The organism is Yersinia similis (assembly GCF_001053095.1).
Classification (GTDB): Bacteria; Pseudomonadota; Gammaproteobacteria; order Enterobacterales; family Enterobacteriaceae; genus Yersinia; species Yersinia similis.
Genome location: NZ_CGBP01000031.1, coordinates 1 through 55897 on the forward strand (window position 1 = coordinate 1; position 55897 = coordinate 55897).

A 55897-nucleotide genomic window follows, 5' to 3' on the forward strand; every position below is an offset into this window, starting at 1 on the left:
TAAGTGACTGGGGTGAGCAAAGGCAGCCAACGCACTGGTAGCTTGAAATATGACGGGTAAATTCCTCATCAAGATATGGCTTGTAAGATGAAGAAAATTTTAGCTTTACTGGTAATCGCCCCCTTGTTAGTGTCTTGTTCGGGCAACAAAAATCAGGTAGAAAACGAAGTTTTTGTCAAAGACACCAATGGCTTTGAGATTTTAATGGGCCAATTTGCCCATAACATTGAAAATATTTGGGGATTAAAAGAAGTCTTAATCGCTGGTCCGAAAGATTACGTTAAGTACACGGACCAGTATCAAACCCGCAGTCATATCAATTTTGATGCTGGTACTATTACGATAGAGACGATCGCCACGACCAATCCGGCGGCACATTTACGTCAAGCGATCATCACAACGCTATTGATGGGTGACGATCCAGGCTCGATCGACCTCTATTCTGATGTAAATGATATTCAGATCAGTAAAGAGCCGTTCCTTTATGGTCAGGTGCTGGATAACAATGGCGAACCGATCCGTTGGGAATGGCGGGCAGCCCATTTTGCTGATTATTTGCTACAAAACAAAATGCAAACACGGACTTCCGGTTTGCATGTAATCTCGTTGGTTACCATACAGTTAGTGCCTAACCATCTGGACAAACGGGCGCATAAATACCTGCCATTGGTGCGGAAATCAGCGGCACGTTACGGCGTGGAGGAATCTTTGATTCTGGCGATTATGCAAACTGAATCGAGCTTCAACCCCTATGCCGTCAGCCGTTCTGATGCACTGGGGCTGATGCAAGTGGTTCAGCATACCGCTGGGAAAGATGTATTCAAACTGAAAGGCAAAAGTGGCCAACCAAGCCGCAGCTATCTGTTTGATCCTGAAAATAATATCGACGCAGGCACCGCATATTTATCTATTCTGCAAAATACCTATTTAGGTGGAATTCAAAATGCCACCTCACGGCGTTATGCCGTGATCACCTCCTACAACGGCGGCGCAGGTAGCGTATTGCGCGTGTTCCACAGCGATAAAAATAAGGCGGTGGGTATCATTAACACAATGTCACCAGGGGATGTGTTCCAAACGCTCACGACCAAGCATCCATCAGGTGAGTCCCGCCGTTATCTGGTGAAAGTGAACAGCGCACAGAAGAACTATCGCCGCTATTAGTGATTAGTAGGCAGAAAAAATAAGCAATCAAGCGGCTGACACCCCTTCCGATAGCTCGCCCTTAAACGGCGAGGATCGGCTGGGCGTGTCAGGCATCTGTACCTACAGCGGCCATCTTACCTTTCAATACATTTTTTTGAATATCTCAAATTGATGTTACAAACGATTTTGATTATCATTCGCCCTCTTTTTTTAGCCAGTGATAATTATGCGTCTGTTGTTACTTATTTTCCTGCTCTGCACTTGGGCAGTTAGCGCCAAAACGATTACCGATATTACCGGCCAACGCATCGAGATTCCGGATAACCCACAGCGTATCGTGTTAGGTGAAAGCCGCATGCTATATACCCTCGCGTTGCTGGAACCGGGCTACCCCGCCGCTCGCGTGGTGGGCTGGCCGTTGGACCTGAAGAAATACGATCCGCAAAGCTGGGCGCTATATACTGATAAGTTTCCGCAGATGACCCACATTCCGGCTCTGGGCAGCACGGGCCTGCGCGATATCAACCCGGAGAAGGTGCTGGAGTTGGCACCAGATCTGGTTATCCTGCCAGTACTCGCTAAAACTACTCATGAAGAAATCGCGCTAATTTCCCTGCTCAAGCAAGCGCATATCCCGGTGATCCGCGTCGACTTACGCGTCGATCTACTCAATAACACCATTCCCAGCCTACGCCTACTCGGCGAAGTGCTGAACCGCCAAGATCGCGCCGAAGCCTTTATTTCTCTGTATCACTCCCATATGGAGCGTATCCACCAGCGCATCGCTGCTTATCAGGGGCCGCGCCCTAGCGTGTTGCTACAGCTGCATCTGGGACGGGGTGACGAATGCTGCACCACCACGCTAAAGGGCAATCTCGGCCAACTGCTGGAGTTTGCTGGTGGTGACAACATCGCTGCCGCGCAAGTGAAAGGGGTATTCGGCCAGCTTAGCGAAGAGTATGTGCTGGCCCGTTCACCAGAGATTTATATTGCTACCGGCATGGCAACGGCTGGCAGCCAAGCCCAAACGCTGGCGCTCGGCCCACAGGTCAGCACCTCGCAAGCGCAGGAGAGTTTCCGTCGCGTTATCGCCACGCAAAGCAAATTGCAGCACCTTCCTGCGATTCAAAATGGTCACGCCTGGGGGTTGTGGCACAACTTCTATTTAAGCCCGCTGCATGTGGTGGCTGCGGAGTTTTTCGCTAAAACGCTTTATCCACACCTGTTTGCCGACGTTTCACCACAGGATACGCTGCAAACTATTTACCAGCAGTTTTTGCCGCTGGATTTCACAGGAACTTTCTGGAGTCATTTGGATAATGAATAAAATAAACACGTTCATGCTATCCATGTTCATGCTGTCTACGTTTATACCCTCTACGTTCATACTGTCCACACTACTGCTGCCAACTGCCGTGTTGGCAGAAGATACGATAATCGTTGAGAGAAATAGATCGCAAACTGATAGCTATCAAGCGACCACCAGCGTGACAGCTAATCGATCGCCAACCAACATTATCGACACCCCGCAAAACGTAACTGTAGTGACGCATCCGGTGCTGGAAGATTATGATGTGACCAATCTTGGCGAAGCACTTTATTTTGTCAGCGGGATTACCCAATCCAACACGCTGGGTGGCACGCAAGATGCGCTGATTAAACGCGGTTTCGGCGATAACCGTGACGGCTCAATTCTGCACGATGGCATACGCTCAATTCAGGCACGTAATTTCACGCCCACTAGCGAACGCGTCGAGGTGCTGAAAGGCCCCTCCTCCATGCTATACGGTATGAATGAACCGGGTGGGCTGATCAATGTGATCAGCAAAAAACCACAACTCGATCCCCATGTGCATTTGGAAGCCAGCGCTAGTAGTTTCAATGGCGGCGGTGGCCAACTTGACGTAACAGGCCCCTTGGGTGAATCCGGTTTTGCCGGGAGGTTGATTATCGATCACCAGGAGACCGATTACTGGCGTAACTTTGGCCGTAACCGCCAAACTGTGGTCGCGCCATCGCTTGACTGGTACGGTGAAGACACCACCGTACACCTCGCCTGGGAACGAATGGAGTATCTGGTACCGTTCGACCGTGGCACGGTGATTGACCCACGCACTGGCAAACCCATCGACACTCCGCGTGATCGCCGTTTCGACGAGAGCTATAACGCCACCCGCGGCGATCAAGACACAGTCACGTTTAACATCAACCACGAACTGAACGAGTACTGGTCCACACAGCTAAATTATACTTTTAGCCGCAATAGTTATAGTGATAATCAGGCGCGCGCCACTGCATTTAACGCTGAAACCGGCGTATTGACCCGCCAGGCAGACGCCACCGCTAACGCCAAGAGCCATTCGCAGGCGGTGCAGTGGATAGTCAATGGTGATCTCGATTGGGGGTTCACCAATCACCAACTGATGTTTGGTATCGATTATGAAGCCAGCCGTATTTTCCGTGGCGACATGATACGCGGCAGCAAAAACAACGGGTTTAATGTCTATGACCCAATTTATGGCACTCTGCCCCCATCCACGGCCATCAGTGCTGCTGATAGCGATCAGCGGGAAAATATCGATAGCCGTGCGCTGTTCATTCAAGACTCGATGCGCCTAAACGAGCACTGGCTATTGCTCGGTGGCCTGCGCTACGACAACTTCGATGTAATAGCCGGTAAAGGCCGCCCATTCAAAAAGAATACCGACAGTTCCGATAGCCGCTTGGTGCCGCGCGCCGGTGTGGTTTACAACCTGAACGACTGGTCAAGCCTGTACGTCAGCTACACCGAGTCATTTAAACCAAACGTCTCTATCGCCACCGCCATTGATGCGTTACCCCCCGAATACGGCAAATCGTGGGAGGCGGGCTACAAAATTGATATCAATAACCGTGTAACCGGTACGCTCGCGGTCTACGATATCCATAAACGCAACATTATGGTCAGCGAGTTGGTGGACGGAGAAACTGTCACACGTACCGCCGGTAAGGCGCGTTCACGCGGCCTGGAACTGGATATGGCTGGCGAAGTGACCGACTCACTGAGCCTCATTGGCAGCTATGCCTATACCAATGCACGCCTGACTGAAGACCCGGATAACAATGGTAACTCCCTACCCAACGTGGCACGCCACACTGCGGCACTGTTTCTGAGTCAGGACTTCGGCACCACTTCATTGATTTCCGGCGATGAAGTGAAAGCAGGTATTGGCGCACGCTATGTCGGAAAACGTGCTGGCGACGCCGCCAACAGTTTCTGGCTGGATAACTACACGGTGGCAGACGCATTTGTTGCCTGGAAGATGCCGCTATCCGGCTATCAACTCAAATGGCAGCTTAATGTGAAAAACTTGTTCGATAAGACATACTATCCGTCGAGCGCTAACAACCTGCGTATCGCTATCGGCGAACCACGTCAGGTTGTATTGCAAGGCAGTATCGATTTCTAACAAACAGAGGGCATTATTACCCTCTATATTATTATCCTCTATTTAGTTACTGCTACGCTCAATTTAGATCAACGTCCCGGCCAGGAAGCCGGGACGTTGTCGGCGGTTTATCGTGGCACATCGTCCTGAATCCCAAAAAATCAGACTTTACTCCGTGATTTCAGGCTTTGGACCATCACCGCGATGATGATAATAACCCCTTTGACCACCTGTTGGTTATAGCCGGAAATATTCATTAAATTCATTAGATTGGAGATTATACTCAGGATAAATACGCCAATAATAGTATTGACCACATTGCCATGCCCCCCCGCCAGACTGGCCCCGCCAACAACTACCGCAGCAATGACATCCAGTTCAAACCCAATAGACAGCACCGGTGATCCCACCCCCGTTCGGGTGGCAGAAATGATACCCGCCGCACCACAGGCAAATGCGCTGATAGCATAAACGGCCAACTTATAGTTATTGACCCGAATACCCGCGAAGCGAGTCGCGGTTTCGTTAGAGCCTATCGACACCACCAACCGGCCAAAGACTGAATTTTTGTATACCAATTGGCAAATAATGGCAAAACCGAGGAAAATATAAACAGGCAAAGGGATCCCGAGGAAATAGCCCGTACCAAAGTTTACGAAAGCATCGTTATCAATAAATACCGGTTGGCCCTTAGAAATAATCAGTGCCACGCCTCGCGCAATGGTCATCATCGCCAACGTGGCAATAAAAGGCGCGATATTAAACCAAGTGACCAGAAAACCGGAGAATGCCCCCATCAGAGTGGCAATACCGACACCGGCAATCAACGCAGGCCATAACCCAAACTCTGGGATCAACAGCCCTACCAAGACCGAAACAAATGCCATAATGGAGCCAATAGACAGATCAATGCCGCCAGTCAGAATGACGAACAACATCCCCAATGCCGCCAGACCAAGCGGAACACTTTGGCGCAGCACATTGGTAATATTATCCCCGCTGTAAAATCGATCAGAGAAGAAACCTGCCGCAACCAACATAACAATAAAAACGACGGTCGTTGAGTTGTCTAGCAGGAACAGCGCCGTTCTCTTCATCAATGACACCTGCCTGACGTCATCAACCTCTTTGACTATGGATCCCATTACCTTATCCTTTATGTAATATTGTCTCGATGTAATATTATCTCGCGCTTGGGAATGGCATAGCGCATGATATTTTCTTCTGAAATATCATCATGTTGTAGCTCTTTAGTAATGCGCCCTTCACTCATCACATAAATGCGATGACAAAGATTAATCACTTCAACCATCTCCGATGAGATCACTAAAATGGAATAACCGCGTTCGGCCAATTGGTGAATGATGTTATAAATTTCAGCCTTGGCTCCCACATCAACACCGCGGGTGGGTTCATCCAAGATCAAAATATGGCAATCCGTGTTCAACCATTTGGCGATGACCACTTTTTGCTGATTACCCCCACTTAAGCTGGCAATGGGATCCTCGACCGACCCCAGTTTGATGGCCAGTTTTTGTTGTAGCTTCTGGCTGGTCTCTCGCTCCTGACGGCGACGAATAAAACCCATCCATCCGCTAACCGCCTTCAGATTCGATAACGTCATATTTTCGCGGATTGGGCGTACCAAAATCGCCCCCTGCTCCTTACGGCTTTCAGGCACCAGACCAATCCCATGGGACATCGCCTGTGATGGGTGATTAATCTGAATAGGCGTACCGGCCTTGAACACCGTTCCCCCCGCTATCTTGTCAATGCCAAAGAGACAACGTGCTATTTCGCTACGCCCTGCCCCGACCAAGCCCGCCAAACCGACGATCTCACCTTTATGCAATGTCAGATTAATATCATGCAGCAGCGCACGGGTTGAGAGGGCTTTGACCTCCAAGACCACCTCATTGCCTGGCTCATTTTTCTCGGGATAGAGGCTTTCCAGTTTGCGCCCTACCATGCTGGTGATAATTTCGTCTTCGTTACAAGACTGAGGATCTAAGGTAGTGACGGTCTCGCCATCTTTAATGACGGTGATCACATCAGCTATAACCATCAATTCTTCCAACCGATGTGAAATATAAATGATGGTCACCCCGCGCTCCTTTAACTTGCGTAGCTGGGTAAATAATATCGCGACCTCTTTACCTGACAGTACCGCTGAAGGCTCATCAAGGATCAGAATGTTGACATCTTTGGCCAGCGACTTAGCAATTTCGACCATCTGTTGATAGGCAACGCTCAGATCCCCCACTCTGGCGCGGGGATCGATTTGAAATCCCAGTTCATTCAGGATGGCGCTGGCTTTTTCATTCAAACGCTTCCAGTTGATCATGCCGGTGCCAAAACCAAGATCGTCGAGAAAAATATTCTCTGCTACTGTCAGGTCCGGCGATAACGCCAGCTCCTGATAAATAATGCCAATACGGTTTTCTTTACTGTGGATCGGTGAAGTAAAATTTTTCTCCTCTCCGTGGATCATAATGCGCCCGCTGTCTTTGGTGTAAATCCCCGACAGGATCTTCATTAGTGTCGATTTCCCGGCACCATTCTCGCCGATGATGGCATGAATGCTACCGGTGCGAATTTGCAGATTAATTGACTTCAGCGCGTGAATCCCCCCGAAGCTTTTCGTCACCTGTATGACTTCAATAGCGTACTGATCCACCTGGTCGGTCTCCCATATCCCCCTGTAAACAGGGGGATACGACGGTTAGAAAATCGAATCTTCTTTATAATATTTGTCGACGTTATCTTTAGTGATCAGAATGGAGGGGATATAGACATAATCAGGAAAACTCGTCTGACCGGCCTGATATTGACCAATAACCTCTAGCACCGTGCGAGTCAGCAAGTCTGGGTTATTCGAGGCCGTCGCTTGCAGTTCGCCTTTTTTCACGGCTTCCAGCCCCTTTTTATACCCGTCGTGAGCATACACTTTGATATTATCCAGCTTGTTAGCCGCTTTCAGCGCACGGATGGCACCTAACGCCATATCGTCCATTTCACTGTAAACACAGTTAATTTTGTCACCCTGCGCCACGATAATGTCTTCCATAGCTTTCAAACCGCCCTGCTGATCCCAATTCCCCCACCCTTGGCTAAGAAAATTCACATTAGTGCGGTTGTATTTACGTAACTGAGCTTCAGCAACCCCCAGCAGGAAGTTGTCACGACGCGCCTGGCCGACCAAATTACCTTGGTTACCACTGAGGAAAATGCAGTTCATCGGTTTATCACCAAACTGGCCCACCGCATATTCGCCGATCAGGTTGTTATTTTTGGCATTATTGGCCTGAACTCGCGTGATAACCGGAGCTTCAAGCGCGATATCACTATCAAGGATCACAGTAGGTACACCAGCACGCTTGGCGATTTCAGTAATACGCAAGCCAGCTTGGGGATCTTGGGGATTGAGTATCAGATAATTAATACCCTGTGACAGCATGTCTTCCACATCAGCAATTTGCTTATTCAAATCGCCTCGGGCATCGGTGGTAATTAATGTATAGCCTTTCTCCTTGGCATGAATCTTCATGTATTCGGTCAGTCCATTAAAAAAAGCGCCATTCAAGGTACGGTTAGCGAAGCCGATCTTGAGTGTCTCTGCGGCAGAGGCACTCATTGAGATGGTGACACCGGCCAACAGCAGGCCAATTAGTCTTTTTTTCATTATATTTCCTCTCGTTATACAGGGCGGATAAGTGTTGTTATCAGACTAAATTCGGCAGATTGACTGACTACGGCCGTTATTTCAAAGAACAGATGCTACTACCCGAACTGGCACTCTCAATTTCTCATCATCATCAAATGGTCATTTGCCCACGCAAAAGGCTTTTGACTTATTTTTAGGTTACATGAATAATTACTCTCAGTTATTGCTTTAATTCACAAAAATAAAACAATCTTCACCCATTAATTAACACATTGATTTTATTTATTAATTATATTTGTTTATTGCTATTAGCCGTTTAATAAACAAAATGCAGCCAATTAGCATGATCTACATAACAGAAATAGGAGATATGTTTTCCCTGATGAGTTAGGGGTAGGCGATGTAAGAGATAAGTGGTGTAAAAGATAAATGATCTAAGGAATAAAAATATAAAGGGCGTAAAAACTAGATGCAGCAACACCGGTAGAACGCGATGAGTGATAAGAATGAATAATAGAGATGGGCTACGACGTTATCTGGTAGGGGGAGTGAAATGTAATACCGAGGCCATCATTTAAAAAATGGCCGCGGCTAGTGGTGCGGAGCAATATCAGACTATTACGTGATCACATAACCAAAGATACGCCGCCAAGACACATCACCTTTTTCGATATAAACGCCCTGTAACTCAGGTGAAAAACCTGGCAGTAAGTTAATCCCCTCTTCCAACGCCAGAAAATAACGCTGAACCGCCCCCCCCCAAACTTCGCCGGGCACCACACACAACACACCCGGCGGATAAGGCAAGGCTCCTTCGGCGGCAATACGGCCTTCAGCTTCAGCAATAGGGATCAGCTCAATATTATCGCGGATAAACTGAATATTGGCGTCTTGTGGGTTCATGACTACCCGCGGGAAACTGGCTTTACGGAACATATCCTTTTGCAATTGCTTAACGTCATGGCTGACGTACAGGTCATGCATTTCCTGGCATAACTGACGCAAGGTATAACCGTGATAACGCTCTTCATTCTTACGATAGATCGTCGGTAATACATCACACAGCTTCGCATCTTGTTCAACATAGCGTTCAAACTGCACCAGCATATCAACCAAGTGTGCCATTTTGGCGGTATTTTCTGCAGGGGTCAGCAGGAACAGGATCGAGTTAAGATCACATTTTTCCGGCACAATCCCATTTTCACGCAGGAAAGTCGCCAAAATAGCCGCCGGAATACCAAACGAAGTATATCGGCCAGTGCTGGCATCAATTCCCGGCGTCGTCAGCAATAATTTGCACGGATCAACCAAATACTGATCTTGGTTATATCCCTCAAATCCATGCCAACGTTCATCTGGGACAAAATTAAAGAAGCGCGCATCATTGGCAATCACATCAGTAGCATAATCTTGCCAATTTTTACCGCCAACAATTGGAGGAATAAAGGGCTGTAACATCGAACAGCGTGCCAATAATGATTTACGAGTTTCAATACCGAGTTTTACGCAATCCATCCACATACGGCGGCCACTGTCACCAAAGTGTATTTTGGCATTAACATCCAATGCCGCAAATAATGGATAAAACGGACTGGTCGATGCATGTAGCATAAAGGCATTATTAAAACGCTTATGGTTACAGTGACGTTTCTGTCCTTTAATGTGATTATCTTTTTTATGTACCTGAGAGGTCTGAGAAAAACCAGCCTGCTGCTTGTGTACCGATTGAGTCACAATAATTCCAGGATCATTTTCATTTAATTCCAGCAATAACGGTGAGAAATCCTTCATCATCGGAATAAATTGTTCGTAACCCACCCAAGCAGAATCAAACAAAATGTAATCGCATAAATGACCAATGCTATCAACTACTTGGCGGGCGTTATATACCGTGCCGTCGTAGGTACCCAATTGAATGATCGCTAATCGGAATGGCCGAGTCTCTTCTGCACGCTCGGGAGCAACTTCACGCAACTGTTGACGTAAATAATCTTCATTGAAACAGTGCGCATCAATGCCACCAATAAAACCAAAGGGGTTACGGGCCGTTTCCAGATAAACTGGCGTTGCGCCCGCCTGGATCAGCGCACCATGATGGTTAGATTTATGGTTATTGCGGTCAAACAACACCAAATCACCACGAGTCAGTAGAGCGTTGGTCACGACTTTGTTGGCCGCCGAGGTACCGTTCAGGACAAAATAGGTTTTATCGGCATTGAATACCTTAGCAGCATATTTCTGTGCATCTTTTGCCGCCCCTTCATGGATAAGTAAATCACCTAATTTGACATCCGCATTACACATATCTGAACGAAAAATCGTCTCACCATAGAATTCAAAAAACTGGCGTCCTGCAGGATGCTTGCGAAAAAATTCGCCCCCCTGATGGCCAGGGCAAGCAAAGGTCGAGTTATTCATCTCGACATATTTTTTCAGTGTTGAGAAAAAAGGTGGTAAGAGATTCTTTTGATATTCACTGGCGGCAGCTTCTACCTGAGCGTTATAAAAAGCTTTATTTGCTTCACCAAGCGTAATGACACCTTTAATCAAGGGCAAATAATCAGCAGAGACCGTCTGTTCTACCGTCACGGCAATAAACGCAGGAATAGCAAAACCAAGGCCATGCAGCATTGACAATATACCTGCATTTGCATCTTCAACCGACATTACCACGGCGGCAACATCAGTAAAATCAGTCTGATTGAGGTACACCACTCCGCGCTGAGTTTCTACATAAGAAGCCAGGCGGGCGCTTGTTGCTATTTTTAATAGTGTCATATCACTTACTCTCAGACGGTCAGGTATGAGGCTGCCATTTTGGCATATCGATGACATCGCATAGCGCGGAACACTAATGCAATGCCGGTAAATTGATGTCATTAAATGCGCACATTTCCCCGGCGGAAATACACGCCTGAGGGATAGGTGAACTGGTCTCAGCATCGACCAATAGACATCAGTAAAATCAGAGACTCTGCTCTATTTTTAATAATGCCTAACAGTGAGCAAAAGGTAGCCTTACCGCATGGAAGAAATAAGGGGCTTAGTAGAAATAAAGCAGAAAAGAGGACATGTGAGGCGCTCAATATGCATGGGATTGTGTAAAACTGTCATAACCGCCTCCTACCTGAATACTCGAAATGATATGAACTATAGACATGAATTGTAATGCTAAAATTTGCGCAATAGTTGCATGTTTTACCAGAGGGTTCAACCCTTGATAACCAATAAAAATGCATATTTAGTGAATATCTAAGCCATTGTTATTTAACGAGTCAGAAAAATAAAAAATCTATAAATCAACCAGATGAAATAGTTAGCTGCGTTCCATAAATAGGCATGATTATATCGTTTTAACGTTTTTTGTTTGAAAAGAGAGCAGTTGATCGCCTTTATATGAGAAACTCATTGACGATTTGATGACAATACGGTTTAATGCGCCCCGTTGCCCGGATAGCTCAGTCGGTAGAGCAGGGGATTGAAAATCCCCGTGTCCTTGGTTCGATTCCGAGTCCGGGCACCATTATTCAAAACCTGTTCGTTAAGGATAAATATTCTTAACGGGCATGAAAAAGTACCCGGATCATCATCGTGCAAGTAGGCTGCAATTACTACACCTTGGTTGAACATACGGGACGAAGAAACCGGAGGATGTCGATGACAAACTTCGGTTTTCTTGCGTCTTAAGGCGGAGGATATTGACAGTTTTTCAGCGCTCCTGTCAATATCCTGTTAAGGAAAGCGGTAGTTTTTTCTTTCTGTTATGCCGATTTTTTTAAAAAACCTCTTTTCTCTCGAAAGTCTCTTCCAACGCCAATCTGAGGCTGTCTATATCGCCCTCAACATATTCCAACGTGACCGCAATACTTGAATGCCCTAGCAGGGTCTGAACCACTTTCAGATTACGATCCGGTGATTTCATCATCTCAGTGGCGATAGTGTGTCGAAATCGGTGTGGGCTAATCGTACAACGGCATTCGACTGAAAGCCTGCGGAAGAAAGAACGTAACGGGGGACTGTCCATATTTTCAGTGACGGTCTCTTTTCTCCCGTCAATCCGGCTGATGTTGAATAACTGATCCACTTGATTAGCCCCCTTTTCTATCGCCGTGGCAACCAGCCGCTCCAGTCTAGGACGTAACACTCGGGCTATGGGTATCCGATGCTCTTTGTGATTTTTCGAGGCTTCTGGCCGTAGATTTATCCACCCGTCATTAAGATTAACGTCTCCCAAGCGTATATGCAGGAGCTGATTTTGTCTCATGCCGGTATAACGCAATGTATCAACCACCGTGAGCCAGAACCATGCGGGTCTTAATGCAGATCGTGATTTACCCATTATTCCAACATGCTCTTCCCTTTCTCTCGCTTCCATAATCAAATAAATTTTTTTAATTTCAGATTGAGTCAGTGTTTTTTTTCGTTTCACATCAGGTCTGACAATAACGCCATTAAACGGATTATTTTTGAATGAGACAAGATCATGTAAAAGCGCATGGTTAAAAATAGCTCTCATATGCGCCACTTTATTATTCCAGGTTATTGATGAAAGCCCTTGTTTGTTCAAGACATGTCGCCGCCAGTTCAAGACGGTTAGTCGGTCAACCTCACCAGGCAACAGATTGTCACCAATATAACGTCTAAAGGAATTAATCACCTTCCGATAGCTCCATTCTGTTGCAGGCCTTAATGATTTACTAAAAAAATAGTCTTGAAGAATCTCATCATAATTAGCCTGATTCATTTCTATCTCCATATAGATTTATTAAATACGTTATTAATGCTCTATTTATTAGGCGACAGCCAAATACTGTCAGTGGGCTGAGACCCATTGGTAAAAATAAGTGTGAGTGGGATCATATAGCCGAATAATTTGATAAACGAGCCTTCTCTTTTTTCATTTTTATATTTACGATAAATATAAATACCTTTGCCATTTTGCGAATAATGGCGGTGTAGCGTTTCAAAATCTTTCTGAATATTATCCTTTTCAATCTCGGCGTTTTTCTTTGTGCCTAAATAACGGTAAAAACATTCCGGGGTTTGAACAAAAATATGCTGCATCATAACATGTACTAAACTGTCCTGAGCATTGACTGTGAGTACGCCATTAGCCACAGAAGAAACCAGCCAGTTCCAGAAGGATTCTCCAGGCGTTTTGCCGCCAACCGGAGGCAAGCCCCCTTCATGTCCCGTCTCCTCATCGGTTACAACAGGCGAAGACGTGGTCATTGGCGTGGGTATCTCTTTAGCAGCGAGAGGCTGAAGGCCGCATTTTTGTCGGGCCTCATTTACAGCGGTGTGAAGTACATCACAATCGGGTTGATTTCCAGAGAGATAAACCAACAGTGTATTGATAGCCTTAGGCCAGTGAGATAACCAACGCAGGCCTTCTTCAGGAAGCAGACGGTATCCGACCAGAGCCCCCAAAGCAGGCGTATCGGGGCCACTGTCGCAAAACCTGAACCGCCAAGGGCCAATGGGGGCGGCTATGCCAGGATACCAGCGGGTGCCATCCTGATGGAAAGCGGCTATATCATCCATTCCCGCCAAATCATGCAACAGCGCAGCCCAGAATATCGCCGTATACCAGGCGGAACTTTGTGCAGCCTGATCTTCCGGCGCAGCCCCTGGTGGTAGCAGCCATCCCCGTGACAGCCTGACAGCACAGACAGCCACGTCTAACGCCTCATCAAGCATTCCGCCTTCCCGTGCATAAGGGCCACTTTGTGCGGCAGGTAGCTGCTGCAACCTGATGGCCAGTTCCCTGATCGGTATCAGCCAGAAAGCTTCCCAGACCGGACGAGAGAACGGACTGTTTTCCCAAAGTTGCTGAAGTGCTCGCTTGCGGTGATCAACGGAAAGAAGACTCTCCGCATTCAGAAAGGGAAACCAACCGTTGGGGTCAGCGCTATGTACCGTTGAAGCTGGTAGTGCCTTGCCCCTAATCTGATCAAACTTGCCTGAAACCCACTTTAGCATTGCGCCCCCGTTTCGATTATTTAGAAAGGGGATTACGCTACGCTTTAGTGGTTAGCAGACAACGAGAAACTCTTAGTCCATTTTGGAGACAAAACCCTTGACCTATTTTTCAGCCACAGATGAAGAGTTTCTTCAGGCGCTTAAAGTGCCGTTATGTATAAATGGCGTTTTTGTCCTAAGGAATCGCAAGTGTGAGAACAGATAAGGCTGTCGTGGTCTTCATCGTTGCTGGATGGGCAACCTTTTGTGCCCTTATCGCCACCGCCGTAACATCATTTCCTATCGCATTAGAGAATTTATTTATTCAACCCTCCCTATTCCTTTCTCCGTTACTGCTAAAGCCCTTGTCCTGTCTGATATGGCGATTCAGAAAGCCAATATTTGTACTAAAGAAAAAATCAGGTTGTATTTGGCTACACCTCAATCCTTGGGTCAGCACCGGCCAACTTAGTGTCAGGGAGATCACTGAGTTTTGGTTCTCACTCATCGTCACACTCAAATCTTCTTTGGCGCAGTCACCTCAGCCCATCATCATGTCTTCTCACCTTTTGAGTTCAAAGCGTATTGCCAGACTGCGGCGACAATTCCCTGCCGAATACTATCGGTTTCATTCCATCAATAGGAGCGTCGGACACACAGAGCACATCGGTTTACAGTTAGAGATTTTAATCAAAGAATGGCGGTGGTTTACCCCCTCCACGCAGGGTGGCATTGTGGTGATACGCAGACGACAACTCGATGTATTTGATGAGGAAACTCGCCCTGAATAGGGGAGCCCCCCCATTCAGGATGGTTTGTTAAGAACGGGATGCTATCCCATTGAGGTGATATTCCCTTAAGTGTGGCATTAATTTATACCGCGGCTTCTTCCTGTCCATTAACCGTGACTTCTTCAACTTTCAGTGGAGGTAAAAATGGCCCGGCACCGTACTCTCCGCTGTCTACATGGTCACCGCGATCATAACAATCGTAACCGCGGATACCGTTGACCGGTTCCTGATACCAATGGCGGATCTCGCAGTCAAATACCGCTGAAAGTTCCCCCATCAGTTCAGCAGACGGCGGATAAGACGGAGAATCAAAATCCAGTCGCAGGCTGTTTATTCTGTCACGCTGCCAGATAATATTCTGACCAGAAGGCCACGCCATCCCATATAAGTGACTATAGAGATCATGGGTTGTCGATACTCCAGTCAATAATGGGCTATTACCATTGAGTTCAATGGCCAAACGCGTCGGGATAATCATCAACATATCGCAATTACAGGCATGTTCCTGCATTACCCCCAGTTTCGTCCAACAATCAGCACCATTGATGTGAGATGACCAACTGGCCACACCAAACCAGTCAGGATACTGACGAGCTATCAGTTGCGTTATTATCTGGCGTGCCCCCTCGGGAATTGTCTCCCATTTAACGGATGCAATACCTGATTGCAGGTAGATTCGGTCAATCTGGCGAATGGTGTCGCCATCCAGCACCGCATCTTTCAATAACAAATCCAGCCAGTGCTGAAAGGCCAAATTACTCGCCACAGCGGAACCCGTACCATGAGAAACAAGGCGAGGGAAAGGTGGATACTCCATGCATTTCACCGGTTTCAATATTCCTGCACAACCCGCCAGAAATAACCTGATACTTTGCTGGATCGCATGGCGATAAAGAGGGACTTCTTCACCGGTTACCCACTGCTGCATGATGTCAACGAACACGGAACGCCCGGTGATTTCCAGTCGGTTTTTGCACCATTCGAACATGGCTTTACTCCTCTTTTGATCATAAAAAAGAGGGAGCCGCCCCACAGGGACAAGGCCCCCGATGGGTTTGGTTACTGACTCAAATCGAAACTGCCGTTATGGCATTGTCTTAGCCGTCGTTACCAATTTGTTGGGTTAACAAAAACTCAGACGCCTGACGTGCTTGTCGGCAGGCGCGGAATAGCGCCTTTTTGTCTTTTCTGAGCCTTTTCAGCCAACCACTGATATAACTCTCGTGTTGCACCTCGCCATAAATACCCAGCTCCGCGCAGAGAAAAGCACTACCCAGTTCTGCAATAAGCTCCTCAAACGCATAAATGGGATCGCCAAAAGTGCGAGTTGACGAGGTTATTCCCTCGCGGTTCAGGCGCTTCTGATGGCCACTCGCGTGGATCAGTTCGTGCAACAGCGTGGACCAATAATCTGCTTCGGTAAAAAACTGCCCAACGAGCGGCATGATAATTTCGTCCGTTAATGGTCGATAAAATGCCCGATTCTGTCTTCTCGGTGTGGTTTTCACACCACTGTGATTGAGTATTTCCACTACCCGATTCATCAACGGCGCACTTAGGATCTCAATTTCATCCTGAACCATCAGTTGAACAGGCTGAGTCGCCATAAGCTCCGGCAGACCTTCACACTGATCCGTGTTAAACAACTGCAAGGACTTCATCATCGAGCAGCGTTTCATGAGCGGTTTTCCTGCGCCATCAAACAGCTTATTACCCTGCTCATCTTCAGCTTGTTTTTCAAACGGTTTGAAAATAACAGCAAGGCTACAGCTCTCGCCTTTTCGCACCTGACCACCCGCTTTCTGAGCTTGGCGATAGGTCAGCCAGCGATCAGAGCCAAAACCTCGCTCTTCACCCGCCATCCATAACAACGGGATATTCACCCCTTGATACGGACGCCCTGTCAATGCATTGGTTGGCAGCGAACTGCCCTCTGGCTTTCTTACTGAACGCCAGGGCTTGCGCCAGGGAATAGTGCCTTTTTCCAGTGCCACAATAATTTTATCTGTGACCTGTTGATATAAATCAGCGCGTTTGTGAGCCTTACGGCAAGAAGTCGATTTTTTCATGGGATGAACCTCAAAAAAGGCGCACCCCAGCCAGTGGCGGAGTGCGCCACAGGTGGATAAAAGGGGATCGAGATCCCAAATGGATATGTCATTAAATGACGATGATTATCACGGAGTCGAAAGTGGATGTAACTATGCGGTAAAGTGAGCCTTAACCCGAAGGTCTCTGTTTGCAAAGGTTAACAGATTTAGGTGTACCGCCCGAAAGCGCCATCTCACAGGTCATGATGGCATTGGCATGTGATTACCCGAAAGCGTTCCTCTCAAATCACGGGAACATTGGCCGTTGTCAAAGACAACATTTAACCAACAAATCGTACACAATCCCTCTAAGTCAGGCAAGGGTGTTTGTCGTGTGAGTCTTGGACAACAATGTGCCAGCCAGCCAATTCCAAGACGATATTTGCTTGTTTTCTCTGCATTCTTAGTGTGTTAATGTTAACCATATATAATGGATGGTTAATGCCGAGGGAATGATGAATACGCAGGATATTTTCAGGACAAGATGGTCTTTACCGCCAGTTTATCCCCACGTTCAGTTAAACACGGCACAATACCAACAGGCCGGTATCACCTCTCCCTTATCAAGCCTTGTCGGCTTATTGAACCTCACGTTAACCAGAGATAAAAGAATGCGTATCCATTATGGATATCATGGAGGGCAGAAATGACTCAGCCAGCTTCCTCGCGTTGTGTGTTCACCGAAGGCAGTATCTGTTTGCCAGTTGGCTACCGTGAACAAACCGTCAATATTCTGGTGGCACCACACGCCCCCTCCCTTAATATTTCCCGTGATATCCTCCCGCCTGGTGAAGGTTTCGCTGACTATCTGTCTCGTCAGCGTACGACGCTAAAGAAAGGCTTGCGCAAATATGAAGCACTGGACGAACAGCCCGCGGCCCTCGGTGATGGACTCATTCAGGGCATCAGTCTGTTATCCCGTTATCAGCCGCAAAAAAGTCAGTCTATTTATCAGCGGCAGGCGGTTTTTCCTGTGTCCTCCGGTGTACTGATATTTACGTTAGCCAGTACTTCTCCCCTGACCGAACAAGATGAAACCTTCTTTGCTGACTGTGTAAGCAGCTATCAATACCCATAATCTATTGCACAAGGAAAGGAGTGCATTTCTATGCTGGAAGCCGCTGCGCGTGTTGGCGATGCCATTGGTCACTCTCAGGCATTAGCCGGTCTTATCGGTGGAACGATTTTAGGCGGGTTAATTAATGTCGCGGGGGGCATTCTTGGCGGAATGCTATTTGCCGCAGGGTGTGCCTCGGCGTGTCTGGGGGTGGGTATCCTGCTGATTGGCGCATCGATTGCCGTGGGTATGGCAGCGAATGCTCTGGGGGAAAAGGCACGGGATGCCTGTGTTGATGCAGGAAAAAACTCGCTCAGCCCCAGCGGGGCCATAGTCACCGGCTCCGCTAATGTTCGCACCAACAGTAAAGCCGCCGCCGTAGCGACCCTCAGTGCCGTCACCTGCGATAAAGATAAAGCACAGCAGGTGGCACAAGGCTCCTCCTCAGTATTTATCAATGGCTTGCCAGCCGCCCGTCGTAACGATAAAACCACCTGTGATGCCAGTATCATGGTCGGTTCCACGAATGTATTCATTGGGGGAGGAACGGAAACTACGCTCCCCATTACATCTGAAATTCCTGATTGGGCCTATACCGTTTCAGACCTGACGATGTTTGCTGCCGGGTTGATCAGTTTTGGCGGCGCAGTCAGTCGGGGGCCAGGGGCGGTACAGAAACTGTTTGCCAAACTGCCTGGTGCCGACAAAATTGCCAAAATAGCCTGTCGGTTGGCACCACTGGCGATTATTTTACCGGTGGTCGGTATTCTGACTAACCCGGTGGATGTGACCAGTGGACAGAAGTTCCTTAACGACGAGGATGAGCGGGATTTTACGCTTGATGGTGAATTGCCCCTACTCTGGCAGCGCCGATATCTGAGCAGCTATGTCTATGAGGGGGTATTGGGACGTGGCTGGAATTTGTTTTGGGAAAGTGCGTTGAGTCGTGTAGACGACGGTATATTGTGGCGCAATACCTATGGAGATTATATTCCCTTCCCAGACATACCGGCAGGTCACCAAACCTTCTGTCCCGAACAGCAGTGCTGGTTGATACATCTGGAGGACGGGCGCTGGTGTATCCGCGATGCGGGTGAATGGGTTTACCATTACGGAAAATTTGATGCACAAGGTCTCGCCCCGCTGGCGAATATTACCGATAACGTCGGTAACCGCCAGTCGTTTCATTACAATGACCAACAGCAGATGGTATCCATTACGGGCACTGGCGGGCTGTCACTGCGCTGTGACTACCACCCAGAACGGCATCGTCTGACGGCGGTCTGGCAACAGACGCCTGACGGGGACATTATTCGCGCCCGCTATCAGTATAATGAGTCAGGGCAACTGGCAGCAGTACAACACCGGGATGATACGGTAGTACGCCGTTTTGGCTGGGGTGAAGATCACGGTTTATTGCTCTGGCATGAAAATGTGGCTGGATTACGTTGTGACTACCAGTGGCAGGAGATTGACGACATCTGGTGTGTGGCAGAACAGCATACCTGCGAGGGTGACGGCTACCGACTGGCCTACGATGAAGAGCGGCACCAACGCACTGCGACCTATCAGGACGGCAGTCAGGCGGTATGGATATTGGATGAACAGCACCGGGTCAGCCGTTACACCGACCGCACCGGCCATGAATGTCAGCTCCAGTGGGACACGACCGGGCAACCGACAGGTTACCGTTCACCGCAGGGACATCAACGCCAATGTCAGTGGGATGAACTGGGCCGTCTGGTCAGTGTGACGGATGCCAATGGCGCAGAAACACGTTGGCAGTATGAGCGCAATACTGACCGGCAGACCTTTGTGTTCTGGCCGGACGGCACGCAAGAGCGCCAGCAGTGGGATGCCCAGGGGCGACTCCTGCAGGAAACTGACCGTCTGGGGCAATCCACGTACTATACCTACCCGCATCCACGTACCTTACTGCCGGACAGCATCACTGACGCGCTGGGAGGGCAAAGTCAGTTGCTCTGGAGTCAGCAAGGTCAACTCACCGGCTACACCGACTGTTCCGGTCAGCCCACGCAGTGGCGCTATGATGCGCTGGGGCAGTTGCTCTTGCGCCGCGATGCCTTACAACAGGAAATTCGCTACCACTGGGATCCCGTGGGCAGGTTAACCAAAGTGACCCTGCCAGACGGTTCAACGGAACAGTTTGACTGGTCTCCGGCGGGTCAGTTAGTGCGACACCAGCAAGGCCATAACCAGCCCCGCCATTGGCATTACAGTGTGCGCGGACAAATCCTGAGTACCACAGACCGCCTGAGCCGGGTTATCCGCTATCGCTATGATGCCGAGGGACGCTTGGTCCATCTGGACAATGACAACGGCGGCCAGTATCACTTTAACCGGGATGTGGAAGGTCGTTTGCTGGAAGAACAGCGTCCGGATGATACTCGTTATTCCTACACCTATAATGCCGATGGGCAGGCAACGGATATCACACAACGTGGCCTGTCAGAGAACCACGCCTCACGGCCAGAGAAACCTACCCGACTGACGTATGACGCCGTTGGCCGACTGATAGCGCGCCATACTCTCACGGAACAGACGTGCTATCAGTGGGACAAGATGGGCAATCTACTCAGTGCCATCCGCACCCCGACCGAACAGGGTGAAAATCTGGGTATTCTGCCCAATACCGTGACCTTTGAACGGGATGCGTTGGGCCGCATTACTCAGGAGCATAATGGGGTGGAGGCGCTGGCTTACCACTATGATGCGCTGGGCAACCTGACCCGACTGGAATTACCGAATGATGACCATTTCCAGTGGCTGCATTATGGCTCTGGGCATGTGAGTGCCATCCGCTTTAATGACCAGTTGGTCAGCGAATTCGAGCGTGATGCATTACACCGCGAGACCCGCCGCACACAAGGTATCCTGACGCAACAACGTCAGTATGATGTACTGGGTCGCCGCCGCTGGCAAAGTAGTATCAGCAGTCGTCTCACCGAGGCGCTCACCACGCCAGAGCAGGGAATACTGTGGCGGGCCTATCATTACGATGAACTGCATGAACTGGCTGCGGTAGAGGACAGCAACCGGGGCATGTTGAGCTACGGCTATGATGAAGAGGGACGACTACGCAGTACCGTCTCGCCACACAGCGGTCAGACGACGGTGCATTATGACCGGGCCGATAACGCGTTGATGTTACCGTTACAGACGCCGGAGAGTTCGCCATATGCACGGAGCAGTCAACCTTATTGTGATAATCGGCTGACACGTTGGGAACAGTGGCAGTATCACTATGATGCCTTTGGTAACCTGTCGGAGCGACTGGAAGGCTACCGTACTCAACGCTACCGCTATGATGGGGATAACCGGTTGGTCGGGGCCAAAGGCGATGGGCAGAAAGGTCTCTTTGAGGCGCAATATCATTATGATGCGCTGGGTCGGCGGCTCAGCAAAGTGGTCAGGACGCCACAGGGTAACCAAGAGACTCACTTTTTATGGCAGGGTCTGCGTCTGCTGCAAAGCCGCACGGACGAGAGCCAGCAAACCTACTGCTATGACCCGAATGAGGCATACACACCACTCGCCTGCATTGAGCGGCGCTACGGTGAAGACACCTTGTACTGGTATCACACTGATCTGAATGGCTCGCCACAGGAAGTGACCAACGCGCAGGGTGAAATGGTATGGTCGGGGCAATATGGGGTGTTTGGGCAAGTTACACGCCAGACCGATGCGATGTGGCGTAACGTCAGTAAACCGCTGGGCCAATTCAGGCAGCCATTGCGTTATGCCGGGCAATATCTGGATGACGAAACGGGGTTGCACTACAATACCTATCGGTACTATGCGCCTGAAGTTGGACGGTTCACGTCACCAGACCCGATAGGGCTGGCGGGGGGGCTGAACCTCTATCAGTATGCTCCGAATCCGTTGGGGTGGATTGATCCATTAGGATTAGCGGGTAATCCTGCAACGGCCACACATATTACCTATCAAGGAATTGATGCTGCTACAGGTAAGCCTTATGTTGGGTATGCCAGCATGCAAGGAAAGCAAACGGCACAAGATATATTGAATTATCGCTACGGTGGAAACTTTGATCGTTTTGGCGAACAGGCCCCTAGAGTTTTATATGATGGTTATGGTCAGCCAGGCAAAGATATAGCTCGAGGCTTGGAACAACGAACATTCGAACAATTGGGGGGTATGGATGGCACAGCTAACAAGCAAAACCCTGTTGGGCAAGGGAACAGTAGAAGAGCAGAATATCTTAGTGCTGCTGATGATCATCTAAACAGCAGGAATGGTGGCGGCAAATCAGGAGGCGGCTGTTAAAGGCGTTTTATCTATGGCTAAACGAATTACCTGGAAAGATGGGGACCTGGTTAATATCAAGCTGCGTGATGGTTTATATACCATAGGCCAAATGCTAACCAGCCCGGCAATGCGATTTTATGATATATTTAACACTGATGGCGTATGGGAGAATGTAGACCTGAATAAAGTGAACCCTCTATTTCGAGTTTTTGTTGGTAAAGTGATTAATAAATATCTTGTTCAAGGCAAAGTTGAATCACCAGAAGTAATAGCAAGTACGAAGCCTTATGAACCCTATTGGATTGCTCCTTATTCAATAATAGATGGTGTGCATTATAAAGGAACTAGAAATAACTTTCCTTTTCTTGGGGGGAAAATAATAGATCTTGGCCCTGATGGAAATGTTAGCGTTACTCAAGCACCGGTAATAAAAGAAGACTTAACGCTCCCTCAAGACCGTAATTTTATTGAAAAATATGAGTTAGATAATATGTGGGGGCATGAAGATCTCAGCGACCGTTTGTGCCGCTATTTTGATACCGGTATTAATCGAGATGACCTTAAATTCGAAGTATTTCCCGGTCTATGGGATGATCGCGAGAAACTGCGTCCGTTGACTCGTCGATTGCCTGTTCCATTACGATAAAAAAAGTCGGAAAGGTTATATATAATCTTTCCGACTTTTGTTGTTATAGACCCGTAATCATTGAAGATTGAATGTCTCCACGGAGAACGCTTTATCAACCGGGAAATGATGTGAAAGCCCAGAAAAATGTGAAAACAAGAACCTCGATTAGGCCTGTGTCCATTGGTGTGGGTAAGATCAGACAGTCCGTTCACGCAGTCGGAGGGATTGCACTTTGATGACATATTGGGTATCGGATCTCCTTTGAATTTCAGTTTGGTCTCTAAGAACCCCGAGGTAGTTCAATTTTCATAAGTAATGGACATTGTATGATTTTCACCTCAGAACTTATGACACTGGTATACTTAAATATCACCATTTACCTTGATATACACGCGAGCCACATAGTGACCACGCCCATCACCATGTCCTAAATCCATTGAAACTAAAGCTTCGGCTTCTTTCTGGCTAAAACCATTATTTATATGATGTACTAAAGCATCTCCAGAATAAGTATAACGTAAACTGTGAGGAGCATATTTACCCACCAATCCCGCGCCCCTGACAATATTACGGTAGCGTTCAATCGCAAGATGAATACTAGCCTTATCAACCAACTTTCCGTTATTATCGCTAGCGATGTTGATGGCATTATTAACAACTCGCATCAACTCATCTCTGTTTATGATTGTCGTATCTCTTGGCCTTCCCCCTTTAGTCCCAAAAATAACACGTATTTTTCCTTGCTGATTAAGAATAGATTTTTGCCATGTTTTTAATGATTTAACCGACTGAATAGCTTCTTCTGTGCGTAGCCCGAGGTGACGAGATAATTCCATCACCGCGGCTGCTCCTCTATCAATTTCACGGACTTTATCCAGGGTACTTTCATATATATCTGTTGGAATAGCGACCTTAGTACCCTCTCGGCTAGCTCCTGAAATTCCTAATGCATTGTTACTCAGTTTTTCGTGTTCCGGATCCGCCATAAAGGTTTTTCCAGCTAAACGCAGAACGGCACGTATGGCAGCCATTTCATTTTGTAAGGTTCGCTTGGAAATATTCTCAGCCAGACGACTGTTAATATACATCGCAATATGATTGGTCTTTAAATGGTTGGCGTCACGGATCTGGATATTCATTTTCAACACTCTTTCGGCTAAACGATCCGCTATTTTCATGCGGTCTGAGACTGTTTTAAAACTCCCTCCCGCCTGACGAGCGAGTGTCATCAAACTTTTATTCAGTTTCGCCATAATATCTCCTGATCCGCATAAGGCGAGTTATGTATTCCGTCCCGTGTGAACGGAACACATAACTCGCCGGATTCCCCATGACATATAACTTAAATATTTCACCCCGACGGCACGGTTAATTTTGTGCTTCCTGCATCTCGACAGACATCTGTGCATCGGGGCGGCGAAATGTTGAGTTCTTACGAGGTTCCCCAGGTCTCAGACCTGTTTGCGGCTTACGCCGGGCTGATTTACATCAGTCTACCTCCACACGCCAGTGCTATTGGCGTCGCCATCGATGTCGTGTCGATTTACCTCCTTGAATTGAAAAGTTGTCGTCATGCAGAGTGTTCCTGCGAATTTGACCATGGGTTGAATGATGAGTAGATGAGCGTTTAAAACACTCTGTTAAGCGTTTTAAAACTGTCGTTACGTGTTGGCCAGAGGGTAAAAGTATCGTTGAAGTGGCAGTACGCCTGTACTGCCGGTCGTGCGCTGCGCGCGTCACTTGGTACTCGTTTCACTCGTTCGCAAGTGACGCCGCGCACCTTTGCTCTCAATGCTTACGTGAAAAATGCCAAATATTTCAATTGGCAAACCCACCGTTCGCAGAGTCCGAAAGCTGAAGCTGACGTCAAAAAGTATTGAAATCCAATGAAGCAGCAGTGAAAACTGTAAAGCGTATTTGCATCAAAAAATCAGCAAATTGAAATAGAAGAGACCTTATCGCGACTTGATTGCGATCCCCATTCTCAAAGGTTAACGGGGGTACCGCCCGAAGGCATCACCTCTCAGGTTAAGGTGACATTGGCATGCGATTACCCGAAGGCGTCCCTTTCAAATCGCCAGGACATTGGCATGTTGCTCAAAACAACGTTTATAGCGAGGATGATTCTAGACCGTTAAAACACCTGATAGCAATATATACCGATCCTAATTTTGGATCGCTACAGGTTTTAACAGATATCTCAATGGAGTCAGTGGGCTGACCCTATGCCAGTAGACACCCCTACCCTATATTATTATTCCAAAAGCGGAAAACCGCCGATCTAATGATTAAATCAGTTCCATACTTGATTTATGATAAATATCAAACTGAATATTTATACTTGGAAATAGAATATATCTCATTTAAGATCATAATAAGGAAGAACGAAATGAGTGCAGATAGTTATGATATCCAATTAGCACTGAATCTAGTTGGCACGGCAAATTCTCGGCGTGAAGCATTATATCTTTACGAAAAAAACAAGAGTATTTTAAAAGACTGGAGGATTATTTATGCAGATGAGAGTAAATCAGGCCCCTTCAAATTAACTAAACGCCAGTTTTCTGAAAAAGGAATTATTTCGACAGTTTTTTATGGTAACTCTTTGTGGGTTATTGATAATGACGTTTTATCATCATCGGAAACGATGGCGTTTAAAGTTGGGTTCGGATTATTCGTTGACTCAAATGCGGCAAGTTATATTCGTTCACTAGCTTACCGTGAGGCTCCAAAAGAAGAATTGTTAAATTTTTGTCGCATTATCTCTGATTCTTTTTCTTTTGACGATTTATCAACTATCAATCCTTACCTTTATTTATGGGAAGCTCAGAGTGATAGGCGCCTGGAAACTATCAATGGGATCCGTGAAACGTTGGCTGCACTGTTTGCTTTGCCTCATATTAAGCAACCACTTAATGCTCAGTGGGGGGAAACATATAGAACCATTTACCGCAAAAAAGCAGAGGAAGAAGCAGACTGTTTTCTATTTGATTTTTATCAACAGTTAGATGCTGGGTTAGGCCAAGCTATCGAAGATCAGATCGACATGATGGAAATCATGCTAATAAAAACCAAGCTTCTCGAGCTCACTTCCTCTAAAGAGAAACCAGCAAAAATGGAGGAGCTAGTTCTGTTTATGCATGAAAAACTATCAACTCTGATGTTTCGTGAATTACTTATTTGTGCAGATATTATTTTTCATGAAAGGCAGTCACAAATGTCCAACAAGTTGCATGGACTACTAAAAAACAAAAATCCTCTTGGACTGTTGCGTAACTGCGCTACAGATCTTTACATGGTCAGGGCACTTGATCAGCTAACCAATGCATCATTGGATGATACGCAGCCGATATTTTACATTGCCAACCTGATCACCTTTGATAGGGACATTGCAGATGTTCTTAAGCTATCCGAACTACGCGCTATGGCACTGCACCGTTCTTCTTCTTTAACATTTCCAATTTATAAAGACTCTATTCCTAGATGGCTTAAAACAAAAATTGGCGGGAAAGGTGTGGCACGTTTGTCTAATCTATTCACCAAAGAACAGTTTGAGGAACGAGCCAGGCAACGTAACCGCTATCAAATTAAATCGATTCTCGCAGAAAACCGCCTAAAAATAACTGAGCTGATTAAAAGCCAGCAATAACTGTAAGATTGAACGCCCTTCTTCCCCGTGTTAGATTGAAAAATCTGCACCTAATGGAGTAATAGCCATGAGCTCACAAGGTTTTGATCCAAAGGACTTGGAAGAAATTTGCGCCAGAAAGCCGCGAGGTTTTCGCATGCAGCAAGCCGATTTCAAGGAGTTAGGTCGTAACGTTCTACTCGGTTCTATTGACGTTGCTGTAGAAAGTGTCAAGGCTGCAAGCGTTGTGATATCTATGGCTGAAAACACAACCAAAACTAATGAGTCTGCCAGCCACTTGCAATACTCATGGGAAGATCGCCCCTATGAATCGGAAAACCGCGATATTTAATAGATTTTCCTCAGCTGAAACATAAATAGCCGGTTTTTTATTCCCAGCTATTTTTATTTTACCCCTTACTCACTGTCGTTTTAGCTGCACTGGTTGCCATTTTCCCTCCCGACTCTCCCGCAGCCTGAGGCATTTTGCCTCCATCACTTATCGCCCTGGCCATGTCACCTATTCTCACACCAATCCAACTCAGCATTCCCAGCCAAAACATAGGAAAAACCACATACATCATCCCCAATACCAGGTTCATGATCCAACCATCCGCTGTCGAGCTGAAGAACCCGGCGAACGGCACGCTGCTGTTAATAATCCCTTGCTCCGCCATATTGTCATAAAGAATAGTGATCAACCTGTCATCAAGCCAGCCCGCCAGTTCCCACCAGAACGTAATGAACATCAGGGCAAATAATGCAAAGGAAATAGTCACCACCGTTTTCGGCTCGTAGGCACTGAACATCATTAATATCGGGATGGCGATAATGATCATCATCTCAAGTAATGCCTGAATCATTGGCAGCGCCTGTTTCAGCGCATCAAATCCAGGCAAAGCCTCTGCTTGCTTCAACCCTAACCCAACGGAAGAGACCAGGCGAGTGACGTTCCCCATCAGTCCAGATGTGGCATCATTACCGCTTATTGCATAAGTCTCACCACGACCAGATAGGTCAACGTTACGCGGGCTTACCAGCCAACGCAGGGCCATTTCTTCCCACTGATCTTTACTGTACCTGAGCTGTAGCGCTATTTTAGTGGCGGCGGTAAGGTTGGCCAGAACACGCGTTTTTAGGCCGTTAGTGCCATCAGACCACCACTGTTTACACGTCGGATAGCCGCCCCGGCCGACATCAGGATAGCCATTGTCTCTGTTGTTATTATAGGGCCACAGACTGCGCGGTTCAGTCGAAGTGTAATGGTCATAGTAGCCCCCAACCGTGAGAAAATATCGACTCCCCATCCAGCCCACACTATTGATAGTGGCATCACTCAATTGGCTATTGCTGTTCTTCAACTTAAAGTAAGCGCGCGAGTAACACTGATCTGCAAAATCCTGTACTTCCTGTAGCACGATGGGGTCACGGATCTTGGTGTTTTGCACGTCAAAACGCAGTTGCCGCAGTTGATTACCACAAGGGATAGAAGCTGTCATAGCCTGAGTGGTGCCTTTCGATACCATGTGTAGTAGATACCACCACACCGGTACTTCTGCTGTTTTGCCGTCAAAATCATTGACCAGTGCCTTATAACCAGAATTTTGTGGCGCAGGGACGTTTACACCACATTGTTTGGTGCGGGAGCTGTCAAACTGGACGGTGCTGATATCCACCGGCAGCAAGGGGATGCAGCAAAACAACATGACACAAAATGATACGTAGATGGCATGTTCCACGCGCGGCAGCGCCAGCACCCCTTTATTGCCTTCATCCGCGCCCTCTTCACGCACTTTTAGCCAAATACCGAGCACTTTAAACACCAGTGGCAAGGCGAACAGTCCTGTGCCCAGCAAAATATTCCACAGCGCGTTGTTTAGCATCCACCCGAACAGCACCAGGAAATATTCAAGGAAACTGTTTGCCGTCATTAGGGTTCTCTCGTTTTCTGGCTCATCTGGCTAAAGCCCTGATCTTGATCCCCGCTCTGCTGCTGTAGACGGTTGTCCTGATTACGTCGCCCCTGACGCTCAAGCGTGGTAAGCAGGCTGTTATTACTGATGGCCTTACGCAGTTCCATTTCATTACGCAGTGCGGCAAGCTCGCGATCCAGTGCCTCAATACGCCGGTCTCCTTCGGCCAGGGCTTCAGGCTGATCGGCGGCATTAGGCTCCGCCTGGCCGGTAGTGAGCATCCGTCGCATGGTCAGCGCATTTTCCACGGTGTCAGCCATGGCCAACTCACCCGCCAGCCGCTGTATCAACGCCGAATTGTCTGGATCATCTTTCAGCGATTGGATCACTCCTCGGGTAACAACAAGGCCTCCCGTTTTTAGCTTCGCCAGACTTTCTGTTGTGGGTTTCTCCCGCCCGCCAACCAACTTGATCAATTGCTCCAGATTCTCTTTGGTAGTTTCTTCAATCATGGGAGAAAATCCGCTGCCCGCAACGGTACTGCCAGACCTGTTCTCGCCACCACCGCTGCTGCACGCACTGGCTTCGCGGCAGGTGCGTATAGAACGATCACCGAGCACTTTTACCACTGCGGTCGCGGCTTCTTCTGAGTTTTTATAGCGCAGACAAACTGCCCCATTGCAGTTTACGGCGACTATCGAGTGGTTACTGGTAACCGGCAAATTATTCATCATGTTGTAACCCGCTTTAGCGAGATCATACGTGGGCTTAATGGCTGGCTGGCCTTTGCCACCGCGCTTCCGCCCGCCAATCCAGGTGGTGCCCTCTTCGCCGGTAGCCTTGTGTAATTGATGGTCGCTGCTAACCGCATCACCGTCACTTGAGGCAACAATGCTCTTGTATTCTTCAGCCACCGCAGCCTGCGTCCACTTGTTCCCCAGGGTGTAATCGGCCATTTTTTTCGCCAAATTCTGACAGTTGAGTTTTGATTTATCGAAGCTCAGACCAGCTTGTAGCATCCCATTGGTCAGCATTTCATACAGGCCCGGATTAGCGCGTTGGATAACCATCGCTGGCATGCTGGCCACCGCTCCAGTCGCCCCTTGAATCACATCACTCATCAAATCCTTAAAACCGCTGGTTACCCCATTGAGCTGATTACCTACCGTGGTTTTCAGGTCAAAATTGCCGCACATCAGGTCACTATTCCAGCTTCCAGTCATGCCCAAGCGGGTCATGTTGTTTCGTGAAGAAGATGGCGAAATGACGGTGCCGCCCCCGATGGAGTAGAACAAGCCATCGCTGATGGCACCACTTGCTGACAAGCCATTATTGGATACAGAAGCCGCACCAGCAGCAACGCTGCCAATTAACACGAAAGCCGTAGCCATCAGCTGCAGGAAGAAATAATTATGCTGTGTCATGGGGAGTTATCTCATCAAAATCAGTGATGTAAGAGGAAGGTTTGCCCACGCCGCTTACAGCAACTGTAAGGTTGCCAGAGTGCCCAGGCATAGTTACCGCTCTGAGCAATGGGGCCGTTAGCCTCTGGAAAAATAGCGCAGGCCGTTGAGAGCTGTGGCTCCAGACGCTGCCATTTATGATTCTGGCTACCGGTATTCTCACGAACCGGGTCAGGCGGCCAATAGCCCGGCGAAGGTTGACCAACCAGGGGGTGATAAACATGCAGTTGACCATGACGAGTAATAATATCGGCAACCCGTTGGGCGACTACCGCAGCGGATTTATAGCTATCCTGCTGAATAACAAAACCGCTACGAGGGTAAATATTCCCCCACATATTGGCGTTTGACTGGCGACCCAGTTCACGTTGCCCGGGGATGAGTGCTTCTGGATAGAGAGATTCAGGCAAACCACTGCGCCATACCAAAGCATCGAGGGCACTGACAAAATAAGGGGCAAAAGGAGTGGCGGCTGAACGGCAGGAATAGCCTGCAATATGACCCCCCATCAGCGAGGTCGCCGGATGTCCATAGGCATCTGCATAATGGTAGCGCAGGTTCTGTTGACGTAAGCCAGGTGCCTTCATTTGCTGTTGACCACCGCCAGTCAGCATACCCGTAATACCGCTTTCAGCCCCACTAGCGGCTCTGCTGACAGCAGCCATCTCCACCCAGGGATTATCGCCGGGGCCGCTGTAGGCAGAGACAACGGCTTCGGGAATAAAATGCTCAACTTTGACGGAGGTTTTCACTGAACAACCCAAAGGCGTACACAGCAACCAGTAGCAGATTCCTTTCACTTTCCAACTGACGCACGAAGCGCTGGCCGCACTGATAATCAAGCTTGCGGTGTTGACGTTCGCCATACACTGGCTGCTACCGATAAGGAGAATAAGCGATAATAATCGCCGATGGCGCAGAGACGTGAGAGTCATTGATTAGTCTCCCGCCAGAGGGTGAACTGCTGCGTAGCCACGTCGATATCGGTGGTTCCGTACACCACCCACTGGTCATCGAATACCACTGCCGGATATTTCTCCAGGCCCAAAGACCAGGCTTTCATTACCCCCTGCCAGGCCGCAGTTAACTGTTGTTGCCGTAATTTAAATGTAGGTGACGCCAGAAGCTTACGAACCTGCTTTTCTGCCTGAACGGGGTCAGTGGGCAAAGAACCAAAGATTCCCCTTTGCACACGGTCTGGAGCATCAAGATAAACAATCGGGATATCGGGAGAGATAGCAGATACGGGATAAGAGCCGTCGGTATAGATAACCCTATTGGCAAAAGCGCCACTAGACAGGCATAGCGCAGCCAAGTAGCTGATAGGTTTGATCATTGTCAATACTCCTTAAGCAGATTATCGGCTTAAGGTGCAGTTAGAGGATTTTTATGTCAGTGAAAAACTCTTTTTTGGAACCTGAAAATTAAGATATCTGAATGGTAAGCGCCAATAAATCCACGTCTATCCATCCGATTTTTACTTCACCATACTAACGGCATATTCGCTAAACGGAGAAATCACATAAATATGCAACAGCGGGCTGACTATTGGCGTGAGCGCATCACCACCTAGCTCGATTCAGGTTTATCTGCATCGGAATTTTGTCAGCAGCACGAACTTATTTATCACTAATTTATCTATTGGCGACAAAAATATCGCACTGAGCAGACGTCAGAGTCGGTAGGGTTTGCCGCCGTAGCCCCGAGTTAAGCAACTCAGCACCAGCGCCGATTTACCTCTACCGCGCACCTGTCGATTTTCGTAAACAGGTTAATGGGGTGGCGGCACTGGTTGAGCAAGAACTTGGGCACAATCCGTTTACCGGCGCACTTTATGCTTTCAACAACCGTCAACACACCAAAATCAAGTGTCTGGTGTAGGAAGATAATGGTTTTGTGCTCTATTATAAATCGCTGGCAGAAGAGCGTTTTTGCAGGTCCTCCCTTGATTATGACCTGCTCTCACTGACCGGTGAGCAGATAAACTGGCTGCTTGATGGTTATGATATCAGCCTGTTTAAAGGCCATAAAAAACTGCGCAATCTGATAAATGGATGTGGGTAACGCGCGGCGGCCCACCGGATAAACTCTCGGTACCCCAGTCGCGCAGGCACCGTTCCGCTACGCCTGTTGGAAGGCTTCAGCGGAATATTACAAACCGATGGCTATGCGGAGTATGACTACGTGTGTCGCGAAAATAACCTTACGCACATTGGCTGCTGGGATCATGCATGCCGCAAATTTGTTGAGGCCAGCAATGCAGCGCCAGCAAATAAATCAGGCAGTAGTAAAGTGAGCAAAGCTGATATCTCCCTGGGAAAAATTAACAAACTCTACGCCATCGAGCGCAGTCTGGCGTAAGAAAATGAGGCTGAAAAATACCGTGTTCGCCAAATAAAAAACCTGCCTTTGCTGAATAAACTGAAAGCCTGGCTTGAGCAGCATTAACAAGGTACTCAAAGGTTCACTGATGCGCAAAGCGATGGCGTACTCGCTAAATCAGTGGTTACATCTGGTCGGTTATTGTGAAGATGGTCGTCTGAACATCAGCAATGTGCTGGATGAAAATGCCATCCGTCCCTTTGCCATCGGGCGAAAAGCATGGTTATTTGCCGACAGCTCACAAGGTGCAAACGCAAGCGCCACCTGCTATTCGCTAATTGTGACCGCAAAGGCCAACAATCTCGAACCTTACGCTTAAATTCATCACCTGCTAAACCATATTGCTGACGCAGATACGCAAGAGAAACAGATGGCGCTATTGCCTTGGCAATATAGGTTTACCGACTTTTTTTGAAAAAAATACCACGGTCTTAATTGGGGTAGTACGTTGATTTAAGGGCGCTCACGAAAATGGTGTCTAGGGAAAAAAACAATAAACATTAACTAATTCATTAAAATTTTTAATCAATATCATGTTTTTTAATATTTGTTCTTTCTTTGTAATAGTTCTTGTCCTAGCTTGTTTTGGATGACTATCCCATCCATCCTCAAACTAGGATTTCACATGTTAGAGAGAATTAGTTACATAAGGGCTGTTGGATTGCTTCATGACGTTAATGCTGCAAAATTTAAGTTGAAGAAAGCAAATTTTATATATGCAGATAACGGTCGAGGAAAATCTACATTAGCATCAATATTTAGATCTTATTCGCAAAGTAACCCCGCACTAATCGTCAACAGAAAAACGCTCGGTAGTACTGATGAACAAAAAGTAGAGTTACATTTCTCTAATGGTAATAAAACCGTATTTGATAAAACAGCATGGGATAGTAAGCATACTGAAATGCTTGTTTTTGATTTGGATTTTGTAGAGCAAAATGTATATTCTGGCGGGCAAGTAACCCCAGGGCAACGTCAGAATCTACTAAATTTCGCGATTGGTAACTCTGCAGTAACAGCACAGAGTGAGCTTGATACAGCAATTAATTATCTATCTATATCTTCAAAAAAAATAAAAGCACTGACAGATAAGTTAAGTGGTATTCATAGTGGTCAAACTTTAACTAGTTTTATAAAATTAAAGAAAATTGGCAATATTGATGAGGTGATAAAATTAACCAATATTCGCATAACTGCAGCAGAAAAAAACTTGGTTATTCAAAATAAATTATTGCCTCAACACATAGAGTTACCATCTTTAAACATAGATAATCTTTTCCTAATATTAAATACTTCATTGGAAGGGATTGATCTTAAGGCAGAAGAAAGGGTAAAGCAGCATATAGCAGAACATGGTGGTGGAAGCATCGAGAACTGGTTAAGCCAAGGTGCTGCTTTTATAAAGAATGACAATTGTCCTTATTGTGAACAATCATTAGATGGGTTAACCCTCGTAACTGCTTATCGTACTTATTTTAATAAAGGGTATAAAGACCTAGTTAAAAGTGTTTCACTTTTAACTACAGGTATAGAAACAAGGCTTGGAGAACACATAATTGAAAAGATAAAGGCTGCGCACCAAGTAGCTCAATCAGTATATCAATCATGGTTAGAATATATAGCAATTCAAGAAACTTCATTAGATTTAACAAAAATAACCATTTCACTAAATCAGTTAAAACTTCTACTTTTATCTTTGGCAAGTAATAAAATAAACAATCCATTAGATAAAGTTGGTTCTGATAAGGAACTATTACAATGCAGAGCATTGTGGACTGATGTTATTGATGCAATAATAGATTGTAATAGCGTTATTTCAGAAAAAAATGCAGCGATAAATCTATATAAACGAAACTTAGCATCTGAAAACTTACAACTGTTGAAAGGGGATTTATTAACTCAGCAAATGGTTAAGAAGAGGTATGAACAGCCTGCTTTAGATTTAATTACCGAATATTCTGCCGAGAAAGTGATCGAGAAAGCTGCAACTGGTGTAAAGGATGTAAAGAAAGCAGCGCTGAATGTAATAATGATAGTAACATTAAATAAATATGAAAGTGCCATTAACAATCTATTGGTAAAATTCGGAGCTAATTTTACCATAAAAGAAGTGAAGTTTAATTATTTGGGGGGAGGGGCACCACGAAGTGAGTATGCAATAGAAATGAGAGGTCAGAATATCTCTTTGTCAGGAGGTAATCCCGATTTCCGTTCTTCATTAAGTGAAGGGGATAAACGTACGTTAGCATTTGCATTCTTTATTGCTGTCCTTCAAAATGATGACCAGCTTTCCAAAAAAATAGTAGTCGTTGATGATCCAATGTGTAGTTTAGATTTGAATAGAAAGTCAAATACTGTAACTATCTTGAAAGAAATTTGCGTATCATGTAAGCAGCTTATTATTCTGGCTCATGATGTGTATTTTATTAAAAAACTACGTGATGAGTTTTCAGGAAAAAACCCCATAGATACATTGTTGTTAAAACTTCAACATGCTAACGGTAGTTTTAGTGAAATTGATAACATTGATATTGATGTCGCATGTGAATCAAAATATTTTAAACACCATAGAATAGTAAATGAGTTCATTATTGGTAATGCTCACAACTCTGCCGAAGTAGCCAAAGCGATACGTCCAATGTTAGAGGGGTATTTACATAGCAGATTCCCTAATCATATAGCGAAGGATTTAATGTTTGGTAAAATAATAGGGGCAATACAAAGTGCACATGCAGGTAGTCCGTTAAATTATGCAATCTCACTAATTCCTGAGTTAAATGGTATTAATACTTATGTTGGTAAATTCCATCATGACACAAACCCTGGTGCCGATGCAGAGACTATCGTTGATACTGAATTACGTAGTTTCGCAAACAGAGCTATGACTTTGATGTACAAAGGGGGCTAAGTTATTTTTTTGTGTTGGCTGACAATAATCGAATAGGAGGCGAGATCACTCCCGTCGTCCTCTCACACCACTGTACGTGCGGTTCCCAAAATCGGATGGATAGACGTGGATTTATTGGCGCTTATACTTTTCGCTCTTGAGGGACAACCATAATCAAATCTCCCACACATCAGGAGATTTGATTATGAGTATATCTGAGGCAGACGTTGTCAAGGTCAAAAACACCCTACCTCTGTATAAGCAATTCAACGCCTTCAGGATTTACTCAAGGTTTGAGATCTAAAGGTTCACAGCTAAGCGTGATATTAATCACACTAGTAAAGACCATACACATTAAGGTGAATTTGTTAATTGTATATTCTTTAAGTTTTGCTATGGTAATGATGGTTTATGGGCAGATTTTGGATCGCGTTTCGCGATCAGTGAAAAAAATGTCCTATAGGATTGCCTTTCAGGGTCTCACGTTCTCCGCGCTACTCGAGGTTCTTGTCAAGTTTGCGTAAGAGTGCCCATAAACCATTTTTCAAGGTGATATAGTGAAAAGACTACAATCATTGAAAGAAGCAAAAACAAAGCCTGATTTGGCTAAACTATTAGGAATCAAGCCGTCAGCGTTAACATACTGCCTATATGTATTAAAACCTGAAAGTCAATATACTCAGTTTAAGATATCAAAGAAAAATGGCGGTGAAAGAATAATAAACGCTCCTAACGGAATATTGAAGATGATTCAGTCATCTTTATCAAGACTGCTACTCGATTGCTTAGACGAAATTATTCATAATAAGTTTCCAGAGTCAGAACTAGCAAGGCAGAAAGCAAAAAATTCAAAAATATTAAAGATAAAATGCTCTAGTGCCGAAATAAAACAACCCTCGCTATCTCATGGATTTGAAAGAAAACGTTCGATTATAACAAATGCAATGATGCATTTAGGTAAGAAGTATGTTTTTAATATAGACTTAGAGAATTTTTTTGGGAGTTTTAACTTTGGTAGAGTTCGAGGCTTTTTCATAAAAAATAGAAATTTTGCACTTGATCCCGAAATTGCCACTGTAATTGCTAAAATTGCTTGCTACAATAATGAACTACCCCAAGGTAGCCCTTGCTCCCCAGTAATTACCAATTTAATTACTCATTCTTTAGATATTAAACTAGCTGCAATAGCAACAAAAAATTCATCTACATATACACGATATGCTGATGATATTACATTTTCAACAAGAAAGAGCGATTTTCCTTCTTCTATAGCAAAAAACCAAAATAATAAGTATATTATTAGTAAGAGAGTTAGAAATGAAATAATACGTTCAGGCTTTGTAATTAATGAAAGCAAAACAAGAAATCAGTACAAAGACTCAAGGCAAGAAGTAACAGGCGTGGTTGTAAATAAAAAACCTAATACAAAAAAAGAATATTGGAGGCTTGTACGCGCTCAGTGCAATCATTTATTTAAGAGCGGTAAATTCGTAGAAATAATTGATAGTAAAGAAACAAAAGGGAATATCAATCGCCTTGAAGGAAAGCTTAATTTCATAGATCAAATCGATCACTACAATCGACTACGCCAAGGTGAAAAATCAAACCCAAAATATCATTTAAAAAAAGACGCCATTAAAAATGGCCAAGCCAAAAGCAGGCGTTACTTACACAACTCAAGAGAAAAAACATTTAGTAAATTTCTATTTTACCGTTTGTTTTATGGTAACAACTTACCGACAATCCTTACGGAAGGTAAAACCGATAATGTCTATTTAAAGGCAGCAATACATAAACTAGACTCATTATTCCCTAAACTAGCAGTAGTGAAAAGTGCAAGTTCCCCGTATAAAACGCTTACAAATTTTATTGATTATAATAAGCGAACAAAATATTTACTGGAGCTCTATGGCGGCGCTGATTATTTAAAGGATTTTGTTATTCACTATAAACAGCACTTTAATTACTACAAAGCCCCGAAACCATCTAATCCAGTAATTATATTCGTTGATAATGATAGCGGACCAAGAAATTTGATCCATTATGTCAGTAATATTAATGATATCAAAATGTTCCCTACAGGATTAACGGACATCCGATCTTCTGAATTTGTACATATTTTTCATAATCTCTACTTAGTGCTTACCCCTCAGGTTAAGGGATATGCGGAAACTGATATAGAGCATTTTTTTAAAGATGCAGATAGACTCAGGCTGCATAAAGGTAAATTTTTCAATACCGTCTCAAAACGTGATCCCGATAGTGACTTAAGCAAGGAATCGTTCGCGACGCATATTGTTCATGCCCAAAAGCATGATATTGATTTTAGTGGATTTACAAGTCTTCTAGAACGTTTAGTAAAAGTTATAAACCATTATGATGCTGTTAAAGAATAGTATGACGTGCTGCTCTTCCGATTCATATTTCATTCACTTCACGTATGTCAATACATCTCATCACAATTACAGAAAAATCAGTTTAGTACAGCTAGCAACTGACTTTTCACTATTCAGCCACCATGTCCGCTGTAATTCTTAAGTCCGCTTCACGCCCTTAACCAACGGTCATGATTTAATCATGCTCTACCACAAAACACCGTCACCTTGGTCTAAATTAATACACATAACCCCATGATAAAAAAGTGAAACCTATCAACCAAAGCTAACGCGCCTACGGCTTGTTCAACGGGTGTTATCTGCCCAAAGGATTTGAGCAGTCAACCCCCGTTTTGGGTGACGTTTCTTTTGCTGTCATACCCCGCGCCCTATCCAGCTTTCGCGCCACATGGAATGCCGCTTCCAGTTCACTGCAATTATGCTCAGTCATTAACTGACGGCGCTCTGCTTTTTCTTCTTTCTCCGTCATTCCCAGCGCTAAATAAAGGCTGGGCGGTACCGCCCTGAACAAAGCCTCGACACGTTTGGCCAACACCACACCCTCCGTGTAGCATCTGGGGAGTTTTGTTGCCGATAACAACATGGTTTTTTGCTCCTCGGTGAGTTTTTTGAAGCGGGAAATCTGTTCGACCTCATCTGGTGGCATCGTCAGACACAGCCACCACTCCGCCATGTTCAGCATTTTTTCTGCGGTATCAGGGTAATCAGCCAAATTCTGTGTTGCCAGCCACAACCAGGCACCGAGCTTGCGCCACATTTTTACGACCTTGGTCATGTAAGGCGATAACAGCGGGTTAGTGGTCACAATATGAGCTTCATCAATGACCATATTGATTTCCCGATCGAGATACTGATCACGTTCTGCGATGTTATTGACGGTGTTTACCAGAGCGATAACGGCGACCGCCATCTGTGCTTCGTAGCCTTCGCGAGCAAGGGTGCCGAGGTCAATAAGCGTGACATCGGCTTCTGGCCAGGGCGTTCCAGGGCGGTTGAACAACTCACCTTCAAATCCTTCAGTGAACATTCGCAGCGCTTGCGACATCTCTTCTGCCCTGGCCCGCCGACCGGCTGTTCTGCGCTCACGTCCGTTTTCATCGGTATGGTTGTCACGAGCAATATTTTCCAGCTCACGCATTAAATCCTCCGGCAACATTTGACGCCCCGCCTCAAAGGAAGTACGTGCTGCGGCCAGAATGGCTTCGCGCAACATCCCCCGATCAGCCCGCGTCATGCGAGCCTCTTCAGCCGCTTCCCCGCCGGTAACCATCAGGCGAGCGGCAATCTCCATTTCACCGAGAATATCGCGTTTATCATCGTTGTCGTCGGTTGTATCAATATCGGGTAATTCTGCTTCATCCGTGCCCCATTCATCGGGAGAGGCCTGCAATAGCAGATGTGCATCGGCAAACGGAGCCAATGAAACCCCTTTACCGGGTTTAACGCTAATTTTATTGACCGTCAGCCCCAACGAGCTGCAATAGTCGGCAAACAGGCCAAAAGAGTTACCGGCTTCCAGTAGAAACAGACGTGGACGGTGAACCGCCATCAGTTGAGACAACGAACTGCACAGCGTGGCTGATTTTCCTGAGCCGGTTGGCCCGAACAACAGCAAATGGGCATTCTGCGTGCGGTCGTCTTTGTTGAGTGGATCAAAGGTTAGCGGCGCACCGCCACGATTGAAGAACGAAAACCCTGGATGACCGGTGCCGGTGTCCCGCCCAAATACCGGCAGCAGGCAGGCAAAATGCTGCACGAAGGTTAGCCGAGTGTACCAATGATTTTTATCCGCATCGGGGTTAAAACACATGGGCAATGCGCGCAAATAGCCGTTAAGTGGCGCTACGTCGTGCTCAGGATTGACCGGCTGTAACCCGGCATTAAGCAGTTTGGCGCTAATATCAAGACAACGTTTATCCAGCATATCCAGATCCGATGCTTTGATCAGGAACGTCAGCGTGGCTCGGTACAATTTATGCCGTTCGCCCAAATATTCACGGGCGGTATGTGCGTCTTCACGGGCGCGCGTCGATTCAATATTTTCCCCCATCGCGTTTCGGCCAAGGCGGTTAAACTCCTCTTCCAGCACGTCCTGCGGCTGCACAATTAACGTCATGGCAATCATGGTGCCTTCCGGCATCAGATCCATCAATGTATTGATATTTTCACCGCGCTTGACTTCGCCAGTCAGATGCCCGGTCTGAGGAGCACGGCGCAGCCGCTCTACCGGTACCGCTTTATGCGCCATGTTATCAAACCACCACACGCCGCGTTCAGCGTCACTACGTGGGCGGGTAAACCACAGGGTTTCGCTGAAATCATTCAGGATCGGTAAAGAGTCCGGCGCGCCGTCATCGTAGCTGGCGCTGCGATAAAGTGTATTTGGCGCAACCCATTCAGGTTTAGGATTAAACCAGCGCAACAACCAGCTATGAATTTGCTCCCCATTTTGTCGCTCACAGCGGATACCTGCACCGGCTAACGCAGAGGTCAGGCGATCACAAACTTGATTTAGCATTACTGCTGGTGACCGCAGTTCATACCCACGTTTTTCAACATAGCGGTAAATCACCATCCGCGTGCGGCGCGTCTGACCGCGCCATGGCGCACCCGTGACAACCTTATCCTCAAACAGGCCTTTTTCCACTGAGATGCTTTTCATGTGGTTTTCTGTTTCGGCCAGCCAGGCCTGTGTAAACGGCGTGCCCTGTGCCCAAGGTTTCACATAGCTGCGCAGCTTATCCATGTACGCCGTGACATCCGTCTCATCCTGACAATAAAACTGTACCACCCATTGGTGGTCATTCAGCTCAGGTAAACTGTCTTGCAATGCATCTTCCACAACGTCTCGGATCTCCTCAAGCCGTTCAGTTGAGCGTCCTTCCGTTCCGACCGGGATCACTTCAAAAACTGCGCCGACCGACAAGCCATCATCCAGTAACAAACAACGCTCTTCCCGGAGATATTCCCCCCAAGGCATATAATCAATAATCGACGGTTCGGTGCCATACGATTTTGCTTCATCGCTATGGGTAAACTTCCCTTCCCGACTGCACGGTTCACGTCCCGCAACAGCAAAAGGGCCATCATCGTTCAAATGAATATCGGGTAAGGCCGCTTTAGGGCGAAATAATGAAAACATCACAATTCCACCGTGCGTTCACCCGGAAGGGCATACTGAACCTGGCTATAGAATGGAAATACGGTGCTATAACCCGGCACCGGCGTATGACTGCCCGCGAAGTGAGGATAAACAAACATCACCAAATCGGGATTAGGCAGCCGTGGGAACCTGTGCTGTATCTCATTTTCTTGGATGCGGCTGCCAGTTTCAGTCACCAGATCCAACGACTCCATCAGAGTGCGGCGCAACGTTGTCCGCCCTTCACGGGTTGCATGAGTGGCTGATGAACTATCGTTCCACAGTGTCAGCATGGTGCTGCCGCCCGGCGGTAACATTTGATCTTTACTGGTACTGCAACCCGCCAACGTCACGACAGCAAAAAGAAGTGGGATAGAAGCGAACTTGATTGTTTTTTTCATCATTTTCTCCTGTCAGTCCATGCCCGTTTCAGTTTGATTCAGGCGAAAATCATGCTTCACTTTTCGGCCTTTTTCTTCGTAGTCGATCGCTAACTGGCGCGTAATATGGACAGCCACCTTGACGCCCGGTGGAACATAAATTGCGTCAAAAGTCTGTCCATAGCGCCCTTTAACCCACTCCGCTGCTGCTTGCATCCCTCCAGATAACGCCTTACCCATCACCGCCTGCCCTGCGTCACCCGTCAACGTTGATGTCACTCCGCCATTAGCATTGGTCTGGGCCGTGTTTTGACTTTGGGCCAACACTTCACCCGCTGCGGCGCTGGCAGATAATGCAAAGAGGGTTGGCAGCCAGGTCGCGGCATTCGATTTACGCTCTCCTGATAAACACGGAATACCATTTTCATCAGACAACCAGCCAATGCTGCTGCCGTTATTGTTGTTTTGGTGACCTTCAGTCTGGCGCGGCAAGGTGCGCACGGTGCCATCAGTGAATACGAAGGTGATACTGGTGACAGAACCACGGACACAAGACAGCGTCCAATCGCCTGTTGCGCTACCAGAAACAATAGCGCCCTGAATATCGGGTAAATCGATACCGTTGGCTGTTAGGTTTTCTTTTCCAATCAGAATCTTGAATGGATACGGATCGGTGACTTTGCCATCGATAGGTACACGTCCAAGCAGCGCCGTCATAGCACGGCTGCCAATCAACGTGGAGTTCTCCGGTAAGGTATACACTGGCTCGACTGATCCTTCCGCCGCATGATTATCGTTCAGGATCTGCCGATGATTGGTTTGATTCGCCAGCTCGGCTTTCTGACGAGTGATCGCGTTGTCATCTAAAAAAGAGGTCGCAAAGGTAAAACTATTGGCGATATTACGACTGGCGATATTGTGGTTGCTTTCACCAACCGGCTTACCCGTCACATCGATAGCCACACCATCTTGAGGTTCGCTCCACTGCAAATTTTCAGTCCATTGCAAACTATCGTTATCTAAAACTGACACCGCGTTTCCCCCACTCGCTAAACCCAGCCCTACGGGGATATCGCTGCCGGCGGCGATATGTTTTTCCGCCCAACCCTCAGCCTTAAGCTTTTGCATTAAATCGCCAATCTGGATCGTCATCTCCTGAACCTGCCCTTTTAGCTGCCCTTGATCTTTATTGGCATTGGCTTGATAAGCGGCAATCGCCTGATTAATACGCTCATCGATATCCTGATCAGCCTGCTTTAAGGTTTTGCTCTCATCCGCCAGGGCTTTATTGTCAGCATCGAGTTGATTCTGACGAGTCGTGACCATTTTCAGGCTGCCAACCAGCGTACGTAGCGTGTCCTGTGGCGTATCCCCTTCAATACCCATGGCCTTGAGATCGTCTGGGGTCAAATCGGCTAACACATTGCTGGCGTTAACCAATGCCGTAGATTTTTCGCCTCCCGTCGAGTAAGTTTTCACGCCGATCAGCATGGCCCCCAAAATGACCAGTGGGACAAGAAACTTGGCTAACGCGTTGGATTTAATCTTCATTTAGGCGCTCCCCGCGTTTGGTGAGTCTTGTCCGTTTCCGTCATGGGTTCAGATCTAAATGCTCCCTCAGGACGCCCTTGAACAACCAGATACAATACGGTTGTATCTTCTGGCGTTCCTGCATTGCCTAACCAAGGGTGCTGGAAAGCGGCAGAAATGAATTCTCCCTGCAACATTCGAGGGTTCAGAATGACGTTAACCGTGGCGGTATTACGCACCAGTAATGCGATAACGCTGTAGCCATTGAGGCTCCAGCCCGCCAGAGGACTCACCTCGACGGGTTCCGAGGGATACAGAGTGGTCAGCCGAGAAGGAAGTTTGAGCGCCGTGTTGGTGATGCCCACAACAGGTTCAACCGTGCGCAATGGACCATATAAACTTTGCGCGGCATAGCGCGTCAAGACCACCGGTAACGGCGTATTCAGCTTTGCTGGCTTACGCCGTTCGGATATCACTGCTGTTTGCTCGTTACCGCTAATCCGAGTTTTATCACTGGTAGAAGCAGAAGATACTTCACCGTCATAGACCAGTTGAACAGGCTCCCGAATTGACTTACCCGGCGCGGCGCTGACATCAAGAAGAATAATCTCGCCGTTTGCCTTGTTTTGTAGTTGCAAGCGGGTCACTGGGAAAGCCTCGCTGGCGCTAAGGTAAACAGCGCCTCCGCTGCTCTGCACCCGTAATTTACCGTTCAGAGTAGGAGGAAAACCCACTCGCACATTTTTATCGACGAAAACAATACGCTCCTGCCCTACGTTCAGCGGTATCTGCAAGGGGATGCGTTCCCACTTCATCAATTCAACAGCGCTGACTACAACGGGCATCATCATGAATACCACGGCTACCAAGACGTTCGGCTTCACTGGAACACCTCCGTTTTCTTTTGTTGGGTCTGTATGGCCTCAAGGCGCTGCGGCACGCCGTCATAACAATCAATCGCCAAACCAAATGGGTTACGTTCCGGGTCTCCTTCCCAGCGGATCACCTTGATGGGATAGCGCACCATCACGCGCTTAACCGGCTCGGAGTGGTAATATTCATCGGCCACCAGATCCAGTCTGGCTCTCCATTCGTTATCAGATTTTATGTCTACACTCTTGTTGCTGTAACCCCGTTTGGGGATTTCATAAACGACCCGCACGCGATCTCTGAGCTCTCCGTTATCCGTGCGAAAGCGCGCATCCTGGTGCAAAAAACTCAGACAGGCAGGAGTCAGATAGGGCGCTAATTGGATAATTTTGGCTGGATAATCTACCTCACCATTCTTGGGCCAGGCATTCAGTTGCTGGAAGATGTAAAACGCAAAGCTGTAAACGGTGGATGGCGGCACTTCCCACCATTTTTTGGTACTACCGGAACGCAAATCTGGCGGGTTGTGGATAGTGAGTTCGTCTGGCGCACGCATCCAGCCAATGCTGCTGGCCACCATGCCAATAAAGAACATGATGCAGAATAGACGAAGCGAGGAAATATGATTATCTCGGGCGCTAACAGCATGGCGAAAACGGCTCATTCGGCACACCCTCGTTGGAATGAATGCGAACGCCGCAGCGCCCATGCCCGGCTGATAATAATGAGGTTTTGCGCCCATCCAAGCCGCACACGCACCTCCTCCAAGCGCCGCCAGAGGTAATTATCCGGTTTGCCTCGCTTATATTGACTGACCCATCGGCCACCAATAAAAACAACCAGAATAGGCATAATCAACATGCCTGTTGGGATAGCTATCCAACCCAGTGCGGGGATGAAAACGAATGGAATAGAGATCGGGATACCCAATAAAAACCCACAACAAGCCGCAAGGAGGAATTCAGCGGAAGTGAACCCACGCCAAATAACAGGTGGCGTATTCAAGCGGTCGGGAAGAAACTCAATGACGGCCATACCCTCTCCTTACAGGATGGTACTGGCTTTAGTCACCAGCCAGATAGTCACAACCAGCAACAGCACACCGACAATGACGAAAGTGCCAAATTCGGTCCAGGTTGCTTTCCCCTGGCGCACATGGTGGAAACAACTAATGGCCGCATTTGCCACAACGATAAAGGCGATAGCAGCAATGACCAGCCCCCCTAAAATCAGGCCATCACGCAAATAGCCCTTAAAGGTGTTATAGGTGCCGACTCCCCCACCGGATGAAGGTCGTTCAATCGCGGGTAAATTTGCTAATGCATTATCAACATAGAACAGGCTACTTCCGGTTAGGAGAATTGATTTTTGTCGTAAAAAAGTGATTAACTTCATTGAATTGTCCTTAAATCAATGGAAAAAGAAGAAGAGTGTCAGGAGCAGTAAACAAATCAGACGAATGGCGGTTTCTGGCAACTTGTCCATAGCAAGAGATTTATTGATCACTCCGCGATACGCCGTTACCAGCGTCCAGGCAGAAAACAGGAAAATCACGCCCCCCAGTAACCCCAAGATAAGGAAATTAAGAGAAGAGGGTTCCATTCCCCCACCCACCCCCGCATTCCAGGCTGACTGCTGGGCACCGGTCATGGGCATCAACGATTATCCTTGCGATACTGACCGGTGACCGACATGGGCAGTGATGGCTGGGCACGCGAAGGAGCCAGATAGTTCTCAATCCCCTGTTTCATGGTGGTGATGCCGTTTATGGCGCTGAGGTAATCGAAATAAAAGCGGGCATCCAGGCCGTTCTGATTAGCCACTACGCGGGCGCGATCAAAACTGGCCTGAACCTGATCGAGTTGGCGCATAACCAACGCCAGTTCATCTTTTTCGGCCGCTTGAATTGGGAGCGTGCTGGCCGTCGTCAGTAGCAATACGCTGAGTTTGGGGAATAGGCGCATAAAGCTCTCCTGTGGTTTTAACGGTGCGCAAGATTGGCGCAACCCGTAACAGAGAGCAGTAGGAAATTGTTTATGGCGGGGTGAAGATTAAATGGAGTGATTCATAGACATCATTTCCGTTGTGATTAAACATTAATCAATTCTTTTGTGAGATTCTTCATTTGTGAAAAAATAAAAATAAACCTCACGTCGCACTCAAAGGTACTTCTTAAATGCCCCCACCACCACCGACACCACCACGCCCAGAGCCACCGCTGCTGGCAGTAGCAGTAAATTGGGCCACACCGCTGTTGGCCAGGACAAATACAGCATGCAAGGCCCATACATCGCAGGTTTAACAAAGCGTTTGGCGTGATGATAAATAAAACTGGATTCGTAACCGGCACCATAACGTCGCAGGTCTCGGCGAACCAAACCGTCCACGACGCCATTGGCACACACCATGATAAACAGCGGGATAGACAGCACCAAAATGGCCACTCGGATGGAGAAAATAACCGTTATATAGACTGTCGCCTGTAAATATTCCCAGAGCACCCTGGCCAGCCAACTACCGAAAAGATTGAGTGCCTGAAGCGCCTCTTCCGGTGTATTTACCTGTCGTCCCTCATTTATCCAGCGAATAAAGCCGCTATCTACAAACAGCCATTGGTAAGCCTGTTGAATCCAATAACCAATGAGCGTAGCCGGTTCGGACATCAACAGACTGCGGGTAAAACCCTCAGATAAATATGCGCTTTCTGTGAGCATCACCTGCCTGCTGTGTTCTGCCCCTTCGCTGGCCCAGAAAAATGTTATGCCGATGTACTCAATCAATAAGCTGACCAGCCATGACGCCAGCAAGATGCCGATAATTGTCCACGGCAGATGCCAGAACAGAGACATAAACAGGCCCGGTTTTTTAGGTGGTTCAACGTTCCGTCGTGGCGGCGTATTCTCCTGAACCATTAATTTTCAGCGTCCCCTTGACTAAAATCTGACGCGGCCAAAATATCGGACGGTAGCGCACTCCCCAACCACCAATTTTCCCCAGTACGGTAATTCTGCTGCATGTATTCGACTATCCGGCTGATACTTTCCGGCATCAACGGATCATTGCTACCATCAGGAAGAGGCATTCTGACCTTCCACAGTTGCCCACCTTCGAGCAGTGCAAACGCCTGACCTTTGGGCAGGTTGATAATATCTGCTGGCGTGACCATGGGCATACGGATGCTACTCACACGGTCTTGTACATTACTGGTGAAATCAGAATCCTGCTCAAGGTTAGTCATATCCGTTACGCCAGAGACCAGCGTTTTAGTATAAACATCAACTTCCGGCAGTTGGCTGGTCAGCAGTTCGGCGGTGCTGTTTTCACGTACCCTTAGCATAATCAGGGAGTTGAAATTACCAACAACCTGCTTCGCTTTAGCACTACTGCCCACTCGCGCTTCAATGTCTGAAAGCGTCTGAGTGTACGCCGTCACCTGGATACCTGCCCCGCCCCCTTTGTTAATTAATGGGATGAACTCATCCCCCATCAACTCGTTGAACTCGTCGCAATGCAGGTTAATCGGCACTTTCTTCTGCGTTTTAGCGCCAATTTCATCACTGATGCCAAATTTGTAGATATGGCCCGCAACTGAGACCAGATCAGCAAACATACTGTTGCCCACCGCCGACGCCACTTCAGGATCAGACAGTGCATCGAGACCGACATACACAATCCCCTTTTTACGGATCACTTCCTGCCAGTCAAAAATCGGCCGCGTATCATTCATATCATTGTAATCAGGTGCCAGCAGAGCCGCGGTTTTACCGGTAGTGAGCTTTTCCAGCAGTGGCAGTAACGAAGCCACGATCTTGTCAAAATAGGTACGATCATAACGAACCGCACTGCGTAGACCATCCAGCACTGGATCCCACAATTTCTTGCCGGCATCACTGCTGAGTACCGTCTCGATCGCCCACACTTTCATGGCATTGGCCTGGCCCTGCATATTTCGGGGAAGATCACGCTCTTTCAGCATGTTCGAACTGATCACGTTCTGAACATTCAGCCAGAGCTGAGGGGCTTGTACTGTCAGCAGGTTTTCTACATAAGTCTCATAAAGTTCGCCAATATTGGTCACATAACGCAGGATGAGCCCGTAATCAGGGCGCTGCCCAAGGGCGACTAATGCGCGGGTAATGATGTTCACAAAGCGCCAGGCGAATTCACGAAACGCGGCTGAATTACCTTCACCGGATAATTGCCCGGCCACGCGTGAAGCGACTTCAGAGATACGGCTGAAGCGACCTATGGCGTTGTAACGGGCGCTGATATCTGGCCAGCCCAGATGGAATACGTAAAACTCATTCTCCCTCCCCGCTCTACGCGTTTCCGCCCACATACGTTTAAGCAGATCGGCATCCCCTTTAGGATCGAACATGACGGTCACGTCCCCGCGACGAATATCTTGCGTGACCAGCACCTCTGCTAAACGAGTTTTCCCCACGCGAGTGGTTCCGATAACCAGCGTGTGGCCGACACGTTCTCCCAAGTCATACAGAACGTCACGTTCATTTAATTCAACACCGTGATAGATTGGGCTGCCCCCGACGGGCGGCAGCGGTCTTACCGGATTTAAACCCGTATCGGCCTGCGTCAGCCGACACAACCATGGCAAGCGAGATTCCAGACGTTTTTCCAAATCCCGAGCCATACGATAGATAACCGATGGCTGCACATAATGTTCGGTCTCTGGACGACGCGCTTCCAGCAGCCGCTGCGTGTGTTTTTGTGTCCACTGAAACCCGCGCCCCAGAAACAGATATCGGTGACTAATGGGGATGTGTCGGCTACTCATTGCATAACGGGGCAGCCGCCGGATATTGCGCCGATAGCGCAGAATACGCAGCCCCTGGTGGGTTCGTTTCAAAGCAAAAACACTAAAGCCCGCCGCCGTCACCCAACTAACAGACGGTGCCAATGCCACCGCCCAGGGTGCCGTCAGGCAAATGTAAGTGGCGCTCCACGCCGTGGCTGCCGTGTACAATTCGACGGCGGGACGCAACAGGGATTCCATCACATATTTATCGCTCATATCGGCTCCTTATCATCTTCTCCCTGGTGGGCGACAGGACATAATCTCCTGATGAACATTACTGAGTCAGCCCCTTGTCAGTAATGAGCAAAGGGTAATGTGTCAGTTGCAAACGGTGGGCAAGATCACTGCCAGAAACCGGGGCCATTTCAACCTCGGGAACCAGCGCATTCAAACTCTGCAAGCGAGACAGGCTGGTCACATTAACCACAAATCCTGTGGCCCCTATTCGTTGCAATTTATTGGCGTGCAGTGCGAGCCACTGCCGCGACAGCTCATCATCACCCACAATAAAAATCGGCGGTATACCCGGAAGATTAAGCGTTCGCGCTGAAACGGCTCCCGGAGTCAGTTCGGGAGTATGAACAGGCAGTGCCGCAGCGATGGATATCGATGTCGGAGGCGAAGGTAGCACCCATTTTTCCGCTGGTGAAAATTCGTTAGGCTGGGTACTAACGGCATCCAGGTAAGGTTCGGCCGACTCACCACCGAGGTCGCCAACCACCGTCAATGCGGCATAATTTATCGGGGAGATGAGAATGGCAGACATCATTAATAATGCAGTGAACAATAATTTCATTTTGGCTCAATCCAGATGAGTGGATGGTTAACCGATGTAACATCAGAGATGGTCGTCTTGCTTGATACTGCAATGTGTACTGGAGCCAGGGTGTCTAATTTGCGACGCACAATGGCGATATAATTAGCAGCGGGTTTTCCACCGGCAGGATGGTGATAGCAGCCCGCTGCGTTTATCCAGCTACCCGCGCGGTTTTCATAGCAGGCACGAAGAATCTGCGCAGCGACACGCAAATTGGTGTTAGGGTCAAAAACATCATAAAAAGAAGGGAAAAGATGGCCATTCCAACCCAAATTGACCTGGGCAATGCCCACGTCAATACGCTTCAGTGGTGCCTGGCGAACGAATCTGAGTAGTGCGTGCCACGCCTCCTCCCGGGTTTCATAGCGATACCCTTTGCCTGCCACATTAATCGTCCATGGCCACGGACGCTCTCCGCCCTTAAAGCGCCGTGAACTTTCAACCAGCGCCAGCGAGTATAGAAACGCCGCTGGTACTCGGGCTTCAGCGGCGATTTCCCTATAGATCGAGGGGATTGTCTGCAATGTGGGATGAGTTTTGGCTGATGCTGGCAAGCCGTTGCCCAATATAAACAACATCAGGAAGATTGCGGTCAGAATGCTGCGATTAGCCATCCATTCTCCCCTTTTCGCAGAATAACGGGCATTTGGCCTTGACCGTATTGTCGCCATAAACCGCGATCGTGATTTAGAGTGACCTGTCCGGCCCTCACTCTATCCACTGGAATATTTCGGCTGGCAGCCCATTGACGTACTGAGCCATCTTTTCCGTCGCTGCCTACCAGGTAAATATCAACGGCGCTATTATTGGTGAGAAGCGCAGCCAGCCTGACGTCACAACGAGCGCAGTTATCACGGACAAACAGCGCCAGCCGACCACGGCTATCGGGTACGATACTGCCCGTACTCCCCATATTTACCGACAACACCCCCGAATAGAGGCGATTCCAGGCGGCGTTGACCTCACGTTGAAATGCCAGTTCTTTCTCTGTCCGCTGATATTCTTCTTTCACCCAAAGTTCAGCCAAACGACGACGCTCTGCTGACGTTTCACTTTCCACACCAAGCATCGTCAGAGGATCCAGCCCCGGTGACTGTACGCCACGCTTACCTTGCTGTAATTGCAGATATTTTTGCCATTCAACATCACTTAGCCCCCACTGCCGGGGATTCTGTCTGGACTGAAGCTGTACTGATTTTTCCTGCAACGTTTCAAGTGCTGAACTGTAATCCGTGACATTACTTGCCAAATTCGCGTGGGCAGAATTCGAACCGACGACTAAAACCAGTGCTGCAACGGTGTAAGGGAGGCGTTTCAGTAATTGCGCTTTTTGAAGCGTAAAGCGTGGGGAGCGATTCAAACCGATAGGATCAGCGACTGGGGCATTATTCAGCAAGGTTGCGGGCGACATAGCACTTTATCCTTCTCGCCATTCAGAAAGATGTAAGGTGCAAAAATAGAAGAACTGTGGCGATGTTTAACTCAACATCGCCCGTTAAAAATTACAGACAAATATCAGTAGGCTGAGGATCCATGTTTTGAATATCGGCCCTGATAAGTTGCTCTAATTGAGTCAGCGCAGTGGTCAATGAATTGATAGTGTTCAGGCTGTGGCCCAACTGATAAAGGCTGGTTGGCGTAAATTCCAATACATTGTGACCAGAAAAGGTGACCAGGGAATCGCCCAAATAGTCCAAACAATGGCATAGCCCAGTACGCGCTTCGTCGCAATAATCTGCCAGTTGCAGACAATCATCGGTATTCATGCCGGAAAAGCTCAACTTAGCCATGACGTCGGCCATGTTGGAATCAAAAATATCGGTATCAAATAGCATGACCGTTCTCCAATGGTTTACAGGAAACAAATACCAGTGAAGATCCGTTCAGCAGACTACGTGCTTCACTTTCCGTGGTCGCCAGTACTGAGATGAGGCGCAAGGGATGTAACTCAGATAACAACGTGTTGGAGCGGGCATTAAGGAAGGTGTAGAGCTTTGAATATGCACGTATGTTACTATTAGCGTTAGCCATAGCATTACCTCGTATAATGGTGTGGTTAGATGCCCTGTGAGTGTTCGCGCACCCACGGGGCATTGTTGTTTTATGGCGACCATGTAATTACAATGGTCGGTACCATGAAGACATCATAAATTAGGGTAATTACCATGTCAACACCAGAAGAGAAACGTTCACCTCAATATCAGATGCGTCTTCTAGCAGAATTTCGTGCGCAGTTGGAAGAACAAGCCCGTAAAGATGGTGATGCTTCCCTTGCGACGTGGATAAAAAGGATATTGCGTAAAGAGTTACGCGAAAGAGGCATTGAACCTAAAGGTTAGTGGGATCATAAAAACAGATAGACTGACTGATTGGCCTTGGGAACTTTTTAGGTCAATCAAACAGCCAGAAAAAAATGGGCTGTTTGCTTTTGTTAAGCAGTAGTACTTACCTGACGCTGAACCGAGCGAACGATAGAGAAAAAATTACGCACAGTTGGGTTGCTGCCAGGAGCCAGCATTTGCATGACAGATTTGCTGTTTTTCCCAATATCTTCACCTACGGTAACAAACCCGCCAGTAGCGAGTATCAGCCAGCGTAAAATCACTGCTGCGAAATCAAATTCACCCTCGGCAATCAGTTCTTTTGCCTCATCAAACATCGCCTGACGATAATCAGGATCTTCGCGCATCTCTTGCACGATCCGTTCGTTAACAGAAACTGCAGGCATAATTATTTACTTCTCTTTTCTTCCAGATAACACCTACGATATTTCTCAGTATTATCAAGATCTTTGTCCTGAGTCGATTTATCTCCAGCACATAATAAGATGATTAGCTCATCACCATCCTGCATCAAATACAGTCGGATACCCGGCCCCCAATTAATGCGATATTCACCGATACCGGGGCGACCACTGAGCCATTTTACAGATGACGTATTCCCTACCATTAAACGCGCGATAGCCGAGTCAATTTTAAGTGTTGCAATAAACAGCCATACAGGGCTATCTCAGTATTACCCTACAGAAACCTGTACAGGTTTACCAATACGATTCAGCATATTAACCAATGAATCAATGGTGAATTTACTCGTTTTTTTGTTCACTACATCAGAAACTCGGGGGCGGGAAATATGCAGCACAGTGGCTACATCCGCTTGTTTCATCTTTTTATCAGTGATCCATACAGTAATTTCATCCATCAGCTTTTCCTTTATCGCTAATGTATTTTCTATCTCACGCATGGAATCTGCATAAAGCAATGCGGCTTCTTGCTCGTCAAAGCCAAGTTCAGCAAATATATTTGCCCCAGCCGGGGTGATATGGCGAGTTTTAGTATCAATTTTGGCGGTCATTTGCTATACCTCCTTTGTTCAACCAGCGTGCTATAGCGCACTTTGGCAATGTCTTTATCGCGTTTACTTGTTTGCTGGGTCTTTTTCTGGAAGCTATGCAAAATATAAATAGCGTCATCAAACTTTGCCAGATACATCACCCGATAGATTCCATTAGCATCACGCATCCGAATTTCATTTACGCCAGAACCTATATCAGAAAATGGTTTCCAATCTTCAGGCTCTAATCCGCACTGTATCTTATGAAGTTGATAACCCACGTCTTTACGTGCATTAATAGGGAAAGCCATTAAGTCATCAAATGACGACCCCAACCAAATAATGTCCTTTTCCTCTCGTAAGGTTGATTTTTTCTGCATAACGCCTCCTTGCTGTATAAAATTTTATACAAATAGCGATGGCAGTCAAGTAAAATGTTATTATCGTTGGTTTCACACTAATGCAGGGAAGGGGACACGCCAGTAGCCTGAGCAAACTCATCCTGCTTTAGTTCCACTTTTTGCGCGGATAGCTTTGGCATCTGGCAAAGTGATTGTAGTGACTCACACGGCGTAAGAGTAGTAAGGTGCCTTTATGCCCGATTAAGGACAGCAATAAGGATATACATGCGACCAGTGTACCGCCTACGGACGCGTGGGACATGTGATGGAATTTGTGTGAAGGATGACACAAGGAAATGTATTTATTGGCGTAAACTGTGAATCTCTATTACATAAACATTTTAAGTAAACAGGAATAGGTATGATGGATAATTCTATTAATGTAAAAATTAATAAATTAGACAAAGAATATGCACGAAAAGGTGTTCCATTCCATCAACGGCCATTACAGGCGGTAATGGATATTTTGAATATATCGTCAGTGATTGGTGCTATTGAACATCCTCAATTTAACTATATTGTTAATATATATGGGCAGCTTATTCCTGAAACTATTGTAACTTGGCCTGGTATGGGAACAGGATTAGTGACTTCAATAGATCGTGTAAAAAGTTTCACGATGGGTATCGCTTATGGTTGCCCTGAAATTAATGTTGACCGTGGGCTGGGGTTTGATAGCCACGAACAATGGAGTAGCTGGTGTCGAAACGATAGGAAAATTGTAGCGGACTCATACTTTGCATATGCTGATGCGTATGATTTGATTTACGGCATTGATGATCTTAGTCATTCAGCAAATCCTGATGTGATAGCCCTATTGGACCTAACGGCCTCTAATCTAGAGGTTATCGCTCATACATTACCTAATACATATATTAGTGGATCTGTTATCCAACCAATTTGTATGACCGTGGAGTTGGCGCTGAAAGGAGTATTAATTCATTTAGGGCTATCGAAGAGCGAAATAAAAAATCTTGGACATGACCATACTGCTTTGTGGGAGAGTTTAATATCTAAAGCTGGACATAGAGATGATGTACTCATAAAAAATATAATTAAGCGCTTCCCCGATTATATTGATTCTCGTTATAAGAGATCTGAACTTTCCCGTATACAAACAGTAAAACTAGCCCTTGGTGCTCAATTTATTGCAGCATCGACATTAAGGCGCGTAACTCAACGAGATCTTGCACTAACAATGGAACTGAATAATTTCCCTGAGCATGCAATACGCCAAAAATTTGCAAACTCATTTTCAAAGGGGGCTTGGTAGCCTAACAACTGATTCGCGATGATCCTAGATGTCCCGGAATGTTATTTTTACATCGTAGATGATGTTTTTGCAGCGGCTGTACTTCTGATGTACCACACACATCAGGTTCCGTTTTTGCAACATCCTGACTATGAAAAACTAAAGCAGGCTGAAAAGTTAGTCGATCAGCTACAAAAATTAATAGTTGAGTTAACAAATAATTCTCTTAGATAAGCAAAATACTTTTGTTTTATCGCGTCAGGAAGCGGTAGCGGATTTAGATGTTGATAGTAGTATGCCGCCGTCACACCTCGGCCAAGGCCAGCAGCGCCATAAAAAACGTTTGGTTGATTATTTAATGAAAAGGCAAATCACTGCACAGCTTTATAGCGAAGGATTGCGGGGTAATTACCACAGTATGAAGTAAATTTGCTGTGACCAAAGTGTGTTTGCATATTGACAAATAAACCGCAGATAACCCTTTATCAGGGTTATCTCAGTATTCAGTATCGTCCACCGAGCCAGCATCAGATCATCGATACGAATGATTAATGGTGGATCTGCGTGAGATCTTCATCACTTAGACCCGTCATTTTCATTACCGTGGCACGGTCAAGGCCATTGGCCAGCATAGTGCGGGCAACTTCCAACTTGCCTTTCTTAAGCCCATTAGCCTCACCGATCTGTATTCCTTCCACTCGGCCTTCTTGACGGCCTTCTTGTTTCAATTTTTGGGCAATCGTCATAAGTAACTCCTTGTGCTGTGGCGAACGACGGGCCAGTTCCCAGATAAAGGTTTTCGGGGTAGCAGCGTCGCCATCTTGTAGCATGTAATTCATCAATGATATTAGCTGATCATCCGTAGTGTAACCGCTAGATAACAGTATGACCAATTGATCCGATAATTCGGACATATCGCGCCGACGAATGTGTTTCTGTAACAGTTCCAGCATAGCAATACCCCGATGGGTCATGATTTCATCATCGGGGATCACCGTCACATCAACCAGCGGGAAATTACCGCTATAGAGCTGATCAGCAAGTGTTGGCAGGCTGAACGTTTGCAGCCAGCTCATTGGATACGGGTACGGCGTGACCTGCCCATGGTAGAACAAAATAGGAATAACCAGCGGCAGCTTGTCGTTACCTGCATCAAGATGGCGTTGCATGGCCGCGATGGCATAGCGCATCAACCGAAAAGCCATATGCTTGTCGGGGGTACTTTGATGTTCAATCAGCGCGTAAACATATCCGTCCTGCGTCTGCGTTTTTAGCGAGTAAAGCACGTCAGAATAGTAGGGGCGCAGGTCATTTTCGATAAAACTACTGGATTCCAGCTGTAACGTATTTAGGTCACAGATTTTCCGGAATTCAGGTGGTAAATGAATCTCCAAAAAGTCGCGGGCAGTTTGTTGATGGGTAAGAAATTGTTTAAAAATAGCATCATGGGGCGTAGGGGTCGTTTTCATCGGGCGATGATAGTCATGGATATCAGTGTGAGCAATCACTCACAACCACTTTAGGACAAACTGGACATTAGCCTCTAATACCATAGATACCAACTAGCTACATGCCATAGCAGACCATGTTTGCGAATATACCGCAGATAACCCTTTATCAGGGTTATCTCAG

48 protein-coding genes, 1 tRNA gene and 3 pseudogenes are annotated in these 55897 nt (G+C 47.0%); 18 read left to right on the top strand and 34 right to left on the bottom strand.

Annotated elements, in window-relative coordinates:
• Positions 1-87: 87 nt before the first annotated feature.
• The 3 genes from mltC to AC971_RS17805 all read left to right on the top strand — a co-directional run bounded on the left by mltC (position 88) and on the right by AC971_RS17805 (position 4595).
• Positions 88-1164 (top strand): membrane-bound lytic murein transglycosylase MltC, encoded by a 1077-nt coding sequence (gene mltC / locus AC971_RS17795; protein WP_025381147.1) that lies wholly within the window; start codon positions 88-90, stop codon positions 1162-1164.
• Positions 1165-1372: 208 nt separating this feature from the next.
• Positions 1373-2473 carry an ABC transporter substrate-binding protein gene (locus AC971_RS17800; protein ID WP_025381148.1) on the top strand — a complete coding sequence of 367 codons (1101 nt, stop codon included), beginning with the start codon at positions 1373-1375 and terminating at the stop codon, positions 2471-2473.
• Positions 2474-2561: 88 nt separating this feature from the next.
• Positions 2562-4595, top strand: coding sequence for a TonB-dependent siderophore receptor (locus AC971_RS17805; protein ID WP_038402338.1), 2034 nt, complete (start codon positions 2562-2564; stop codon positions 4593-4595).
• A 140-nt stretch (positions 4596-4735) separates the two neighbouring features.
• Here the strand turns inward: AC971_RS17805 and AC971_RS17810 are convergent, their stop codons facing one another.
• The 4 genes from AC971_RS17810 to speF all read right to left on the bottom strand — a co-directional run bounded on the left by AC971_RS17810 (position 4736) and on the right by speF (position 11016).
• The gene (locus AC971_RS17810) at positions 4736-5719 is read right to left on the bottom strand and encodes an ABC transporter permease (RefSeq protein WP_025381150.1); all 984 of its coding nucleotides are present in this window, start codon (positions 5717-5719) and stop codon (positions 4736-4738) included.
• Between the two features lie 11 nt (positions 5720-5730).
• Positions 5731-7251, bottom strand: a complete 1521-nt coding sequence (locus tag AC971_RS17815; RefSeq protein WP_025381151.1) for a sugar ABC transporter ATP-binding protein — start codon at positions 7249-7251, stop codon at positions 5731-5733.
• A 45-nt stretch (positions 7252-7296) separates the two neighbouring features.
• Positions 7297-8256, bottom strand: coding sequence for a substrate-binding domain-containing protein (locus tag AC971_RS17820; RefSeq protein WP_025381152.1), 960 nt, complete (start codon positions 8254-8256; stop codon positions 7297-7299).
• Between the two features lie 600 nt (positions 8257-8856).
• Positions 8857-11016 carry an ornithine decarboxylase SpeF gene (gene speF, locus AC971_RS17825; RefSeq protein WP_025381153.1) on the bottom strand — a complete coding sequence of 720 codons (2160 nt, stop codon included), beginning with the start codon at positions 11014-11016 and terminating at the stop codon, positions 8857-8859.
• A 669-nt stretch (positions 11017-11685) separates the two neighbouring features.
• On the opposite strand from speF, the gene AC971_RS17830 reads away from it, so the two are divergent.
• Positions 11686-11761: transfer RNA gene (locus tag AC971_RS17830), tRNA-Phe, on the top strand.
• Positions 11762-12013: 252 nt separating this feature from the next.
• On the opposite strand, the gene AC971_RS17835 is transcribed toward AC971_RS17830, so the two are convergent.
• Together AC971_RS17835 and AC971_RS17840 are read right to left on the bottom strand one after the other, a co-directional pair.
• On the bottom strand, positions 12014-12982 hold the full coding sequence (locus AC971_RS17835; RefSeq protein WP_012105761.1) for a tyrosine-type recombinase/integrase: 969 nt from the start codon (positions 12980-12982) through the stop codon (positions 12014-12016).
• Between the two features lie 41 nt (positions 12983-13023).
• Complete coding sequence (locus AC971_RS17840) at positions 13024-14220, bottom strand: TraI domain-containing protein (protein WP_025381154.1); 1197 nt, start codon at positions 14218-14220, stop codon at positions 13024-13026.
• A gap of 191 nt (positions 14221-14411) precedes the next feature.
• Here AC971_RS17840 and AC971_RS17845 point away from each other — a divergent pair, with 191 nt between their 5' ends.
• Positions 14412-14990: a hypothetical protein gene (locus tag AC971_RS17845; RefSeq protein ID WP_231573027.1), complete on the top strand. Its 579-nt coding sequence runs from the start codon at positions 14412-14414 to the stop codon at positions 14988-14990.
• 82 nt (positions 14991-15072) lie between these two features.
• Here the strand turns inward: AC971_RS17845 and AC971_RS17850 are convergent, their stop codons facing one another.
• Both AC971_RS17850 and AC971_RS17855 read right to left on the bottom strand, forming a co-directional pair.
• Entirely contained in the window at positions 15073-15978 is a 906-nt protein-coding gene (locus AC971_RS17850; protein WP_025381155.1) for a DUF1281 domain-containing protein, read from the bottom strand.
• A gap of 109 nt (positions 15979-16087) precedes the next feature.
• Entirely contained in the window at positions 16088-17059 is a 972-nt protein-coding gene (locus AC971_RS17855) for an ArdC family protein (RefSeq protein ID WP_012105765.1), read from the bottom strand.
• Between the two features lie 667 nt (positions 17060-17726).
• Between AC971_RS17855 and AC971_RS17860 the strand changes: the two genes are divergently transcribed.
• The 3 genes from AC971_RS17860 to AC971_RS17870 are packed head-to-tail and all read left to right on the top strand — an operon-like array spanning position 17727 to position 23073.
• On the top strand, positions 17727-18158 hold the full coding sequence (locus AC971_RS17860) for a DUF1795 domain-containing protein (RefSeq protein ID WP_012105766.1): 432 nt from the start codon (positions 17727-17729) through the stop codon (positions 18156-18158).
• A gap of 30 nt (positions 18159-18188) precedes the next feature.
• Complete coding sequence (locus AC971_RS17865) at positions 18189-22445, top strand: RHS repeat-associated core domain-containing protein (RefSeq protein ID WP_025381156.1); 4257 nt, start codon at positions 18189-18191, stop codon at positions 22443-22445.
• Positions 22417-23073: an immunity 26/phosphotriesterase HocA family protein gene (locus AC971_RS17870; protein ID WP_231573028.1), complete on the top strand. Its 657-nt coding sequence runs from the start codon at positions 22417-22419 to the stop codon at positions 23071-23073. The genes AC971_RS17865 and AC971_RS17870 overlap by 29 nt, the downstream gene beginning before the upstream one ends.
• A 344-nt stretch (positions 23074-23417) precedes the next feature.
• Here AC971_RS17870 and AC971_RS17875 read toward each other — a convergent pair whose 3' ends face one another.
• Positions 23418-24308 carry an integrase domain-containing protein gene (locus AC971_RS17875; RefSeq protein ID WP_025381158.1) on the bottom strand — a complete coding sequence of 297 codons (891 nt, stop codon included), beginning with the start codon at positions 24306-24308 and terminating at the stop codon, positions 23418-23420.
• Positions 24309-24476: 168 nt separating this feature from the next.
• Between AC971_RS17875 and AC971_RS17880 the strand changes: the two genes are divergently transcribed.
• The 3 genes from AC971_RS17880 (at position 24477) to AC971_RS17890 (ending at position 27035) form a co-directional block, all read left to right on the top strand.
• Positions 24477-24674, top strand: coding sequence for a hypothetical protein (locus AC971_RS17880; protein ID WP_025381159.1), 198 nt, complete (start codon positions 24477-24479; stop codon positions 24672-24674).
• A gap of 770 nt (positions 24675-25444) precedes the next feature.
• Complete coding sequence (locus AC971_RS24795; protein WP_025381160.1) at positions 25445-26704, top strand: hypothetical protein; 1260 nt, start codon at positions 25445-25447, stop codon at positions 26702-26704.
• 67 nt (positions 26705-26771) lie between these two features.
• A complete protein-coding gene (locus AC971_RS17890; RefSeq protein ID WP_025381161.1) occupies positions 26772-27035 on the top strand; it encodes a hypothetical protein in 264 nt (87 codons plus the stop codon).
• Positions 27036-27093: 58 nt separating this feature from the next.
• On the opposite strand, the gene AC971_RS17895 is transcribed toward AC971_RS17890, so the two are convergent.
• From AC971_RS17895 to AC971_RS17910, 4 genes are read right to left on the bottom strand one after another with little or no spacing between them, the layout of a single operon-like run.
• Positions 27094-28614 carry a conjugal transfer protein TraG N-terminal domain-containing protein gene (locus AC971_RS17895; protein WP_025381162.1) on the bottom strand — a complete coding sequence of 507 codons (1521 nt, stop codon included), beginning with the start codon at positions 28612-28614 and terminating at the stop codon, positions 27094-27096.
• Positions 28614-29987 (bottom strand): integrating conjugative element protein, encoded by a 1374-nt coding sequence (locus AC971_RS17900; protein ID WP_048677773.1) that lies wholly within the window; start codon positions 29985-29987, stop codon positions 28614-28616. Before AC971_RS17900 ends, AC971_RS17895 begins: the two co-directional genes overlap by 1 nt.
• Positions 29988-30040: 53 nt before the next feature.
• Entirely contained in the window at positions 30041-30994 is a 954-nt protein-coding gene (locus tag AC971_RS17905; RefSeq protein ID WP_025381163.1) for a TIGR03756 family integrating conjugative element protein, read from the bottom strand.
• Entirely contained in the window at positions 30991-31395 is a 405-nt protein-coding gene (locus AC971_RS17910; RefSeq protein ID WP_025381164.1) for a TIGR03757 family integrating conjugative element protein, read from the bottom strand. The genes AC971_RS17905 and AC971_RS17910 overlap by 4 nt, the downstream gene beginning before the upstream one ends.
• Before the next feature lie 395 nt (positions 31396-31790).
• Between AC971_RS17910 and tnpB the strand changes: the two are divergent.
• The 4 genes and pseudogenes from tnpB (at position 31791) to AC971_RS17930 (ending at position 37724) form a co-directional block, all read left to right on the top strand.
• Positions 31791-32123: pseudogene (tnpB, locus tag AC971_RS25280) on the top strand (IS66 family insertion sequence element accessory protein TnpB).
• A pseudogene (gene tnpC / locus AC971_RS25285) lies at positions 32090-32856 on the top strand (IS66 family transposase); the annotation flags it as partial. The pseudogenes tnpB and tnpC, both read left to right, overlap by 34 nt.
• A 210-nt stretch (positions 32857-33066) precedes the next feature.
• The gene (locus AC971_RS17925; RefSeq protein ID WP_025381167.1) at positions 33067-35349 is read left to right on the top strand and encodes an AAA family ATPase; all 2283 of its coding nucleotides are present in this window, start codon (positions 33067-33069) and stop codon (positions 35347-35349) included.
• A 536-nt stretch (positions 35350-35885) separates the two neighbouring features.
• On the top strand, positions 35886-37724 hold the full coding sequence (locus AC971_RS17930) for a retron Ec67 family RNA-directed DNA polymerase/endonuclease (RefSeq protein ID WP_025381168.1): 1839 nt from the start codon (positions 35886-35888) through the stop codon (positions 37722-37724).
• A gap of 295 nt (positions 37725-38019) precedes the next feature.
• Here AC971_RS17930 and AC971_RS17935 read toward each other — a convergent pair whose 3' ends face one another.
• The 16 genes from AC971_RS17935 to AC971_RS18010 form a co-directional block, all read right to left on the bottom strand.
• Positions 38020-40869 (bottom strand): conjugative transfer ATPase, encoded by a 2850-nt coding sequence (locus AC971_RS17935; protein ID WP_025381169.1) that lies wholly within the window; start codon positions 40867-40869, stop codon positions 38020-38022.
• Positions 40866-41267: a TIGR03751 family conjugal transfer lipoprotein gene (locus AC971_RS17940; protein ID WP_025381170.1), complete on the bottom strand. Its 402-nt coding sequence runs from the start codon at positions 41265-41267 to the stop codon at positions 40866-40868. The genes AC971_RS17935 and AC971_RS17940 overlap by 4 nt, the downstream gene beginning before the upstream one ends.
• A gap of 12 nt (positions 41268-41279) precedes the next feature.
• Positions 41280-42797, bottom strand: coding sequence for a TIGR03752 family integrating conjugative element protein (locus tag AC971_RS17945; RefSeq protein WP_025381171.1), 1518 nt, complete (start codon positions 42795-42797; stop codon positions 41280-41282).
• Positions 42794-43660: a TIGR03749 family integrating conjugative element protein gene (locus AC971_RS17950; protein ID WP_025381172.1), complete on the bottom strand. Its 867-nt coding sequence runs from the start codon at positions 43658-43660 to the stop codon at positions 42794-42796. The genes AC971_RS17945 and AC971_RS17950 overlap by 4 nt, the downstream gene beginning before the upstream one ends.
• Positions 43657-44310: a PFL_4703 family integrating conjugative element protein gene (locus AC971_RS17955; RefSeq protein WP_025381173.1), complete on the bottom strand. Its 654-nt coding sequence runs from the start codon at positions 44308-44310 to the stop codon at positions 43657-43659. Before AC971_RS17955 ends, AC971_RS17950 begins: the two co-directional genes overlap by 4 nt.
• Positions 44307-44681: a TIGR03750 family conjugal transfer protein gene (locus AC971_RS17960; RefSeq protein WP_025381174.1), complete on the bottom strand. Its 375-nt coding sequence runs from the start codon at positions 44679-44681 to the stop codon at positions 44307-44309. Before AC971_RS17960 ends, AC971_RS17955 begins: the two co-directional genes overlap by 4 nt.
• Before the next feature lie 9 nt (positions 44682-44690).
• Positions 44691-45041 carry a TIGR03745 family integrating conjugative element membrane protein gene (locus AC971_RS23960; protein ID WP_012105788.1) on the bottom strand — a complete coding sequence of 117 codons (351 nt, stop codon included), beginning with the start codon at positions 45039-45041 and terminating at the stop codon, positions 44691-44693.
• Between the two features lie 15 nt (positions 45042-45056).
• Positions 45057-45302 (bottom strand): TIGR03758 family integrating conjugative element protein, encoded by a 246-nt coding sequence (locus tag AC971_RS23965; protein ID WP_012105789.1) that lies wholly within the window; start codon positions 45300-45302, stop codon positions 45057-45059.
• On the bottom strand, positions 45302-45610 hold the full coding sequence (locus AC971_RS17975; protein ID WP_025381175.1) for an integrative conjugative element protein, RAQPRD family: 309 nt from the start codon (positions 45608-45610) through the stop codon (positions 45302-45304). Before AC971_RS17975 ends, AC971_RS23965 begins: the two co-directional genes overlap by 1 nt.
• Positions 45611-45805: 195 nt before the next feature.
• Positions 45806-46558, bottom strand: coding sequence for a TIGR03747 family integrating conjugative element membrane protein (locus AC971_RS17980; RefSeq protein WP_025381176.1), 753 nt, complete (start codon positions 46556-46558; stop codon positions 45806-45808).
• The gene (traD, locus tag AC971_RS17985) at positions 46558-48678 is read right to left on the bottom strand and encodes a type IV conjugative transfer system coupling protein TraD (RefSeq protein WP_025381177.1); all 2121 of its coding nucleotides are present in this window, start codon (positions 48676-48678) and stop codon (positions 46558-46560) included. Before traD ends, AC971_RS17980 begins: the two co-directional genes overlap by 1 nt.
• Positions 48679-48736: 58 nt before the next feature.
• The gene (locus AC971_RS17990) at positions 48737-49258 is read right to left on the bottom strand and encodes an integrating conjugative element protein (RefSeq protein ID WP_025381178.1); all 522 of its coding nucleotides are present in this window, start codon (positions 49256-49258) and stop codon (positions 48737-48739) included.
• The gene (locus tag AC971_RS17995; RefSeq protein WP_012105797.1) at positions 49255-49893 is read right to left on the bottom strand and encodes a lysozyme family protein; all 639 of its coding nucleotides are present in this window, start codon (positions 49891-49893) and stop codon (positions 49255-49257) included. Before AC971_RS17995 ends, AC971_RS17990 begins: the two co-directional genes overlap by 4 nt.
• A complete protein-coding gene (locus AC971_RS18000; RefSeq protein WP_162471854.1) occupies positions 49872-50690 on the bottom strand; it encodes a TIGR03759 family integrating conjugative element protein in 819 nt (272 codons plus the stop codon). Before AC971_RS18000 ends, AC971_RS17995 begins: the two co-directional genes overlap by 22 nt.
• Positions 50691-50781: 91 nt before the next feature.
• Entirely contained in the window at positions 50782-51114 is a 333-nt protein-coding gene (locus tag AC971_RS18005) for a hypothetical protein (RefSeq protein WP_012105799.1), read from the bottom strand.
• A complete protein-coding gene (locus tag AC971_RS18010; RefSeq protein WP_012105800.1) occupies positions 51104-51310 on the bottom strand; it encodes a hypothetical protein in 207 nt (68 codons plus the stop codon). The genes AC971_RS18005 and AC971_RS18010 overlap by 11 nt, the downstream gene beginning before the upstream one ends.
• 134 nt (positions 51311-51444) lie before the next feature.
• Between AC971_RS18010 and AC971_RS24800 the strand changes: the two genes are divergently transcribed.
• Positions 51445-51618 (top strand): hypothetical protein, encoded by a 174-nt coding sequence (locus tag AC971_RS24800; protein WP_004705581.1) that lies wholly within the window; start codon positions 51445-51447, stop codon positions 51616-51618.
• Positions 51619-51710: 92 nt separating this feature from the next.
• Here AC971_RS24800 and AC971_RS18015 read toward each other — a convergent pair whose 3' ends face one another.
• The 4 genes from AC971_RS18015 to AC971_RS18030 are packed head-to-tail and all read right to left on the bottom strand — an operon-like array spanning position 51711 to position 52992.
• Complete coding sequence (locus AC971_RS18015; protein ID WP_025381180.1) at positions 51711-52007, bottom strand: hypothetical protein; 297 nt, start codon at positions 52005-52007, stop codon at positions 51711-51713.
• Between the two features lie 2 nt (positions 52008-52009).
• Positions 52010-52273: a type II toxin-antitoxin system RelE/ParE family toxin gene (locus AC971_RS25810; protein ID WP_071825426.1), complete on the bottom strand. Its 264-nt coding sequence runs from the start codon at positions 52271-52273 to the stop codon at positions 52010-52012.
• 21 nt (positions 52274-52294) lie between these two features.
• The gene (locus tag AC971_RS18025; RefSeq protein WP_025381181.1) at positions 52295-52633 is read right to left on the bottom strand and encodes a helix-turn-helix domain-containing protein; all 339 of its coding nucleotides are present in this window, start codon (positions 52631-52633) and stop codon (positions 52295-52297) included.
• Positions 52630-52992 (bottom strand): type II toxin-antitoxin system RelE/ParE family toxin, encoded by a 363-nt coding sequence (locus AC971_RS18030; RefSeq protein ID WP_038401988.1) that lies wholly within the window; start codon positions 52990-52992, stop codon positions 52630-52632. Before AC971_RS18030 ends, AC971_RS18025 begins: the two co-directional genes overlap by 4 nt.
• Positions 52993-53374: 382 nt before the next feature.
• Between AC971_RS18030 and AC971_RS18035 the strand changes: the two genes are divergently transcribed.
• Positions 53375-54286, top strand: a complete 912-nt coding sequence (locus AC971_RS18035; RefSeq protein ID WP_048677771.1) for a HEPN domain-containing protein — start codon at positions 53375-53377, stop codon at positions 54284-54286.
• Positions 54287-54298: 12 nt separating this feature from the next.
• Positions 54299-54499 (top strand): annotated as a pseudogene (locus AC971_RS25290) (helix-turn-helix domain-containing protein); the annotation flags it as partial.
• A 314-nt stretch (positions 54500-54813) separates the two neighbouring features.
• On the opposite strand, the gene AC971_RS18045 reads toward AC971_RS25290, so the two are convergent.
• Positions 54814-55734: an Rpn family recombination-promoting nuclease/putative transposase gene (locus tag AC971_RS18045; RefSeq protein ID WP_048677776.1), complete on the bottom strand. Its 921-nt coding sequence runs from the start codon at positions 55732-55734 to the stop codon at positions 54814-54816.
• Positions 55735-55897 lie beyond the last annotated feature (163 nt).

Bases quoted from the DNA above. Each gene is read 5' to 3' on its own strand.
- mltC (WP_025381147.1), top strand. From the start codon at position 88: ATGAAGAAAATTTTAGCTTTACTGGTAATCGCCCCCTTGTTAGTGTCT.
- AC971_RS17800 (WP_025381148.1), top strand. From the start codon at position 1,373: ATGCGTCTGTTGTTACTTATTTTCCTGCTCTGCACTTGGGCAGTTAGC.
- AC971_RS17810 (WP_025381150.1), bottom strand. From the start codon at position 5,719: ATGGGATCCATAGTCAAAGAGGTTGATGACGTCAGGCAGGTGTCATTG.
- AC971_RS17820 (WP_025381152.1), bottom strand. From the start codon at position 8,256: ATGAAAAAAAGACTAATTGGCCTGCTGTTGGCCGGTGTCACCATCTCA.
- speF (WP_025381153.1), bottom strand. From the start codon at position 11,016: ATGACACTATTAAAAATAGCAACAAGCGCCCGCCTGGCTTCTTATGTA.
- AC971_RS17835 (WP_012105761.1), bottom strand. From the start codon at position 12,982: ATGAATCAGGCTAATTATGATGAGATTCTTCAAGACTATTTTTTTAGT.
- AC971_RS17840 (WP_025381154.1), bottom strand. From the start codon at position 14,220: ATGCTAAAGTGGGTTTCAGGCAAGTTTGATCAGATTAGGGGCAAGGCA.
- AC971_RS17850 (WP_025381155.1), bottom strand. From the start codon at position 15,978: ATGTTCGAATGGTGCAAAAACCGACTGGAAATCACCGGGCGTTCCGTG.
- AC971_RS17855 (WP_012105765.1), bottom strand. From the start codon at position 17,059: ATGAAAAAATCGACTTCTTGCCGTAAGGCTCACAAACGCGCTGATTTA.
- AC971_RS17860 (WP_012105766.1), top strand. From the start codon at position 17,727: ATGACTCAGCCAGCTTCCTCGCGTTGTGTGTTCACCGAAGGCAGTATC.
- AC971_RS17865 (WP_025381156.1), top strand. From the start codon at position 18,189: ATGCTGGAAGCCGCTGCGCGTGTTGGCGATGCCATTGGTCACTCTCAG.
- AC971_RS17875 (WP_025381158.1), bottom strand. From the start codon at position 24,308: ATGGCGAAACTGAATAAAAGTTTGATGACACTCGCTCGTCAGGCGGGA.
- AC971_RS17880 (WP_025381159.1), top strand. From the start codon at position 24,477: ATGTTGAGTTCTTACGAGGTTCCCCAGGTCTCAGACCTGTTTGCGGCT.
- AC971_RS24795 (WP_025381160.1), top strand. From the start codon at position 25,445: ATGAGTGCAGATAGTTATGATATCCAATTAGCACTGAATCTAGTTGGC.
- AC971_RS17890 (WP_025381161.1), top strand. From the start codon at position 26,772: ATGAGCTCACAAGGTTTTGATCCAAAGGACTTGGAAGAAATTTGCGCC.
- AC971_RS17895 (WP_025381162.1), bottom strand. From the start codon at position 28,614: ATGACGGCAAACAGTTTCCTTGAATATTTCCTGGTGCTGTTCGGGTGG.
- AC971_RS17900 (WP_048677773.1), bottom strand. From the start codon at position 29,987: ATGGCTACGGCTTTCGTGTTAATTGGCAGCGTTGCTGCTGGTGCGGCT.
- AC971_RS17905 (WP_025381163.1), bottom strand. From the start codon at position 30,994: ATGACTCTCACGTCTCTGCGCCATCGGCGATTATTATCGCTTATTCTC.
- AC971_RS17910 (WP_025381164.1), bottom strand. From the start codon at position 31,395: ATGATCAAACCTATCAGCTACTTGGCTGCGCTATGCCTGTCTAGTGGC.
- AC971_RS17925 (WP_025381167.1), top strand. From the start codon at position 33,067: ATGTTAGAGAGAATTAGTTACATAAGGGCTGTTGGATTGCTTCATGAC.
- AC971_RS17940 (WP_025381170.1), bottom strand. From the start codon at position 41,267: ATGAAAAAAACAATCAAGTTCGCTTCTATCCCACTTCTTTTTGCTGTC.
- AC971_RS17945 (WP_025381171.1), bottom strand. From the start codon at position 42,797: ATGAAGATTAAATCCAACGCGTTAGCCAAGTTTCTTGTCCCACTGGTC.
- AC971_RS17955 (WP_025381173.1), bottom strand. From the start codon at position 44,310: ATGAGCCGTTTTCGCCATGCTGTTAGCGCCCGAGATAATCATATTTCC.
- AC971_RS17960 (WP_025381174.1), bottom strand. From the start codon at position 44,681: ATGGCCGTCATTGAGTTTCTTCCCGACCGCTTGAATACGCCACCTGTT.
- AC971_RS23960 (WP_012105788.1), bottom strand. From the start codon at position 45,041: ATGAAGTTAATCACTTTTTTACGACAAAAATCAATTCTCCTAACCGGA.
- AC971_RS23965 (WP_012105789.1), bottom strand. From the start codon at position 45,302: ATGCCCATGACCGGTGCCCAGCAGTCAGCCTGGAATGCGGGGGTGGGT.
- AC971_RS17975 (WP_025381175.1), bottom strand. From the start codon at position 45,610: ATGCGCCTATTCCCCAAACTCAGCGTATTGCTACTGACGACGGCCAGC.
- AC971_RS17980 (WP_025381176.1), bottom strand. From the start codon at position 46,558: ATGGTTCAGGAGAATACGCCGCCACGACGGAACGTTGAACCACCTAAA.
- traD (WP_025381177.1), bottom strand. From the start codon at position 48,678: ATGAGCGATAAATATGTGATGGAATCCCTGTTGCGTCCCGCCGTCGAA.
- AC971_RS17990 (WP_025381178.1), bottom strand. From the start codon at position 49,258: ATGAAATTATTGTTCACTGCATTATTAATGATGTCTGCCATTCTCATC.
- AC971_RS17995 (WP_012105797.1), bottom strand. From the start codon at position 49,893: ATGGCTAATCGCAGCATTCTGACCGCAATCTTCCTGATGTTGTTTATA.
- AC971_RS18000 (WP_162471854.1), bottom strand. From the start codon at position 50,690: ATGTCGCCCGCAACCTTGCTGAATAATGCCCCAGTCGCTGATCCTATC.
- AC971_RS18005 (WP_012105799.1), bottom strand. From the start codon at position 51,114: ATGCTATTTGATACCGATATTTTTGATTCCAACATGGCCGACGTCATG.
- AC971_RS18010 (WP_012105800.1), bottom strand. From the start codon at position 51,310: ATGGCTAACGCTAATAGTAACATACGTGCATATTCAAAGCTCTACACC.
- AC971_RS24800 (WP_004705581.1), top strand. From the start codon at position 51,445: ATGTCAACACCAGAAGAGAAACGTTCACCTCAATATCAGATGCGTCTT.
- AC971_RS18015 (WP_025381180.1), bottom strand. From the start codon at position 52,007: ATGCCTGCAGTTTCTGTTAACGAACGGATCGTGCAAGAGATGCGCGAA.
- AC971_RS18025 (WP_025381181.1), bottom strand. From the start codon at position 52,633: ATGACCGCCAAAATTGATACTAAAACTCGCCATATCACCCCGGCTGGG.
- AC971_RS18030 (WP_038401988.1), bottom strand. From the start codon at position 52,992: ATGCAGAAAAAATCAACCTTACGAGAGGAAAAGGACATTATTTGGTTG.
- AC971_RS18035 (WP_048677771.1), top strand. From the start codon at position 53,375: ATGATGGATAATTCTATTAATGTAAAAATTAATAAATTAGACAAAGAA.
- AC971_RS18045 (WP_048677776.1), bottom strand. From the start codon at position 55,734: ATGAAAACGACCCCTACGCCCCATGATGCTATTTTTAAACAATTTCTT.